At 73.0% G+C, this 57,501-nt stretch carries 50 protein-coding genes (1 of these 50 cut by a window edge); 23 read left to right on the top strand and 27 right to left on the bottom strand.

The window, feature by feature from the left end:
• Positions 1-95 precede the first annotated feature (95 nt).
• From hemB to ACZ3UD_RS04035, 7 genes are all read right to left on the bottom strand, one after another.
• Positions 96-1,082 carry a porphobilinogen synthase gene (gene hemB / locus ACZ3UD_RS04005; RefSeq protein ID WP_465581906.1) on the bottom strand — a complete coding sequence of 329 codons (987 nt, stop codon included), beginning with the start codon at positions 1,080-1,082 and terminating at the stop codon, positions 96-98.
• A 73-nt stretch (positions 1,083-1,155) separates the two neighbouring features.
• Entirely contained in the window at positions 1,156-2,802 is a 1,647-nt protein-coding gene (locus tag ACZ3UD_RS04010) for a bifunctional uroporphyrinogen-III C-methyltransferase/uroporphyrinogen-III synthase (protein WP_380608421.1), read from the bottom strand.
• Complete coding sequence (hemC, locus tag ACZ3UD_RS04015) at positions 2,799-3,806, bottom strand: hydroxymethylbilane synthase (RefSeq protein WP_465581909.1); 1,008 nt, start codon at positions 3,804-3,806, stop codon at positions 2,799-2,801. Before hemC ends, ACZ3UD_RS04010 begins: the two co-directional genes overlap by 4 nt.
• 41 nt (positions 3,807-3,847) lie before the next feature.
• A complete protein-coding gene (locus ACZ3UD_RS04020) occupies positions 3,848-5,188 on the bottom strand; it encodes a glutamyl-tRNA reductase (protein ID WP_465581911.1) in 1,341 nt (446 codons plus the stop codon).
• A 25-nt stretch (positions 5,189-5,213) separates the two neighbouring features.
• The gene (locus ACZ3UD_RS04025) at positions 5,214-6,116 is read right to left on the bottom strand and encodes a redox-sensing transcriptional repressor Rex (RefSeq protein WP_465581913.1); all 903 of its coding nucleotides are present in this window, start codon (positions 6,114-6,116) and stop codon (positions 5,214-5,216) included.
• 101 nt (positions 6,117-6,217) lie between these two features.
• Complete coding sequence (locus ACZ3UD_RS04030; protein WP_465581915.1) at positions 6,218-6,964, bottom strand: 3'-5' exonuclease; 747 nt, start codon at positions 6,962-6,964, stop codon at positions 6,218-6,220.
• Between the two features lie 163 nt (positions 6,965-7,127).
• On the bottom strand, positions 7,128-7,403 hold the full coding sequence (locus tag ACZ3UD_RS04035; protein WP_355675793.1) for a glutaredoxin family protein: 276 nt from the start codon (positions 7,401-7,403) through the stop codon (positions 7,128-7,130).
• 126 nt (positions 7,404-7,529) lie between these two features.
• On the opposite strand from ACZ3UD_RS04035, the gene ACZ3UD_RS04040 reads away from it, so the two are divergent.
• The 3 genes from ACZ3UD_RS04040 to ACZ3UD_RS04050 all read left to right on the top strand — a co-directional run bounded on the left by ACZ3UD_RS04040 (position 7,530) and on the right by ACZ3UD_RS04050 (position 11,485).
• Complete coding sequence (locus ACZ3UD_RS04040; protein ID WP_465581918.1) at positions 7,530-8,534, top strand: HAD family hydrolase; 1,005 nt, start codon at positions 7,530-7,532, stop codon at positions 8,532-8,534.
• Positions 8,535-9,100: 566 nt separating this feature from the next.
• A complete protein-coding gene (locus tag ACZ3UD_RS04045; protein WP_465582073.1) occupies positions 9,101-9,904 on the top strand; it encodes an ECF subfamily RNA polymerase sigma factor, BldN family in 804 nt (267 codons plus the stop codon).
• Positions 9,905-10,174: 270 nt separating this feature from the next.
• Positions 10,175-11,485 (top strand): DUF5667 domain-containing protein, encoded by a 1,311-nt coding sequence (locus ACZ3UD_RS04050; RefSeq protein ID WP_465581920.1) that lies wholly within the window; start codon positions 10,175-10,177, stop codon positions 11,483-11,485.
• 55 nt (positions 11,486-11,540) lie between these two features.
• On the opposite strand, the gene ACZ3UD_RS04055 is transcribed toward ACZ3UD_RS04050, so the two are convergent.
• From ACZ3UD_RS04055 to proC, 7 genes are all read right to left on the bottom strand, one after another.
• Entirely contained in the window at positions 11,541-12,548 is a 1,008-nt protein-coding gene (locus ACZ3UD_RS04055; RefSeq protein ID WP_402941813.1) for a lysophospholipid acyltransferase family protein, read from the bottom strand.
• A gap of 7 nt (positions 12,549-12,555) precedes the next feature.
• A complete protein-coding gene (locus ACZ3UD_RS04060) occupies positions 12,556-13,665 on the bottom strand; it encodes an NAD-dependent epimerase/dehydratase family protein (RefSeq protein ID WP_465582075.1) in 1,110 nt (369 codons plus the stop codon).
• 150 nt (positions 13,666-13,815) lie between these two features.
• Positions 13,816-13,932, bottom strand: a complete 117-nt coding sequence (locus tag ACZ3UD_RS04065) for a 30S ribosomal protein bS22 (protein WP_425311139.1) — start codon at positions 13,930-13,932, stop codon at positions 13,816-13,818.
• Between the two features lie 173 nt (positions 13,933-14,105).
• A complete protein-coding gene (locus tag ACZ3UD_RS04070; protein ID WP_148644250.1) occupies positions 14,106-14,315 on the bottom strand; it encodes a helix-turn-helix domain-containing protein in 210 nt (69 codons plus the stop codon).
• A 225-nt stretch (positions 14,316-14,540) separates the two neighbouring features.
• Positions 14,541-15,737 carry an acetoin utilization protein AcuC gene (locus tag ACZ3UD_RS04075; RefSeq protein WP_465581923.1) on the bottom strand — a complete coding sequence of 399 codons (1,197 nt, stop codon included), beginning with the start codon at positions 15,735-15,737 and terminating at the stop codon, positions 14,541-14,543.
• Between the two features lie 142 nt (positions 15,738-15,879).
• Positions 15,880-17,103: an MFS transporter gene (locus ACZ3UD_RS04080; protein ID WP_465581925.1), complete on the bottom strand. Its 1,224-nt coding sequence runs from the start codon at positions 17,101-17,103 to the stop codon at positions 15,880-15,882.
• A gap of 106 nt (positions 17,104-17,209) precedes the next feature.
• Complete coding sequence (proC, locus tag ACZ3UD_RS04085) at positions 17,210-18,037, bottom strand: pyrroline-5-carboxylate reductase (protein ID WP_465581927.1); 828 nt, start codon at positions 18,035-18,037, stop codon at positions 17,210-17,212.
• A gap of 165 nt (positions 18,038-18,202) precedes the next feature.
• On the opposite strand from proC, the gene ACZ3UD_RS04090 reads away from it, so the two are divergent.
• Positions 18,203-18,652, top strand: coding sequence for a hypothetical protein (locus ACZ3UD_RS04090; RefSeq protein WP_465581929.1), 450 nt, complete (start codon positions 18,203-18,205; stop codon positions 18,650-18,652).
• Positions 18,653-18,774: 122 nt separating this feature from the next.
• Positions 18,775-20,145, top strand: a complete 1,371-nt coding sequence (locus tag ACZ3UD_RS04095) for an SCO2583/SCO2584 N-terminal domain-containing protein (RefSeq protein ID WP_465581931.1) — start codon at positions 18,775-18,777, stop codon at positions 20,143-20,145.
• A 6-nt stretch (positions 20,146-20,151) separates the two neighbouring features.
• On the opposite strand, the gene ACZ3UD_RS04100 is transcribed toward ACZ3UD_RS04095, so the two are convergent.
• From ACZ3UD_RS04100 to ACZ3UD_RS04140, 9 genes are all read right to left on the bottom strand, one after another.
• On the bottom strand, positions 20,152-20,682 hold the full coding sequence (locus tag ACZ3UD_RS04100) for a hypothetical protein (protein WP_465581933.1): 531 nt from the start codon (positions 20,680-20,682) through the stop codon (positions 20,152-20,154).
• Positions 20,683-20,764: 82 nt separating this feature from the next.
• The gene (gene ilvD / locus ACZ3UD_RS04105; RefSeq protein ID WP_465581935.1) at positions 20,765-22,609 is read right to left on the bottom strand and encodes a dihydroxy-acid dehydratase; all 1,845 of its coding nucleotides are present in this window, start codon (positions 22,607-22,609) and stop codon (positions 20,765-20,767) included.
• 144 nt (positions 22,610-22,753) lie between these two features.
• Positions 22,754-23,542: a methyltransferase domain-containing protein gene (locus ACZ3UD_RS04110; protein ID WP_465581938.1), complete on the bottom strand. Its 789-nt coding sequence runs from the start codon at positions 23,540-23,542 to the stop codon at positions 22,754-22,756.
• A gap of 44 nt (positions 23,543-23,586) precedes the next feature.
• The gene (locus ACZ3UD_RS04115) at positions 23,587-24,390 is read right to left on the bottom strand and encodes a sugar phosphate isomerase/epimerase family protein (RefSeq protein WP_465582077.1); all 804 of its coding nucleotides are present in this window, start codon (positions 24,388-24,390) and stop codon (positions 23,587-23,589) included.
• A gap of 570 nt (positions 24,391-24,960) precedes the next feature.
• The gene (locus ACZ3UD_RS04120; protein WP_465581940.1) at positions 24,961-25,923 is read right to left on the bottom strand and encodes a Ppx/GppA family phosphatase; all 963 of its coding nucleotides are present in this window, start codon (positions 25,921-25,923) and stop codon (positions 24,961-24,963) included.
• Positions 25,924-26,079: 156 nt separating this feature from the next.
• Positions 26,080-26,934: a glycerophosphodiester phosphodiesterase gene (locus ACZ3UD_RS04125; protein ID WP_465581942.1), complete on the bottom strand. Its 855-nt coding sequence runs from the start codon at positions 26,932-26,934 to the stop codon at positions 26,080-26,082.
• Positions 26,935-26,965: 31 nt separating this feature from the next.
• Positions 26,966-28,258: an SUKH-4 family immunity protein gene (locus tag ACZ3UD_RS04130; protein WP_465581944.1), complete on the bottom strand. Its 1,293-nt coding sequence runs from the start codon at positions 28,256-28,258 to the stop codon at positions 26,966-26,968.
• 194 nt (positions 28,259-28,452) lie between these two features.
• A complete protein-coding gene (locus ACZ3UD_RS04135) occupies positions 28,453-31,275 on the bottom strand; it encodes a toxin glutamine deamidase domain-containing protein (RefSeq protein WP_465581946.1) in 2,823 nt (940 codons plus the stop codon).
• 28 nt (positions 31,276-31,303) lie between these two features.
• Positions 31,304-31,759 (bottom strand): hypothetical protein, encoded by a 456-nt coding sequence (locus tag ACZ3UD_RS04140; protein ID WP_465581948.1) that lies wholly within the window; start codon positions 31,757-31,759, stop codon positions 31,304-31,306.
• Between the two features lie 148 nt (positions 31,760-31,907).
• Here ACZ3UD_RS04140 and ACZ3UD_RS04145 point away from each other — a divergent pair, with 148 nt between their 5' ends.
• Positions 31,908-32,804: a DUF3109 family protein gene (locus ACZ3UD_RS04145; RefSeq protein ID WP_465581950.1), complete on the top strand. Its 897-nt coding sequence runs from the start codon at positions 31,908-31,910 to the stop codon at positions 32,802-32,804.
• Between the two features lie 18 nt (positions 32,805-32,822).
• On the opposite strand, the gene ACZ3UD_RS04150 is transcribed toward ACZ3UD_RS04145, so the two are convergent.
• Both ACZ3UD_RS04150 and ACZ3UD_RS04155 read right to left on the bottom strand, forming a co-directional pair.
• Positions 32,823-33,992, bottom strand: a complete 1,170-nt coding sequence (locus ACZ3UD_RS04150; RefSeq protein WP_465581953.1) for an NADH-quinone oxidoreductase subunit D — start codon at positions 33,990-33,992, stop codon at positions 32,823-32,825.
• The gene (locus tag ACZ3UD_RS04155; RefSeq protein WP_465581955.1) at positions 33,989-35,023 is read right to left on the bottom strand and encodes an SAM-dependent methyltransferase; all 1,035 of its coding nucleotides are present in this window, start codon (positions 35,021-35,023) and stop codon (positions 33,989-33,991) included. The genes ACZ3UD_RS04150 and ACZ3UD_RS04155 overlap by 4 nt, the downstream gene beginning before the upstream one ends.
• A gap of 129 nt (positions 35,024-35,152) precedes the next feature.
• On the opposite strand from ACZ3UD_RS04155, the gene ACZ3UD_RS04160 reads away from it, so the two are divergent.
• The 16 genes from ACZ3UD_RS04160 to ACZ3UD_RS04235 all read left to right on the top strand — a co-directional run bounded on the left by ACZ3UD_RS04160 (position 35,153) and on the right by ACZ3UD_RS04235 (position 54,869).
• Positions 35,153-36,376 carry a sensor histidine kinase gene (locus tag ACZ3UD_RS04160; RefSeq protein ID WP_465581957.1) on the top strand — a complete coding sequence of 408 codons (1,224 nt, stop codon included), beginning with the start codon at positions 35,153-35,155 and terminating at the stop codon, positions 36,374-36,376.
• Between the two features lie 25 nt (positions 36,377-36,401).
• Positions 36,402-37,091 (top strand): response regulator, encoded by a 690-nt coding sequence (locus ACZ3UD_RS04165; protein ID WP_465581959.1) that lies wholly within the window; start codon positions 36,402-36,404, stop codon positions 37,089-37,091.
• A gap of 228 nt (positions 37,092-37,319) precedes the next feature.
• The gene (locus tag ACZ3UD_RS04170; RefSeq protein WP_465581961.1) at positions 37,320-38,264 is read left to right on the top strand and encodes a Rossmann-like and DUF2520 domain-containing protein; all 945 of its coding nucleotides are present in this window, start codon (positions 37,320-37,322) and stop codon (positions 38,262-38,264) included.
• A 131-nt stretch (positions 38,265-38,395) separates the two neighbouring features.
• On the top strand, positions 38,396-39,301 hold the full coding sequence (gene panC, locus ACZ3UD_RS04175) for a pantoate--beta-alanine ligase (RefSeq protein WP_465581963.1): 906 nt from the start codon (positions 38,396-38,398) through the stop codon (positions 39,299-39,301).
• A 53-nt stretch (positions 39,302-39,354) separates the two neighbouring features.
• Positions 39,355-39,801 (top strand): aspartate 1-decarboxylase, encoded by a 447-nt coding sequence (gene panD, locus ACZ3UD_RS04180; RefSeq protein ID WP_465581965.1) that lies wholly within the window; start codon positions 39,355-39,357, stop codon positions 39,799-39,801.
• 15 nt (positions 39,802-39,816) lie between these two features.
• Positions 39,817-41,490 (top strand): L-aspartate oxidase, encoded by a 1,674-nt coding sequence (locus ACZ3UD_RS04185; protein ID WP_465581967.1) that lies wholly within the window; start codon positions 39,817-39,819, stop codon positions 41,488-41,490.
• 4 nt (positions 41,491-41,494) lie between these two features.
• Positions 41,495-42,466 carry a carboxylating nicotinate-nucleotide diphosphorylase gene (nadC, locus tag ACZ3UD_RS04190; protein ID WP_465581969.1) on the top strand — a complete coding sequence of 324 codons (972 nt, stop codon included), beginning with the start codon at positions 41,495-41,497 and terminating at the stop codon, positions 42,464-42,466.
• A gap of 58 nt (positions 42,467-42,524) precedes the next feature.
• The gene (locus tag ACZ3UD_RS04195) at positions 42,525-43,310 is read left to right on the top strand and encodes a type III pantothenate kinase (protein ID WP_465581971.1); all 786 of its coding nucleotides are present in this window, start codon (positions 42,525-42,527) and stop codon (positions 43,308-43,310) included.
• 279 nt (positions 43,311-43,589) lie between these two features.
• Complete coding sequence (locus tag ACZ3UD_RS04200) at positions 43,590-44,330, top strand: hypothetical protein (protein WP_465581973.1); 741 nt, start codon at positions 43,590-43,592, stop codon at positions 44,328-44,330.
• Between the two features lie 95 nt (positions 44,331-44,425).
• Positions 44,426-45,982, top strand: a complete 1,557-nt coding sequence (gene lysX, locus ACZ3UD_RS04205; protein ID WP_465581975.1) for a bifunctional lysylphosphatidylglycerol synthetase/lysine--tRNA ligase LysX — start codon at positions 44,426-44,428, stop codon at positions 45,980-45,982.
• 321 nt (positions 45,983-46,303) lie between these two features.
• Positions 46,304-46,756, top strand: a complete 453-nt coding sequence (locus ACZ3UD_RS04210; protein WP_465581977.1) for a BlaI/MecI/CopY family transcriptional regulator — start codon at positions 46,304-46,306, stop codon at positions 46,754-46,756.
• A 9-nt stretch (positions 46,757-46,765) separates the two neighbouring features.
• Positions 46,766-47,302: an amino-acid N-acetyltransferase gene (locus ACZ3UD_RS04215; RefSeq protein ID WP_387618514.1), complete on the top strand. Its 537-nt coding sequence runs from the start codon at positions 46,766-46,768 to the stop codon at positions 47,300-47,302.
• A 91-nt stretch (positions 47,303-47,393) separates the two neighbouring features.
• Entirely contained in the window at positions 47,394-47,744 is a 351-nt protein-coding gene (locus tag ACZ3UD_RS04220) for a histone-like nucleoid-structuring protein Lsr2 (protein ID WP_380608459.1), read from the top strand.
• A gap of 652 nt (positions 47,745-48,396) precedes the next feature.
• Entirely contained in the window at positions 48,397-50,916 is a 2,520-nt protein-coding gene (locus tag ACZ3UD_RS04225; protein WP_465581980.1) for an ATP-dependent Clp protease ATP-binding subunit, read from the top strand.
• A 342-nt stretch (positions 50,917-51,258) separates the two neighbouring features.
• Complete coding sequence (locus ACZ3UD_RS04230) at positions 51,259-53,613, top strand: immune inhibitor A domain-containing protein (protein WP_465581982.1); 2,355 nt, start codon at positions 51,259-51,261, stop codon at positions 53,611-53,613.
• Positions 53,614-53,975: 362 nt separating this feature from the next.
• Positions 53,976-54,869, top strand: a complete 894-nt coding sequence (locus tag ACZ3UD_RS04235; RefSeq protein ID WP_465581984.1) for a M23 family metallopeptidase — start codon at positions 53,976-53,978, stop codon at positions 54,867-54,869.
• Between the two features lie 7 nt (positions 54,870-54,876).
• Here ACZ3UD_RS04235 and ACZ3UD_RS04240 read toward each other — a convergent pair whose 3' ends face one another.
• Entirely contained in the window at positions 54,877-55,518 is a 642-nt protein-coding gene (locus ACZ3UD_RS04240) for a TetR/AcrR family transcriptional regulator (protein ID WP_465581986.1), read from the bottom strand.
• 222 nt (positions 55,519-55,740) lie between these two features.
• On the opposite strand from ACZ3UD_RS04240, the gene ACZ3UD_RS04245 reads away from it, so the two are divergent.
• Positions 55,741-57,336, top strand: a complete 1,596-nt coding sequence (locus ACZ3UD_RS04245; RefSeq protein WP_465581988.1) for an MDR family MFS transporter — start codon at positions 55,741-55,743, stop codon at positions 57,334-57,336.
• A gap of 99 nt (positions 57,337-57,435) precedes the next feature.
• Here ACZ3UD_RS04245 and ACZ3UD_RS04250 read toward each other — a convergent pair whose 3' ends face one another.
• A protein-coding gene (locus ACZ3UD_RS04250) for an HhH-GPD family protein (protein ID WP_465581990.1) crosses the window boundary here: on the bottom strand, positions 57,436-57,501 show its final stretch. 855 nt of this gene lie beyond the right edge of the window; 66 of the gene's 921 nt are visible here — the last part of the coding sequence; its start codon lies off the right edge, out of view; the stop codon is at positions 57,436-57,438.

The following is a 57,501-nucleotide window of genomic DNA, read 5'->3' on the forward strand; positions in this document are numbered from 1 at the left end:
GGCCGGGTCGCTCCCCACGGGGAGCGGCCCGGCCTTCCGTCTGCCGGGCAGCGCGCCGGTGCCGGGTCACAGCGCCCCGGAGGCGAGCGGGCGAGTCACAGCCGCTTGAGCATCCGAGCGGCCTCGACCGCCCAGTAGGTGAGGATCTGCTCGGCGCCGGCCCGGCGGATCGAGGTGAGCGTCTCCAGGATGGTGCGCTCCCGCTCGATCCAGCCGTTGGCGGCAGCGGCCTCCACCATCGAGTACTCGCCGGAGATCTGGTACGCGGCCACCGGCACCGGCGAGACGTCGGCGACCTGCCGCAGGACGTCCAGGTACAGCATGGCCGGCTTGACCATCACCAGGTCCGCACCCTCGGCGAGGTCCAGCTCCAGCTCGCGCAGGGCCTCGCGGGCGTTGGCCGGGTCCTGCTGGTAGGTCTTGCGGTCGCCCTTGAGCGAGGAGTTGACGGCCTCGCGGAACGGGCCGTACAGCGCGGAGGCGTACTTGGCGGTGTAGGCGAGGATGCTGACGTCCTGGTGACCGGCCTCGTCCAGTGCCCTGCGGATGACGGCGATCTGACCGTCCATCATGCCGGACGGGCCGACCATGTGGACACCGGCCTCGGCCTGGACCACGGCCATCTCGGCGTAGCGCGCCAGGGTCGCGTCGTTGTCCACACTGCCGTCCTCGGCCAGTACGCCGCAGTGGCCGTGGTCGGTGAACTCGTCCAGGCAGAGGTCCGACATGACCACCAGCTGGTCGCCGACCTCCGCGACCACGTCGCGGATGGCCTGCTGCAGGATCCCGTCCGGATTGGTCCCCTCGGAACCGACGGCGTCCTTCACTTCGGGCAGGCCGAACAGCATGATGCCGCCCACACCGGCCTCGGCCGCCTCCACCGCGGCCTTCCGCAGGGAGTCCCGGGTGTGCTGGACCACGCCGGGCATCGAGGCGATCGGCTTCGGCTCGGTGATGCCTTCGCTGACGAAGGCGGGCAGGATCAGCTCCGCCGGGTGCAGCCGGGTCTCGGCGACCAGGCGGCGCATCGCCGGGCTCTGGCGCAGCCGGCGGGGGCGAACGTACGGGAATTCAGCGGACACGGCTTCTCTCTCCGAACGGTTGTGCCGTGCCGGGGGCGGTGAACCGCCGCCCCCGGCACCCTGATTGGGACCCTCAGCGGGCCTTGCGGCGCGAGCCCGGACGGCGCTCGCTGGGCCGGTAGACCGGCTCGCCCGCGGCCGTCGCGGTGTCGCGGCGCTTGGCCCCGAAGTCTGCCAGCGCCTGGGCCAGCGCCCCCGCCGACGGCGCCGGAGCCATCACGTCGACCCGCAGGCCGTGCTCCTCGGCGGTCTTGGCGGTGGCCGGGCCGATGCAGGCGATGACCGTGACGTTGTGCGGCTTGCCGGCGATGCCGACCAGGTTCCGGACGGTCGAGGACGAGGTGAACAGCACCGCGTCGAAGCCGCCGCCCTTGATCGCCTCGCGGGTCTCGGCCGGCGGCGGCGAGGCGCGCACCGTCCGGTACGCCGTCACGTCGTCGACCTCCCAGCCGAGCTCGACCAGGCCGGCCACCAGGGTCTCGGTGGCGATGTCGGCGCGCGGCAGCAGCACCCGGTCGATCGGGTCGAAGACCGGGTCGTACGGCGGCCAGTCCTCCAGCAGCCCGGCCGCGGACTGCTCGCCGGAGGGCACCAGGTCCGGCTTCACGCCGAAGTCCACCAGGGCCTGCGCGGTGGTCTCGCCGACCGCCGCGACCTTGATCCCGGCGAACGCGCGGGCGTCCAGGCCGTACTCCTCGAACTTCTCCCGGACGGCGCGAACGGCGTTCACCGAGGTGAAGGCGATCCACTCGTAGCGGCCGGTGACCAGGCCCTTGATGGCCCGCTCCATCTGCTGCGGGGTGCGCGGCGGCTCGACCGCGATGGTCGGCACCTCCTGCGGCACCGCGCCGTACGAGCGCAGTTGCTCGGACAGGCCGTGGGCCTGCTCCTTGGTGCGCGGCACGAGGACGTTCCAGCCGAACAGCGGCTTGGTCTCGAACCACGAGTGCGAGGCCCGGTGGGCGACCTGCTCGCCCACCACGGCTATCACCGAGGTCGCCGGGTCCACCGGGGCGGAGACCGGCGAGGGCAGCACCCGGGCGGCCTTCAGGTCGGCCGCGATGGCGGACAGCGTGGAGGTGAAGGTGCGCTGGCGGGTGGTGGTGCCGGAGAGGGTGGCGCTCAGCGCCGAATCCGGCTTGCGGCCGTTGGAGACCAGCGCGTTGGCGGTGGCCGGCAGCTGGCCCAGGGTGGTGCGGACCACCAGGGTGGTCTCCGGCGCGCCCAGATCGACCGGGCCGCCGGACAGCAGCTGGGCGCCGTCCACGAAGCGGACGTCGGCGCCGGCCGCGCCGCGCAGCGGGACGCCCGCGTAGGCCGGGACGCCGACCGACTGGGCGACGCCCGGGATCACCTCGAAGGGGATCCCGTCGCCCGCGCAGCTGAGCATCTCCTCGGCGGCGCAGCCGTCCAGGCCCGGGTCGCCGTCGACGGTACGGACCACGTGCTTGCCGGAGCGGACGGCCTCGGCGACCAGCTTGGCCAGGTCGAAGTCGGTGCCCTCGGCGGCCGGGGTGTGCACCTGCACACCGGCCGGACAGTGGGTGCGCACGGCCGCCGCGGTCAGCGGGTCGGCCACCAGGATGTCGGCCGAGGACAGCACCTCGACCGCGCGCAGGGTCAGCAGACCCGGGTCCCCGGGGCCCGCGCCCAGGAAGGTGCACCGTCCGGTCGGCTGGCCGGCCGGGAAAAGGGCGTCGGTGGCGGCGGTGGGGCTCATCGGGCTCGCTCCCCCATCAGGGTGGCCGCGCCCGCGTCGAGCAGCCGGGCGGCCAGGGCGCGGCCGAGGGCCCGCGCCTGCTGCTCGGCGGTCTCGTCGAGGACGATCGGACCGTTGGCGGACATCTTCAGCAGGGCGGTGCCGTCGGGGTTGCCGACCACACCGTCCAGCCGCAGTTCGTTCTCCCGGCCCCAGGTGGCCAGCGCGGCCACCGGGGCCGAGCAGCCGGCCTCCAGGGTGGCCAGCAGGGCGCGCTCGGCGGCCACGGCGACCCTGGTGGGGGCGTGGTCCAGCAGGGCGAGCGCGGCGGCCAGTTCGGTGTCGGCGGCGGTGCACTCGATCGCGAGCGCGCCCTGGCCGGGGGCCGGGATCATCAGCTCGGGGTCGAGGTGCTGGGAGATCTCGGCGCTGCGGCCGAGCCGGTTGAGGCCGGCCGCGGCCAGCACGACCGCGTCCAGCTCACCGCCGGTCACGTAGCCGATCCGGGTGTCCACGTTGCCGCGGATCGCGACGGTCTCCAGCTGGGCGTCGCGGGCGAGCGCCCAGGCGTTCAGCTGGGCCATCCGGCGCGGCGAGCCGGTGCCGATCCGGGCCGGGCGGCCGGCGCCGGCGAGCTTCTCCACCAGCTCGTCCAGGTTCAGGCCCTCGGCCGCGACCAGGGCGTCCCGGACGTCCTCGCGCTGGGGCACGGCGGCCAGCACCAGGCCCTCGGGGGAGGCGGTGGGCAGGTCCTTGAGCGAGTGCACGGCGAAGTCGATCCGGCCCTCCAGCAGCGCGTCCCGCAGCGCGGAGACGAACACGCCGGTGCCGCCGATCTGCGCGAGCGCCTCCCGGGAGGTGTCGCCGTAGGTGGTGATCTCGACCAGCTCGACGGGGCGCCCGGTGAGCCTGGTCACCTCGCGGGCGACCATGCCCGACTGGGCCATGGCGAGCGCGCTGCGCCGGGTGCCGAGCCGCAGGGCCGGGGCTCCCGGGGCCTGCTCGGTGAGCGGTTGACCATTCATGACGTGATCGTCCCGGTGGTACTCGTGGGATGGCTGACGGTTCATCTGGCGCCCCCGCCCGAGGGCTGGGGCCGGCCGCCGACGGGCGTGCCCGACACGGCGTGCACGGCAGCCGGGTCGAGGTCGAACAGCTCGCGAAGGGCGTCCGCGTAGGAGGCGCCGCCGGGCTCGGCGGCCAGCTGCTTCACCCGGACGGTCGGGGCGTGCAGCAGCTTGTCGACGACGCGACGGACGGTCTGGGCGATCTCGGCGCGGGAGCGCTCGTCCAGGTCGGGCAGCCGGGAGTCCAGCCGGCCCAGTTCGGCGGCGACCACGTCGGAGGCCATCGCCCGCAGCGCGACCACGGTCGGCGCGATCCGGGCGGCCCGCTGGGCGGCGCCGAAGGCGCTCACCTCGTCGGCGACGATCCGGGTGACCTGGTCGACGTCGCCGGCGCCGGGGCTGGCGGCGTGCGCGTGGGAGAGGCTCTCCAGGTCGACCAGCAGGGCGCCGGCCAGCTCGTGCACCGCGTGGTCGACGTCGCGCGGCATGGCGAGGTCGAGCAGGGCGAGCGGTTCCGGCGAGGTGCGGAGGGCGACGGCGGCGGCCACGTCCTCGGCCTTGATCACCACGCCGGCCGCGCCGGTGCAGGAGATCACCAGGTCGACGTCGGCCAGCGCCTGCGGCACCTTGGCGAGGTCGAGGGTGCGGGCCACGTCCGGGCCGAGGATCTCGACCAGGCGCTCGGCGCGGGCCGGGGTCCGGTTGGCGATCAGCAGGTCGGTGACGCCGGAGCGGACCAGGGTGGCGGCGGCCAGCGAGCTCATCGAGCCGGCGCCGACCACCAGCGCGCGCTTGCCGGCGATCTCGCCCGCGCCCGCCGCGACCTGCTCCAGGCCGAAGGTGACCAGCGACTGGCCGGCCTTGTCGATGCCGGTCTCGCTGTGCGCCCGCTTGCCGACCCGCAGGGCCTGCTGGAACAGCTCGTTCAGGCCGCGCCCGGCGGTGTGCTCGTCCTGGGCCTTGGCCAGCGCGTCGCGCAGCTGGCCGAGGATCTGGCCCTCGCCGACCACCATCGAGTCCAGGCCGCAGGCCACCGAGAACAGGTGGTGGACGGCGCGGTCCTCGTAGTGGACGTACAGGTGGGAGGTCAGCTCCTCCAGGTCCACCCCGCTGTGGTGGGCCAGCAGCAGCGACAGCTCGGCGACGCCGGCGTGGAACTTGTCCACGTCCGCGTACAGCTCGATCCGGTTGCAGGTGTTGAGCAGCGCGGCCTCGGCGACGGTCGAGGTGGCGGCCGCGTCGTGCAGCAGCCGGGTCGGGACCTCACCGGTGAGCGCGGCGCGCTCCAGTACGCCGACCGGTGCCGTCCGGTGGCTCAGTCCGACGACGAGAAGACTCACGCCCGCCCCCCACAGCTCTCGGTGTTCATGCGGGCATCACCGCGGACAGCTCGCCCTCGCCGCCCTTGGCGGACTTGCCCTTGGCCGACTGCTCGGCCTGGTCCTTGGCCGCCGGCTCGCCGGAGCGGCCCTTGCCGTTGCCGCCGCCGGCCGCACGGCGCAGCTTGGCGGCCGCCGCGCGGACCGGACCGGGGGCGCGGTCCAGCACCGACTCGGTGCGGTCCGGCTCCTCACCGGCCTTGCGCTGCTCGTGGAAGGCGAGGATCTGCAGCTCGATGGAGAGGTCCACCTTGCGCACGTCCACGCCGTCCGGGACGGTCAGCACGGTCGGGGCGAAGTTGAGGATGCTGGTGACGCCGGCCTCGACCAGCCGGTCGCAGACCTGCTGGGCGGCGCCGGGCGGGGTGGTGATCACGCCGATGGAGACGTGCTGGCTCTCGACGATCGACTCCAGCTCGTCCATGTGCCGCACCGGGAGTCCGGCCGCGGTGGAACCGACCACGTTGGGGTCGGCGTCCAACAGGGCGGCGACCCGGAATCCGCGGGAGGCGAAGCCGCCGTAGTTGGCGAGGGCGTGCCCGAGGTTCCCGATGCCGACGATGACGACCGGCCAGTCCTGGGTCAGGCCGAGCTCGCGGGAGATCTGGTAGACGAGGTACTCGACGTCGTAGCCGACGCCGCGGGTGCCGTAGGAGCCGAGGTAGGAGAAGTCCTTGCGCAGCTTGGCCGAGTTCACGCCGGCCGCGGCAGCCAGCTCCTCGGAGGAGACGGTCGGCACCGAGCGCTCGGAGAGCGCCGTGAGGGCCCGCAGGTAGAGGGGCAGGCGGGCGACGGTCGCCTCCGGGATGCCCCGGGCACGCGAGGGTCGGCGCGCGGCGCCCTGGTCGGGCGTCTGCGAACTGCTCTGTGGTGATCGGCCGATTGCCACGGTGCTCCTGTGGGTGAAGCTGGGCTTTGACAGCCAGGCTATGCGTTTGTGAACGTGTGCACAAAGATGGTGTCCGTTTTGTCCACGCACAGTGACACGCATCACGCCGTCGAGCTCATAGCACCGGCCTTGGTCAGGACCACTTCCGGGGCCTGGGAACCGGGCAGCCAGGGGCCGTACGGCGCCTCCCGGCGCAGCAGCGGGACGGCCGTCCCGGACGGGCGGGAGCGGGCCCGGCCCAGCCGCGGCCAGGGCACCCGGGCGGCCTCGCGCAGCGGGCCGGCCCAGTCGTCCGGCGGACAGGACGGGGCGCCCAGGCAGTGCAGCAACAGCTCGGCGGTCACCCGGGCGTCGCCCAGCGCGGTGTGCGCCGGGTACCAGCCGAGGCCGGCCGCCTCCACGCAGGCCGCCAGGCCGTGGCTGCGGGCCTGCGGCAGGTGCTCACGGGCCAGCCGCATGGTGCACAGCAGCGGGACGGGCGGCAGCGGCACCCCGATCCGGGCGAACTCGCGGTCCAGGAAGGCGTGGTCGCAGCTGACGTGATGGCCGACCAGCACCCGGCCGGCCAGCAGCTCCAGCAGCCTCGGGGCGATCTCCCTGAAGCGCGGGGCGCCCTCGACGTCGGCCTGGCGTATCCGATGCACATGGGTCGGGCCGACCGGGCCCAGCGGGTCCAGCAGGGTGGCGAACTCGCCCTCGGGGCGGAGCCGCTCGTCCAGCAGCACCACCGCGACCTCGACCACCCGGTGCCGCCACGGGCTGCGGCCGGTCGCTTCCACGTCCACCACGGCGAAGCCCCGGTGGCCCTGCGAGGCTTCGGGCATCCCAGGGGTCGGGCGGGGAAGCATGGCGGCACTCCTCGTGTGCTCAGCCCCCCATGGGCGCAAACGCGTTCGATCGTAAGCCGACCACGGCGCCCCGCCCCAAGCCGAAACGGAGTGTCTTTGGCAACGATTCGGCGAACCGCCCCCGCCGGTCGGCGGGGGCGGTGGCGTACGGACGGATGTTTCCTCAGGCGCCGAGGGCGGTGCGCAGGCGGCGTTCGTCGACCCGCCAGAAGTCGTGCTGGCGGCCGTCGATCAGGGTGACCGGGATCTGCTCCCAGTAGCGGCGGTACAGCTCCTCGTCCTGGGTGATGTCCTTCTCCTCGAAGGTCGCGCCCAGCTCCGCCGTCACCCGGACGATCACCTCCCGGGCCTCGTCGCACAGGTGGCAGCCGGGCTTGCCGACCAGGGTCACGGTACGGTCGGCCGGCTGGGGGCTCTTACGTCGCAGCAGTGGACTCACCGGCCCATTGTCCGCCACGCGCCCGCCCGTCTCCGGGGCGCCCGGGGCAGGGCCGAGGGAGCTGTTCACCGGGTGGGCACGGCTCCGTCACGGCCACTCCCCGCCCGGCTGGCTATGCTCGGTGACATGGCCGTGCTCCGAAGGCTCACCCAGGCGAGGCGCTCCACCACCGAGCGGAGCGCCCCGGCGGGCGAGGCCGTGGCCGAGGCCGGCGAGGCCGCCGCCGAGGCGGCCGAGGCCGCGCTGCGCACCGAGCCCCGGCCGGTCGATGCCCCGGCGGCCGACGTCCCGGCGGCGGGCCGGCCCGGGAAGGCACCCAAGGCCCCGGTCGAGAACCACACCCCGGACCCGGACGACCCTCGCGCTGCCGCCTTCTTCGACTGCGACAACACCATCCTGCGCGGCGCCGCGATCTTCTACCTCGGGGTCGGCCTCTACCGCCGCGGCTTCCTCACCCGCCGCGACATCGCCCGCTTCGCCTGGCAGCAGGCGCTGTTCCGGCTGCACGGCACGGAGGACCCGGACCACATCTCGGACGCCCGGAACACCGCCCTCGGGATCGTCGCCGGCAAGCCCACCGCCGACCTGGAGGCGATCTGCGAGGAGATCTTCGAACAGGTCGTGGCCGACAAGATCTGGCCCGGCACCCGCGCCCTGGTCCAGATGCACCTGGACGCCGGCCAGCGGGTCTGGCTGGTCACCGCCGCCCCGCTGGAGGTGGCCCGGATCATCGCCCGGCGGCTCGGCATGACCGGCGCGCTCGGCACCGTCGCCGAGGCACGGGACGGCTCCTACACCGGCCGGCTGGTCGGCGACCTGCTGCACGGCCCGGCCAAGGCCGCCGCGGTGCGCTCGCTGGCCCGGCGCGAGCGGCTCGACCTCGACCGCTGCGCCGCGTACAGCGACTCGGCCAACGACATCCCGATGCTCTCGCTGGTCGGCCACCCGTACGTGGTGAATCCGGACGGCGCGCTGCGGCGGCACGCCCGGGCGCAGGGCTGGCGGGTGCGGGACTTCCGGACCGGGCGCAAGGCGGCCCGGGTCGGGCTGCCGGCGGCGGCCGCGGTCGGGGTGCTGGCCGGCGCGACGGCGGCCGGGGTGGCGTTGCGGCGCCGTCGCCGGCGCGGCTGAACTCCCCTCCGCGCGGCCGCGGGCGTCCCTGCGCGGGCCCTCCCCCGGGCGGGTGATCGGACGTCAACCAGGCCTCTGACCTGGCCCCTCGTACGAGCGAACTCCCTTCCCCGCAGGGCCGTCCGGGCCCGCGGCACGAACCTGCCACCCGGTGACCGGTTCTGATCGTTCGCCAGGCCGGGAAAGTCAGGGGTTGCCGAGCCCCAAGGCTGGGAAACCGCCCACAGAACCACCGAATTGGTCACCCTGGGCGCCCGAACGATCACGTTGAGCCGGATGAACGATGGCATCTCCGGTCGGTGTCAGCCGAATATGCGCAACAAATGGATCTCAAACGACCACTTCGACCACACGGTGTAGCTGTCATTGCACAAAGCGTTATTCTCTCCTGGATGCGCGTCACCCACGCGTCCCGCTCGAACGGACGCCAGGGGGCGTGCTCTCCGCGCAGGCGGAGGTGATCCGTCCACAGTTCTGCCTCTGGGAGTCCCGTGTACCCACCCGTCCGGAACGACGCGCCTGCACCCTCCCGCCCGTCGTCCGCGCCCCTGCGCCCCCGCACCGGCCTGCGCGGCCGGCCGACCGCCGAGCGACAGATCTCCACCGGCCTGGACCTGCTACGCAACCTGCTCCGCAGCCAGCTCGCCGCCTCATCCCAACTCGTGCCCGCCGGCGTGCCGTTCGGCCACCCGCACGGCCCCGGGGTGGCGCTGCGCACCACCGCCGCCGGCTCGGCCGGCACCGGCTCGCGCGGCCGCACCGGCAGCACCGGCGTCGGCCGCAGCCGCACCCGTACGGCGCCCAGCCCCGGCTACGAGACCGAGCACAACCCGATCATGGAGCTGGTCGAGCGGGCCCAGGCCGGCGAGAGCGAGGCCTTCGGCCGGCTCTACGACCACTACGCGGACACCGTCTACCGCTACATCTACTACCGGGTCGGCAGCCGGGCCACCGCCGAGGACCTCACCAGCGAGACGTTCCTGCGCGCGCTGCGCCGGATCGGCACCTTCACCTGGCAGGGCCGGGACTTCGGCGCCTGGCTGGTCACCATCGCCCGCAACCTGGTCGCCGACCACTTCAAGTCCAGCCGGTTCCGGCTGGAGGTCACCACCGGCGAGATGCTCGACTCCAACGAGTGCGAGCGCAGCCCGGAGGAGTCGGTGCTGGAGTCGCTCTCCAACGCCGCCCTGCTGGACGCGGTGCGCCGGCTCAACCCGCAGCAGCAGGAGTGCGTGACGCTGCGCTTCCTGCAGGGCCTCTCGGTGGCCGAGACGGCGCGGATCATGGGCAAGAACGAGGGCGCGATCAAGACCCTCCAGTACCGCGCCGTCCGCACCCTGGCCCGGCTCCTCCCGCCCGACGCGCGGTGAGGCGGCGGTGACCGACGGGGCGATAGCCCGGCGACGGCTCGACCGACCGTCACCACGGGTCCCCGATCGACACGTCCGGGTGAACGGTCGATCCGATGATCGGCGTTGCGTAACCGACCGACCGCACCGCTCGTTGGCCAGCATGCAAGCCCCCACCAGGCGCACGGTCAAGTCGAATTGCGACCTGTCACCCGATGGAGTGGCTTTGGCCCGCCGAGGCAACCGTCCGGCTGGCCGGGGTGTCGACAACGACGAAGGGAGGTGTGGCCCGTGACGGCAAACGTGCTGGAGCACCGGCGGGCGAAGGCCTTCGCCGAGGCGCTGGAGGCCCACCAGGCGGAGCAACGCCGCGCGGCCAACGCCGAATCGGCCAACACCGCTGGCACCGAAGCCGGTTCGGTCGCGATGGCGGAACTGGTCGGCCTGGCCGACGCGCTGGGAGCGGTGGCCAGGCCGACGCTGGACCCGGAGGTCCGGACGGTCCAACGCGCCCAGTTGATGGCCGCGTTCGAGCAGGCCTTCGCGGACGGACCGGGCGCCACGGTGCCCCGGCAGCGCCGGCACCGGGCGGCCCGGACGGCGCCGCGCGGCCGGTGGAGCCGCCGCTTCGCGATCGGCGGGCTCGTCGCCGGGCTCGCCGTCGGCAGCCTGGCCGGTGCCGCCGCCGCGAGCTCCAACGCCCTCCCCGGGGACACGCTGTACGGCGTGAAGCGCGGCCTCGAAGGACTGCGGCTCGACCTCGCCGGCTCCGACTCCGAGCGCGGCGAGCTACTGCTCGACAACGCCGCCACCCGGCTCGGCGAGGCCAACGCCCTGGTCGGCCACGGCGATCCGGTCGGCGCGCTCAGCCCGACCACCGTCGACCGGGTCCGCCGGGCGCTGCACGACATGCACGCCGACGCCCTCAAGGGCCGTGAGCTGCTGCGTTCGGTCTACCGCAGCAACGGCTCGCTCGACCCGATGCGCGCGCTGGCCGGCTTCGCCCACGACGAGGACGGCCGCTGGAGCGAGCTGCAGGGTCGGCTGCCGGTCCAACTCACCGAGCAGGCGAACCTGGTGAACCAGCTCTTCGACGACATAAGCGAGGACGTCGCGCCCCTGCGCCTGGTCCAGCCACCCGCCAAGAGCGGTGGCCCGGCCGGCAACGGAGCGGGCGACGACTCGTCCTCCTCGACCGGCGGCTCCCCGGCGGGCTCCCCCGCCAGCGGCGCCGACGCCGCGCCGGACTCCGACCAGTCCCAGGGCGGCACCGACACGGGCAACGGCACCAGCCGCCCCGGCAGCACCGGGCATGCCCCGGGCAACCCCGGCGCCGGCTCCACCGCCGGCGGCGGTGCCAAGGGCGGCGGCCTGCCGGGCACCCTGCCCACCAGCGCCCCGGACGCGGTCAACGGGCTGGTCGGCAACCTCACCAACGGGCTCACCGGCGGTACCGGCAAGCCCTCGCCGAGCACCGACGCGGCCCCGCCGCAGCCGTCCGGCACGCCCAGCGCCGCGTCCGGCGCCCCGCAGCAGGGCGTGGACGTGCCCCCGCTGATCCCGGGTCTGCTGCCCGGCCTGCGGATCCTCGGCGGCAGCTGACCGGCCCACCGCGAAGGGCCCCGGCCTGCGCCGGGGCCCTTCGCGGTGCTGGCCCTCAGAAGAACACCGAGCGCCGCTGCACCAGCAGCTGGTACAGGCTGTGCTGGATGGTCTCGCGCACTTCGTCGGCCAGGTCGAAGACCAGCATCGGGTCGTCCGCCGCCTCCGCCGGGTAGCCGTCGGTGGCGATCGGCTCGCCGAAGCGGATCGTCCACTTGGTCGGCAGCGGCAGCATCCCGAGCGGCCCCAGCCACGGGAAGGTCGGCGTGATCGGGACGTACGGCAGGCCCAACAGCCGGGCCAGCGTCTTCACGTTGCCGATCATCGGGTAGGTCTCCTCCGCCCCGACGATCGAGCACGGCACGATCGGCACCCTCGCACGCAGCGCCGAGGAGACGAAACCGCCGCGGCCGAAGCGCTGGAGCTTGTAGCGCTCGGCGAACGGCTTGCCGATGCCCTTGAAGCCCTCCGGCCAGACCCCGACGACCTCGCCGCGCTCCAGCAGCGCCTGGGCGTCCTCGTTGCAGGCCAGGGTGTGGCCGGCCTTGCGGGCCAGCTCGTTGATGCCCGGCAGGACGAAGACCAGGTCGGCGGCGAGCATCCGCAGGTGCCGGCGGTGCGGGTGGTGGTCGTGGATGACCACCTGGGTCATCAGGGCGTCCAGCGGGATCGTCCCGGAGTGGTTGGCGACGATCAGCGCGCCGCCCTCGGCCGGGATGTTCTCGATCCCCTGGACGTCGATCCGGAAGTACTTCTCGGCCAGCGGGCGCAGCAGCGAGAGCAGCACCTCCTCGGTGAGCTCCCGGTCGAAGCCGAACTCGTCCACCTCGTAGTCGCCGGTGATCCGGCGGCGCAGGAAGGCCAGTCCCTCGGTGGCCCGGCCCTCCCAGCCCTTGCCGAACAGCCGGGTGGCCACCGGGCCGAGCTGCCCGGACAGCGCCCCGCCGACGGCCCCGGCGAGCCGGTCGGCCAGCCCGGGGCCCTCGGGGGACGTCCAACTGGGGGCGGTCTCGATCGGGATGACCTTGGCCTCGCCCGGCGCGTTGTCGGCGGCGGCACTCATCGCGGCTTCAGCTCCTCGGACGGCGGGGACGGTTCGGTACGACGTTCGGCGCGGCGGGGGCGGGCTCCTCCGGGCCGAGCAGGGCGGTCAGCCGGTCGGCGACGGCGGCCAGCCGTTCGGGCGGCAGCAGGCCGGGGCCCTGGGCGGCGGCGAAGTCGGCGAAGGCCTCCGGCGTGCTGAACGCCGGGCGGTAGCCGAAGGTCTCCCGCAGCCGCGTGGTGTCCACCACCCGGCCGTGGGTGAGCAGCCGCAGCTGCTCGGGCGAGACGTCCACCAGCCGGGTCTGCCGGGCCAGCACGGCCATCCAGCTGACCGCGGGCAGCAGCAGCGGCAGGGTGGGGCGGCCGAGCCGGCGGGCGCACTGGGAGAGCAGCAGGACGCCCTCCCCGGCCACGTTGAAGGTCCCGGTGTTGACGGTGCCCGGCGCGGGTTCGTCGGCGGCCCGGCAGAGCACCGCGACCGCGTCGTCCTCGTGCACGAACTGCAGCCGGGGGTCGTAGCCGAGCACGGTCGGCAGCACCGGCAGCGCGAAGTACTCGCTGAGCGGGGTGTCGGCGTGCGGGCCGACGATGTTGGCGAAGCGCAGCACCGTCACCGCGACGTCCGGGCGGCGGCGGGCGAAGCCGCGCACGTAGCCCTCGACCTCGGCCGCGTCCTTGGCGAAGCCGCCGCCGGGCGGGTCCTTGGGCTGGAGCCGCTCGCTGAACACCGCCGGGTCGCGGGGCGCGGAGCCGTAGACGCCGGTGGTGGACTTCACCACCAGCCGGCGCACCCCGGGGGCCTTCTGGCAGGCGCCGAGCAGTTGCATGGTGCCGATGACGTTGGACTCCTTCACCGCGGAGCGGTTGGTGGAGCCCAGGCCGGTGGCGCTGACGCTGAGGTGCACCACGGTATCCACCCGGTGCTCGGCGATCACCCGGGAGACCGCGGGGCGGCGCAGGTCGAGCTGGTGGAAGGTGTACGGGGCGGCCGGGCCGTCCGGCTCCTCGACCGGCAGCCCGGGCGGCAGCACGTCCACGCCGACGACCCGGTCCACGCCGGGGCGGCGGCGGACCTCCGCGGCGAAGCGGGCACCGAGATGGCGTGCCACGCCGGTGACGAGCACGACGACGCCCACGGTGCTGCACCCCATTTCCCTGACCCGAGCGGCCTGCGTGCACCGTACCGCGCCGCCGTGCCGGGCCGTGAAACGACACCGCCCGCCCGGGCCGCGAGGGCCTGGGCGGGCGGTGGAAGCGCTGGGCGCGCTGGGCGCGGCCGGGGGCGCTTACTTCTTGTTGCGACGCTGAACGCGGGTCCTCTTCAGAAGCTTGCGGTGCTTCTTCTTGGCCATACGCTTGCGACGCTTCTTGATGACAGAGCCCACGGAACAACCCTCGCTCACTGAGACTCTCGTCCGTGAGAGACGGAGTCCATACGACTGACGTGAGGGCCTAGCCTACCGTCCGCCTGGCCGGGGCTGTAAATCGCGCTCCCGGCAACCGGGAAACTCGCGGGAAATCCCGGGCGAACGGGGGCGGATCCACGGTCGCGGACCCGCCCCCGCCCGACCTGGGGCTACGCGCTCTCAAGCCGCACGTAGGACTCCTTGAGGTACTCGTGCACCGCCTGCTGGGGCACCCGGAAGGACCGTCCGACCCGGATGGCCGGCAGCTCTCCGCTGTGCACCAACCGGTACACGGTCATCTTGGACACCCGCATGACCGCGGCAACCTCCGCCACGGTCAGGAAGACGACTTCCTGCAGGGGGCGCTCGCCGGAACTCATGACCATCACCCGACCCTTACCCGTGTGCAAGGCACCGGCTTCCCCTCCGGTGACTCCACCGGCACACGTGTATCCCCAGAGTAGTTATGGGTGGTACCAGTGGGAAGAGGGGAAGTGCGGTCCTCGTACGGTGAGAGATAGGACCGTTGCAGTACGTAGCCGCTCGGCGGTTCGCACCAACGGGGGTACGCACGGCCCGGCCGGCGCGCGACCGGGGCGGCGGATTCAGGCCAGCAGGCCGTGGTGGGGGAACACCGCGCGGCGGCTGGCGAGGATGGCCTGATCGAGCCGGTCGGCCGGATCGTAACCCGATTCGAAGTCGCGCCAGGACGGGCGGGCGCCGTCGGTCATCCGCAGCGGGGCCGGGCGGCGGGTGCGGCGGTAGACCTCGGCGCGCCAGAGCTCGGGGGTCTCGGTGGCCGGGTCGACGGGCCGGCCGGCGGCGGTGGCGACCAGGTGGGTCCAGGTGCGCGGGACGACGTCCACCACGGCGTAGCCGCCCCCGCCGGTGGCCACCCAGCGGCCGCCGGTCAGCTGGTGGGCGAGGTCGTGCAGTTCCTCGGCGATCAGCCGCTGGGCGTCCACGGTGACGGCGAGGTGGGCGAGCGGGTCCTCCAGGTGGGTGTCCGCGCCGTGCTGGGTGACCAGGATCTGCGGCCGGAAGGCGCTGAGCAGCTCGGGCACCAGGGCGTGGAAGGCGCGCAGCCAGCCGGAGTCGCCGGTGCCGGCCGGCAGCGGCAGGTTGGCGGCGGTGCCGGGGGCGTCCGGGCCGCCGGTCTCGGTGGGCCAGCCGGTCTGCGGGAAGAGCGTGGCGGGGTGCTCGTGCAGCGAGATCGTCAGCACCCGGGGGTCGTTCCAGAAGGCCTGCTGGACGCCGTCGCCGTGGTGGACGTCCACGTCGACGTAGGCGACCCGCTCGGCGCCGAGTTCCAGCAGCCGGGCGATGGCGAGGGCCGGGTCGTTGTAGATGCAGAAGCCGGAGGCCTTGTCGGGCATCGCGTGGTGCAGCCCGCCGGCGAAGTTGACGGCGTGCGGGGTCTCGCCGCGCCAGACCGCCTCGGCGGCGGCCACAGACTGGCCAGCGATCAGCGCGGAGGCCGAATGGACCGCCGGGAAGGACCAGTTGTCGTCGGTGCCGAGCCCGTGCCGGGGGTCCGGCTGCTCGGGGTGCGCGGCGGCGTGCTTGACCGCCTCGACGTACTCCCCGGTGTGCACCAGCCGCAGGGTGGAGTCCCCGGCGGGCGGCGCGGACCGGACGGTCACGCCGGGCCCGGTGCTCAGCCCGAGGGCCTCGACGAGGCGCATGGTGAGCGCCAGCCGGGTCGGGTCCATCGGGTGGCCGGGGCCGAAGTCGTAGGCGGTGACGGCCTCGTCCCAGAAGAGGTGCAGGCCGCAGGGGGTGTCACGCTCGGCTTCGGGCATGGCCTCCACCGTAGCGGGTGGGGGTGGCCGGGCGACCGCCAGGGCTCGCCCGGCCACCGCGCGCGGGCGGTGCGGAGGTCGAGGAGTCGAGGCGGTCCGGACGCCACCTTCACGCCTCCGTGTCCTCTCCGGCACCCCGCCGTCACGCGACGGCGGGGGCCGCCGCCGGTGCCGGGGCGAAACGCTCGGCCAGCGGCAGGACGGCGAGCACCAGCAGCATCGGGGCGAGCAGCGCCCAGCGGTACGAGCTCGCGTCCGCGACCGCCCCGACCAGTGGCGAACCGATCAGGAAACCCACGTAGTTGAAGAGGTTGAGCCGGGCCACGGCGGCGTCCGAGTCGGCCGGGAAGAGCCGCCCGCCGGCCGCGAACACCTGCGGGATGATCGCGCAGATGCCGAAGCCGAGCACGGTGAAGGCGGCGATGCCCGCCCAGGCGGCCGGCGCGACGGCGGCCAGACCGAAGCCGAGCGCAGCCACCGCGGCGCCCGCACGCACCACCGGGACGGCGCCGAAGCGCTGCACCGCGCGGTCGCCCAGGGCTCGGCCGACCAGCATCGCCACCATGTAGCCGAGGTAGGAGAGCTTGGCGAGGTCCTCGCGGCTGCCCAGGCCGTCGGTGAGGTACTTGACGCTGTAGTTGGAGACCGAGGCGTCCGCGATGTAGGCGAAGGCCATCGCCAGGCACAGCGGCAGCAGCGGCCGCCAGGGGACGGACCGGGCGGCGGCCTCGGCGGCCTCCCGGACGGCGCCGCCGAGTTCGGCCGGGCCGGCGGTGGGGGTCCCCCCGGCCGAAGGCTGGGGGAGGGTGCCGGTCAGCACCGCGAGCGGGGCGATCACCGCGGCGGCCGTGCCGAACAGCACCGGCAGCCCGAGGTCCTCGTGCGAGCCGAGCCCCGCGACCGCCGCGCCCAGGATGCCGCCGAGGCTGAAGGCGGCATGGAAGCCGATCATGATCGAGCGGCCGTAGCGGTGCTGCAGGCCCACCCCGAGCATGTTCATACTGGCGTCCAGCGCACCCACCAGCAGCCCGAACGCGCCCAGCGTGAGGGCGAGTTGCCACAGCGAGTCGCCGAGCCCGGCGCCCGCGAGGCTGAGGCAGACGGCCGGCTGGACCACCCGCAGCACGGCCCGGGCGCCGGTGTGCTTCACCAACTGCTCGGAGAGGATCGAGCCCACCCCGGCCAGGATCGGCACCGCGGCCAGGAAGACCGGCAGCAGCCCGTCGCTCAGCCCGTACCGGTGCTGGATCTCCGGGATGCAGGTGACCAGCAGCGCGAAGGTGGTGCCCTGGAGCAGGAAGCTGACGGCGAGCGCGGCCCGCCCGACGCGCAGGCCGGGCGGGACCGGGGACGGTTCAGCACTCATGCGGACCTCCAGACGACCTCGCTACCGGCCGGTAGGGCGATGTTGGCGAGAGCGTAGGCGGTGCGCCGCCGTTGCGGGAGGGGTCGCGCAGGGACTTCTGTGACGACTACTTGCCGCCGGAGGCCAGCTCCCGGGAGCGGTCCCGGGCCGCCTCCAGGGCGCCCAGCAGCGCGGCCCGCACGCCGTGGTTCTCCAGCTCGCGGATGGCCGCGATGGTGGTGCCGGCCGGGGAGGTGACCGCCTCGCGCAGCTTCACCGGGTGCTCGCCGGAGTCGCGCAGCATCACCGAGGCGCCGATCGCGGACTGCACGATCAGGTCGTGCGCCACCTGCCGGGGCAGGCCGAGCAGGATGCCCGCGTCCGTCATCGCCTCGACCAGGAAGTAGAAGTAGGCCGGTCCGGAGCCGGACAGCGCGGTCGCCGCGTCCTGCTGGGACTCGGGCAGCCGCAGCGCCTTGCCGACCGAGCTGAAGATCTCCTCGGCGCGTACCAGGTGCTCCTCGGTCGCGTGCGAGCCGCCGGAGATGACGCTCATCCCCTCGTCCACCAGCACCGGCGTGTTGGGCATCACCCGGACCACCGGGGTGCCGGCCGCCAGCCGCTCCTCGAACCAGGCGGTCGGCACCCCGGCCGCGGCCGAGATCACCAGCCGGTCCGGGCTGATGTGCGGGGCCAGCTCCTCCAGCAGGGTGCCCATGTCCTGCGGCTTGACCGCGAGGATCAGGGTGTCGGCCAGCTTGGCGGCCTCGGCGTTGGAAACGGCCTTCACGCCGTACCGGTCGGCGAGTTCGGCGGCGCGCTCGGGGCGGCGGGCGGTCACCAGGACGTCCGCCGGGTCCTTGCCGGCCCGCAGCAGACCGGAGAGCAGGGCCTCGCCGATCTTGCCGGTGCCCAGGAAGGCGATCTTCTGTCCGTGCGCTGCGCTGCTGCCCATGGTCCGCTCCTTGCCTCGGTACTGCGGCCATCCTCGCACCGCCCGGCGGCACCCGTCGGGACCGTCCGCTCCGTGGTCCCCGAAGCGCAGAACGCGGGCCCCTAGGGAGAGAACTCCGGGGTTTCCCCTATGGCCTCCGGGCCCGCACGGGCGCACCGTGGACCTATGGCACACGACGAGATGTCCCGACGTGAGAACCGGCAACTCGCCGCCGCCTCGGCGACGATGGGTCCGTGGCGGACGGCCGCGGGAGTCGGTGCGGTGGTGGGGGCGACGGCCCTGGGGATCGACGCGATCACCGGGCACTGGTCGCTGAGCATGCTGGCCGGACCGGCCGGCTGGGGTCTGTTCTTCTTCTTCCTCGTCGGCACGCTGGGCGGCCGGTTGCGGCGCGACACCGGTGACCGGCGGCTACGGCGGTGGGCCAACGAGCACCCGTGGCAGTCGGCGCTCCCGGCGGCCGGCGGACTGCTGGTGCTGAACACGCTGGCACAGCTGTTCCTCGGTGACGCGGGACTGTTCGGCGCGTTCTTCGAGTCGCTCGTCCCGGCCGGCATCCTGCTGGCGATCGCCGGGGTGGTGGGGTCGGTGAAGCAGGCCCGGGGCAAGGGCTGAGCCCCTGGTCACGCCTCCCCGACCTGGGCAAATAGGGTAAACGTCCGCACTCCGCTCATGAGTTCACCACAAGGTGTGCCCCCGATCGATGAATCGTCACACCCCGTCGGCATACTGGCGCGATGCCGATCGCCGAAGATCCAGAACCGCGCCCCTCGGAGGGCGGTGAGCCGGGCGGGTCCGACCCGTCCGAGGCGGGCGGGAAGGACCCGTTCGCTGACCTCGTCCTGGACGAGGACTTCATCAAGTCCGCCAGCGTGAAGGAGCAGTCCGGGCGCACCCGGATGCTGACCGCCCGTTGGAAGCACACCCCGCCGGTCGACCCGGGCGGCCGCCGCTCCGTCAACGACGGCCCGGGGCAGGCCAAGCGACGCTTCGGACGCAAGCCCAAGCTCCAGGTGGTCGACCCCTGGGGCAACCCGCGCCCGCCGCGCCGCCGGCTGGAGTGGCGCACGCCGCTGTTCGTCGTGCTGACCGTCGCGGTGCTGCTCGCCGCGCTGAACGTCGACGGGCTGCGCACCTGGTGGACGAACACCTACGGGGGCGGCTCCTCGGCCGCGCACACCCCGGTGCCGACCGTGGCCCCGGAGACGGCCAAGCCGACCACCGCGGCGCCGAAGGTCGACGAGAAGCAGCCGACCGTGGGCCACCCGTGGGCCGGCTCCCCCGCCGAGGGCTGGCCGAACGGCGCCGAGGCCTTCGTGCTCCCCGAGGCCAAGGACACCGGCGTCTTCTCCGCCGACCAGGTCGCCGCCCAGCTGCAGCTGGTCAAGGACTACCTGACCGCCGCCAACCTGGACCCGAAGGTGATCGCGGGCGGCCGACCGGACGCCGCGCTCGCGATGCTGGACCGGGACGAGCGGGACCGCGCGACCGCCGCACTGGCGAACCCGTCCAAGGACACCGACGCGACCAGCTGGTTCAGCCGCTTCGACCCGCGCGAGGCGATCCCGATCGGTGACGTGGTCAAGGTGCAGGGCCGGATCAGCTTCGAGGGCGACGGGGACAAGGGCGTCCTGGTCCACACCGACTTCAGCTTCGTGTACCCACTGCGCCCCGGCCCGGAGGCCGGGAAGCGGGCCGGATCGCCCGCCCCGTCGGCGGGCGTGCCGCAGCCGACGAAGCCGGCCGCGCCCCAGGGCGGCGGCACGGCCAAGCCGGTGGGGCTGGTGGTGCCGGTGGACGACGTGTCCGGGGACACCTGGTCCACCCGCACGGTCGTGCGCCGGGTGGTGAACTTCCGCTTCTACGACCCGGGCCGCTACCAGGTCAACCCGAAGAAGCTGGTGATCGCCGACGGCACCACCTCGGACTCCGCCAACTCGGCCTGCAACGTCTACGACGGCTACTACCACCCGCAGTTCGACCAGTTCGCGCCCGCGCTGCCGGACAGCCCGGACGCCCGGCCGACCGGCCCGGAGACCGACCCGTACGACCGCAGCAAGGACCTGTCCACCGAGCCCGGCGGGTGCGGCTCGGTCAGCCGCTACTGACCGCGGTCAGCGCTTGCGCTCGCCCCGGCCCGGCGCCTTGGTGCCGGGCCGACCGCTGCGGTTCGACTGACGCTTCCCGTGCTGCTCGACGGCCCGCTGGTAGGCAGCCCGCCTGACCCCCTCGCCGGGGGCCTCGACCAGGCTGCGGGCGAAGTAGGCGGCCAGCGAGCCGGCCCCGCCGATCAGCCAGACCGCGCCGAGCGACCTGTCCTCGGCCATCCAGCCGGTCAGCTGGTCCTTGCCCTCGGTGAGGACCTTCCAGGTGCGCCGGACGGCCATCATCGAGCAGACCGCGATGGCGGCGGTCAGCAGCCCGTTGAGGAAGCCGCCGCTGTCGGAGAGCGCGACGCCCTCGACGCCGAAGCGCAGCACCAGCACGGCGGCGGCCGTCGCGGCCAGGGCGCCGACCGAGACGCCGACCCGGCGCGGCCAGTAGCCGTTGTCCCGGTTCAGCCAGCTGGTGCCGAAGAAGCGGATCGGCTCCGGCTCGGGGGCGCCGGCGGGCTTGGGGGCGGGGGTGGGGGGCTGCTCGCTCACGCCCTCGATTATCACCCGACGCCCACGGACGGCGGAGGAGCCGTCCCCGCCTCGGGACGGCTCCTCCGTTCGCTTGCCGGGATCAGCCGAGCTTGCTGACGTCCCGGACGGCGCCCTTGTCCGCCGAGGTGGCCATCGCCGCGTAGGCGCGCAGCGCCTGGCTGACCTGGCGGTCGCGGTTCTTCGGCCGGTAGCCGCCCGCCGCCTCCAGGGCGCGGCGGCGCTCGGCGAGGACCTCCTCCGGCACCTCCAGGGAGATCGTCCGGCCCGGGATGTCGATGGCGATGGTGTCACCGTCCTCGACCAGCGCGATGGTGCCGCCGGAGGCCGCCTCCGGGGAGGCGTGGCCGATGGACAGGCCCGAGGTGCCGCCGGAGAAGCGGCCGTCGGTGACCAGCGCGCAGGCCTTGCCCAGACCGCGGCCCTTGAGGAAGGAGGTCGGGTAGAGCATCTCCTGCATGCCCGGACCGCCCTTGGGGCCCTCGTAGCGGATGACGACGACGTCGCCCTCCTTGACCCGCTTGGCGAGGATCGCCTCGACCGCGTCCTCCTGGGACTCGACCACGACGGCCGGGCCGCTGAAGGTCCAGATCGACTCGTCCACGCCGGCCGTCTTCACGATGCAGCCGTCCTCGGCGAGGTTGCCGTACAGCACCGCGAGGCCGCCCTCGACCGAGTAGGCGTGCTCGGCGCTGCGGATGCAGCCCCTGGCGGCGTCGGTGTCCAGCGACTCCCAGCGCTCGGACTGGGAGAAGGCCTCGGCGGAGCGGACACAGCCGGGGGCGGCGTGCCACAGCTCGACGGCCTCGGCGGAGGGCGAACCGCCTCGCACGTCCCAAGTCTTGAGCCACTCGGCGAGCGAGTCGGCGTGCACGGTGTGGACGTCCTCGTTGAGCAGCCCGGCCCGGTACAGCTCGCCGAGGATGGCCGGGATGCCGCCGGCCCGGTGCACGTCCTCCATGTAGTACGAGCCGTTGGGCGCGACCTTGGACAGGCAGGGCACCTTGCGGGAGATCGCGTCGATGGCCCGCATGTCGAAGTCCAGCTCGGCCTCCTGGGCGGCGGCGAGCAGGTGCAGGATGGTGTTGGTCGAGCCGCCCATGGCGATGTCCAGGGCCATGGCGTTCTCGAAGGCGGCGCGGGTGGCGATCGCGCGCGGCAGCACCGAGGCGTCGTCCTGGCCGTAGTAGCGGTCGGCGATCCCGACGACCGTCCGGCCGGCCTTCTCGTACAGCGCCCGGCGGGCGGTGTGGGTGGCGAGCACCGAGCCGTTGCCGGGCAGCGAGAGGCCGATCGCCTCGGTGAGGCAGTTCATCGAGTTGGCGGTGAACATGCCGGAGCACGAGCCGCAGGTCGGGCAGGCGTTCTCCTCGATGATCGCGATGTCCTCGTCGGAGACGTTCTCGTTGACCGCCTGGGAGATCGCGTCGACCAGGTCCAGCTTGCGCACGGTGCCGTCGACCAGGGTGGCCTTGCCGGCCTCCATCGGGCCGCCGGAGACGAACACGGTCGGGATGTTGAGGCGCAGCGCGGCCATCAGCATGCCCGGGGTGATCTTGTCGCAGTTGGAGATGCAGATCAGCGCGTCGGCGCAGTGCGCGTTGACCATGTACTCGACCGAGTCGGCGATCAGGTCGCGCGAGGGCAGCGAGTAGAGCATGCCGCCGTGGCCCATCGCGATGCCGTCGTCCACGGCGATGGTGTTGAACTCGCGCGGGATGCCGCCCGCCTGCTTGATCGCCTCGGAGACGATCCGGCCCACCGGCTGCAGGTGGGTGTGGCCGGGGACGAACTCGGTGAAGGAGTTGGCGACCGCGATGATCGGCTTGCCGAAGTCCTCGCGGGCTACGCCGGCCGCCCGGAGAAGCGCCCGGGCGCCTGCCATGTTGCGACCGTGGGTGACCGTACGGGACCTCAGCTCGGGCACTGTGCTCCACTCCTTCGGGGCTCGCGACGGCTCCCCGCGGGAGAGGGAGGTGCGGGGGCCGCTGGTGGCTTCCGAGCCTACGCCCGCCGTCCGGCCGCCGGACAGCCCGTCCGGGATACGGGCAGGCCCGGTCGCCCCTTGAGGTCAGCCGGGCTTGACGGCCACGGTGAGGTCCAGGATGAACGGCTCGACCACGACGCCGTCCGGGAAGTCGGCGCGCAGGGCCACCCGTTCGGCGGCCAGGATCGGGGCGCGCTCCTCGGGGGTGAGCGGGGCCATGAAGGAGCGGGAGGTGAGGTCGGTGAGCACGTGCTCGACGGTGACCTGCCGCTCCCAGCGCAGCCGGGCGTGCCCGACCGCCAGCCCGGCCGGGGCGAAGTGGCGGGTGTGCTCGGTGATCCGGCCGTAGCCGTGGTACCGGCCGGGCAGCGCGGCGGTCAGCCGCTCGACCCGGGCCCGGACCCAGGGCACGGTCTCGTCGGGCACGTTCCACCAGACGGCGAGCGCGCCGCCGGGCCGCAGCACCCGGATCGCCTCCGGGACGGAGCGCTCGGGGCGGGTCCAGTGGAAGGCCTGGGCGTAGCCGATCAGGTCGGCGGAGTCGTCGTGGAAGGGCAGGTCGTCGCCGTTGCCGCGGACCAGCGGGAGCTGCGGCGAGGCGGCCCGGAACTGGGCGGCCATCCCGGCGTACGGCTCGACGGCGATCACGTCCGCGCCGCGGGCGGCCAGCAGCCGGGTCGCGATGCCGGTGCCGGCGCCGACGTCCAGGACCCGGGCCCCCTTGAGGCCGCGGCCCCAGAGCCGCTCCAGTTCGTCGAACAGCTCGTCCGGGTAGCCCGGGCGGGCCCGGTCGTACTCGGCGGCCACCGAGCCGAAGCTCTGGGCCAGTTCACGGAAGTTGCCGAGCTCGCTGAAAAGTCGACCGTTCGTCACCGCTCCCCCTCGGTAAGGAAGTTCGCGCCCCCGCGGGCCCGGGATCAGCGTACGCGCGAGGGGGTGGCCAGGTGCAAGCGGGTGAAGGCGAGGGCCTCGGCGAGATCGGCCTCGCGTTCGGCGGGGGACGCGGCGCGCCGGGTGTTGACCTCCAGCACCACGTGGCCGTCGAAGCCGGTGCGGGCCAGGTGCTCCAGCAGCTCGGCGCAGGGCTGCTTGCCCCGGCCGGGGATCAGGTGCTCGTCCTTCCCGGAGCCGCTGCCGTCGGCCAGGTGGACGTGGGCGAGGCGCTCGCCCATCCGCTCGACCATGGCGAAGGCGTCGATCCGCGAGGTGGCGACGTGCGAGAGGTCGATGGTGAAGTGCCGGTACTCCTCGTCGGTGACGTCCCAGCCGGGGGCGTACGCGAGCACCTCGCGGTCGCGGTAGCGCCACGGGTACATGTTCTCGACGGCGAAGCGGACGTCGGTCTCGCCCGCCATCCGGTTGATGCCCTCGACGAACTCGCGGGCGTACTGGCGCTGCCAGCGGAACGGCGGGTGGACGACCACGGCGCTCGCGCCGAGCTTCTCGGCCGCCGCCCGGGCCCGGACCAGCTTGGTCCACGGGTCGGTGGTCCACACCCGCTGGGTGATCAGCAGGCAGGGCGCGTGCACGGCCAGGATCGGCAGCTGGTGGGCGTCGGAGAGCCGGCGCAGGGCCTCGATGTCCTGGCTGACCGGGTCGTTCCAGACCATCACCTCGACCCCGTCGTAGCCGAGCTTGGCGGCCAGCTCGAAGGCCACGGCGGTGCTGGCCGGGTACACCGAGGCGGTGGACAGGACCACCTTGGTGTCGGGGATGTGCAGGGCGGGGTGCTGGGGCAGCACCAGCCGGTCGGTGGTGCGCAGCAGCGGCGGGCGGGCGGCGTCGCGTTTGGCGGCCTTGACCGAGCGCACCGACTGGACGGCGGCCTTGGCGGCGCCGGCGGCCCGGGCGGTGCGGGTCTCCCGCGGTTCCTTCACGGTGGCGGCCGGCTGCCTCGCGGTCTGCTTCGCCGTGGTCTTCGCGTCCGTGGTCTTCGCGTCCGTGGTCTTCTGGGCCGCGGCCCTCTTCGCCGTGGCCTTCCTGGCGGTCGCGGTGGCAGCCTTCTTAGCGGTGCGCTGGGCCGCCTGGACGGCCTTGGCGGCCTTGGCGGCGGTGGCGCCCTTGACCGCCTTGCCTGCGCCCGGATTGCCGAGCCGGCGGCGCGGACCGTCCGGCCGCGACTGCCCGCCCCCGGGCGCGCGGCCCTCCCGCGTCCCGTCCTCGCCCGCTGGTTGCACCACGGGAGACAGCGTAAGCGGAGCACGCGCCGAACGGGACCGGATGCCCGGCGCAGTGACCGGCGGCACGTTCGCCCGGCGGGCGCGCTACGGGGCGAGCGCGGGGTGACCGCGTTACGGCGTGAGCGCGGGGCGGCGGCGGTCGGCGGGGCTGTCCATGGCGTCCAGCTGGCGCAGAATGATGCCCTCGCGCAGCGCCCACGGGCAGACGTCCAGCTCCTCCAGGCCGAACAGGTCCATCGCGGCGTCCGCGACCAGCGCCCCGGCCAGCAGCTGCTTGGCCCGGCCCTCGGAGACGCCGGGGATCTGCGCGCGCTCGGCGACGGTCATCGTGGACAGCCGCGGCAGCCAGGCGGACAGCCCGCTGCGGGTGAGCCGGCGGTCGGCGTACGGGCCGGCGTCGGCGGCCGCGGCGCCGGTCATCCGGGCCAGCTGCTTGAAGGTCTTGGAGGTGGCGACGGCGTGCTGCGGCTGCCCGAGCCGGGAGATCTCGCCGACCACGTTGGCGATCTCGGCCCGGATGTGCCTTCTCAGCTCGCGCAGCCCGTCCGGGTCGGCGACGTCCCCGGGCAGCCAGCCGGCCGTCAGCCGGCCGGCGCCCAGCGGCAGGGAGCAGGCGACGTCCGGCTGCTCGTCCAGGCCGCAGGCGATCTCCAGCGAGCCGCCGCCGATGTCCAGGTTGAGCAGCCGGCCCGATGACCAGCCGAACCAGCGGCGGACGGCCAGGAAGGTGAGCCGGGCCTCGTCCTGTCCGGACAGCACCCGCAGCTCGACCCCGGTCTCGGCGGCGACCCGGCGCAGCACCTGCTCGCCGTTGGCGGCCTCGCGGACGGCGGAGGTGGCGAAGGGCAGGATGTCGACCACGCCCTTGTCCTCGGCGACCCGCAGCGAGGAGGCGATGTGACCGACCAACCGCTCGACCCCGGCCTCGCTTATCGCGCCGGACTCGTCCAGCAGCTCGGCCAGGCGCAGCTCGGCCTTGTGGGAGTACGCGGGCAGCGGAGCGGCACCCGGATGGGCGTCCACCACGAGGAAGTGGACCGTGTTGGAACCTACGTCGAGCACACCGAGTCGCATAACTCTCCACGCTACGCGATCCGACCCCGCCGGAGATCGGTTGTGACGGTATTCGCGCTGGTCCCGGTCGTTCCCGACCGTTCCGGGTGCGATCGCTGTCCGTGCGGCTCAGTGTCCGCGTGACTCAGTGTCCGTGCGGCTCCGTGTCCGTGCGGCTCAGTGCCCGCGCGGTCCGGCCCGATGCCCGGTGCGGCAGTTGGTGTCCACCCAGCGGCGGGCCGGGCCCGGGATGTCGGTGATCAGGCCGTCGGCGTCCCGAGCGGCCATCAACTGCCAGGACTCCTCGTCGTCCAGCGTCCACACGTACACCTCGCGCCCGGCCTTGCGCTCGGCGGCGATCCGGGCGGCGCTGGCGAGGCCCGTGTCCAGGGCGATGCCGTCCAGCTTGAGGTCGCCCGGATCATCGGCGATCCCGCCGCTCTGGATCAGCACCACCGGCAGGGCCGGCGCGACGGCGTGGGCCCGGCGCAGGTGGTCGGCGGAGAAGGAGTAGAGGACGACGTGCGCGTCGCTGCCGCCCGCGAGCCGGGCGATCCGGGCGACGGCCTCGGGGCGCTGCCACTTGATCTCCATCAGCAGCGTGGCGCGGCTGCCGGAGAGGCGCTTGAGCAGTTCCTCCAGGGTCGGGACGGGCTGGGCCGGGCCGGGGCCGACGGTCACCCGTAGGGCGGCGACCTGGGCGGCGGTCAGGTCCGCGACGACGCCCTTGCCGTTGGTGGTGCGGTCCACGGAGGGGTCGTGCATCAGCACCGGGACGCCGTCCCGGGTGGTCTGGACGTCGGTCTCCAACCAGTCGGCGCCCTGGCCGAGGGCGGCCTCGAAGGAGGCCATGGTGTTCTCCGGCGCGTTGCGCGGCGCACCCCGGTGCCCGATCACCACCGGGGACTCGCACACCGGCGCCGCCGCGGCCGACCGGGCCCGCAGCGCGGGGCCGCCGGCGGCGCACCCGGTGGCCAGGACCGCGAGGGCGGCGAGGACGGCCGTCCGGGCGGTGCGGGGCGAGGCGGTCACGGCTCGGCGCTCCAGCTGCTGCTTCGGTTGATCAGAGCAGGCCGTCCCACAACTGCTCCACCACGACGGCCCACCAGTTCTCCGGATCGTCGTAGACCGTACCGTCCAGTTCCACCAGCGCCCGCTGCAGGACGTCCACCGCCTCGCCCGCGGCGGCCGGGTCGAGCCCGCGCAGAGCCGGCCACCAGCCGGCGAACAACTCCAGGCAGCGGACGAAGGACCGCAGGTCGGCGTTGCAGTGCCGGGCGGTCCCGTAGTCGGGGTCGACCGCCCGGACGGTGCCCCGCTCGGCGTCGAGGGTGATGACCGCCCAGCCGTCCGAGCCCAGCACCAGCTGCCCCGCGGACGCGAGGCGCTCGCGCTCGGCCGCCCGGGTGCCGCCGCCGAGCGCCGCCAGGTGCGCGGCGAGCGGCGGGAGCACGGTGGCCGGACGGGAGCCGTCCCCGATCGCCTCCAGCCCCGGGTGGTGCAGCACGAAGAAGCCTTCGACGGCCACCGGCACCCCCACCGCCAGCAGCAGTGCGGCCGCTTCCCCGGGCAGCTCGACCCGCGCCACGTCCGCCGGGTCGAAACGCCGCACGCCCGCCGGGCCGAACCGTTCGGCGAGCCGTCGCGCCAACTCCCGGTCCGGCTCCGGCGGCAGCGGCTGGACGGCACGCGGGAACGGCACCCGGTTGCGGGCCGGCCCCTGCGGCGGCGCGGGCAACTCCCGTACCGCGGCGGCCCGGTGGTCGGAGCGCGGGCCGTACGGAAGGTCGAAGTCCAGCCGCAGGTGCGGGAGTTCGGCCGCCAGTGCGTACGCCCAGTAGCCGCCGGGCAGCGCGCTCGGCCGCAGGTCGGTCCGCACCGCCAGCACGTCCTCCGCCGCCACCCCCTGCTCACGCAGCCACCACCAGCCGCGCAACGCCGGATGCGGCAGGCCGGCGGCGGACCGCAGCGCCAGCGAACGGGTCTCGCCGGCGGCGTCCCGGTACGTCAGCTCGGCCCGGGCACCCCGGCCGGTCGCCGGCGGCAGGGTCGGGTCGTACCCGCCCGCCCCCACGAAGTCCCGGTAGAGCCCCACCACTTCGTCCACCGGAACCGACGGCCACACCGTGAACCGCCCGCTCTCACGGTCCACCACGGCACACGCGGCCCCCACCTCCTCCGGCGCCCGCCGCTCCCCCGTCCGCGGGTCCACCTCCACCCGCGCCGGCTCCGCCCACACCACCCACCCGAGCTCGAACTCGTGCGCACACACCCGCCGCACCACCCCGGCCCCGTGCGGCAGATCCCCGTTGATCCACCGATGCCCCGCCTCCACCGCCTGCGCCCGCGAGATCACCCAGCCACCCCCGTCACCCCCGTCATCGAACCCGAATCCCACCATCATCCAGCCCCGCGCCCACGGCATCCCCTACCGGGCGTCGTGGGCGCCCAGGTTTCCGTGGAGGACCTGGACGCGATCCCCGCTGAAGGAGACGCCGGCCCCGCGGTCGGGCCTGAGTGGCGCGGCCCGACCGCGCGGTGGGGGAGAACTCAAACGGCAGCCAGGTCGAGGGGGCGGCCTTCGGGGGTGAGGGCGATGGCCCAGAGGCCTTGGGTGGCGGGGTGGAGGGGGGTGGGGCTGTGGCGGGCGAGTTGGTGGTCGAGGTAGGTGACGGTGTCCCGGTGGTTGACGGCGTTCCAGGCGTGGGGGCGGCCGTAGGCGTCGAGGGTGAGGAGGACGGCCTGGGCTCCGTGGCCGGCGCGGCGGAGTTCGTCGGCGAGGCGGGTGAAGGCCCGGCCGCCGTCGCCGAGGTCGCGGAAGGGGGCGCCGAGTTCGCGTTCGGCGCGGTCGCGGCCGCCGCGTTCGCCGGCGTCGCCCTCGGTGGGGATGCGCGGGGCGGCGCAGGTGGGGCGGCCGGTGTAGGTGTCGACGGCGGAGAGGGCGATCTCCAGGCTGTTGTTGGCCCGGCCGGGTTCGCGGTAGCCGCCGGCGTTGACGGCCTCCGTCCAGGCGCCGACGGCCGGGTCGGGGTGGCGGGCGGGCAGGTCGTCCTCGTCGCGGGGGATCCGGCGTTCGAGTTCGGCCTGGTGCTGGGGGTCGACCGGCCCGAGCCCGCCGGGCAGGCCGTACGGGCGGCTGTCCGCGATGGTGCGCGGCCGGAGCTCGGGGTCGTCGGCGAGCGGGCCGCGCCGGGCGCGCAGGGCGAGTTGGAGCGCCATCGCATGGGCGGTGGCGACGGGGACGGCGCCCCAGGCCAGGGTCGGGTCGGCGAGGGCCGCGGCGGTGTCCCGGCGGCGGCCGTCGGCGTGGTGCGGTTCGGGCCGGCCGATGACCGGGGTGGTGCCGACGACCGGCGGCTCGGCCGGGGGCGGCGGCGCGGCGACCGGACCGGGCGCGGCGACCGGGTGCGGCGCGGCCCCCACCGGAGTGCGGGGCACGCCCGGCCGGGGCTCGACGAGGCCGGGGGAGCCGGCCGCGGGCGCTCCCGCCGCCGGGGCGCCGGCCACGGGCGCCCCGCCGACGACGCCTCCGGGCGCCCCCGTCCCGACGCCGCTGCCGAAGGGGGCCGCCATGTGCACGGGGGATCCCCCGACGCCGGCCGCGAGCGGCCCGGGCCCGACGGGCCCGACCGGGCCGGCCATCGGGTAGCCGCCCGCGTACGCCGGCGTCCCGAACGGCCCGGCCACCCCGACCGCCCCGACGTGCCGGGCGGGCGCGGGCGAGTCCGGCGTCGGGCCGTACCCGGGACCGCCGCTGGACGGCGGGACGGTCGGCGGGACGGAGGGTGCGGGCGGCGCGCTCACCGAGTCCGTCCGCACGGTCACCGGCGCGCTGCCACCGCCACCCCCACCGCCGCCGTGCGCGGGAGCCTGGAGCGGGTAGTCCCCGTCCGACCAGCCCGCCGCGACCGACCCGCCGCCCTGGTGCGAGGGCGCGGACCGTACCACCGGACCGTCGTCCCGCGCGGGCGGCGCCCAGTCGGAGGAGGAAGAGGAGGAAGACGGGGAAGCGGAGGAGACGGCGGCCACCGCGGCCCGGTGCGACCCGCCGTACGAGGAGCCCGAGGCCGGGGCGGCGGCGACCACGGGATCGGCGGCCTCGGACGGAGCCACGGAGGACACCGCGGACACGGAGGACGCCACCGACGGCACCACCGTCGGATCCACCACCGGCACCACGGCCGACACCGTCACCGGCCCCGAGGCCTTCGGATCGGCCTTCGGACCGAGCTTCGGATCAGCCGTGGGGTCGGTCCCCGGGTCCCCCGTCACGGCCCGAGGATCCGTCAGGTCCGCCAGCGCCAGCCCGTGCAGTCGCCTGCCCGCCTCGTCGGTGAGCACCGGCTTCCCGTGCTCGTCCCGCTGGACGGCCAGGTCCGCCACCCCGACCACCGGTTTGCCGTCCGGCCCGGTGACCACGAGCAGCCCGGCGGCGTCGGTGACCGGGGTGCCGTCGGAGCGCAGGACGACGGGCTTGCCGTCCGCGCCGAGGACGGGCTGCCCGTGGGCGTCGAGCTCGACGCTGAGCCCGGGCACGCCGACCACGGGCTTGCCGTCCTTGCCGGGGAGCAGGACCAGCCCGGTGCCGTCCGCCCCGAGGACCCCTGGCTCGCCGAGTGCGGCGGGCAGTCCGGCGGCGCGCGGGTCGAAGCCGCCCTTGGTGCGGTAGGAGGCGGAGGTGATCCCGGTCCCCGCGGTGGTGCCGAGTCGCAGCAGGGCGACGGCGGCGGGCTCCTTGAGCGCGGTGGACAGGGCGTCCTGCATGCTGCGGCCGAGTTCGGCGAGCAGCCCGGCGATCTTCAGCCCGGCCGCCTCGACCGCGACGTCCTCGACGCCCGCGGCGACCTGGGTGGTGGCGGCGGTTCGCACGCCGTCCGCGACGCCGGTGACGGCCTTCCGCAGGCCGCCGAACACCCCGGTCCGCCCGGTACCGGCGTCGGTCTTCGCCGCCGTGGCGACCGTGGCCGCGGTCCGCTGGACCTCGGCGGCCTGCTCCTGGGCCTGCTTGAGTTCGGCGGCCAGGTTCCGCAGGGTGGCGATGATCTCGGCCTTGCAGCTGTCCACGGCCCGCGCGGCGGTGTCGAAGGCGGTGCCGACCAGCCCGACCGCGGTGTGGGCGTCGTCCAGGTGGCCCTTGCCGCCGCCGCTGAAGGTCCGCCAGTACGCGGTGAAGGACTCGACGGCGTGGCCGGAGTTGTCGGAGGTCACCCGCTGGACGGACTCCCCGCAGCGGCGGGTGAGCCGGTCGGCCTCGGAGCCGAACTCCCGCCAGAGCGCGGCCGCCTTGCGCAGCGCCTCCTCGTCGGCCTGCGGCCAGGGCTGGCCGGTCCTGGCCAGCAGCGGGACCAGTTCCTCGGGCAGTTTCCGGGACACGCGCATCTCCCCCTTCGAGCCGGGCCGCTCAGACCGACATGTCCTTGGGGACGACCGGCGCCGCCCCCGGGGTTGCCGACCCGGCAACCGAGTACACCGCAGGTGACACCCCCGACCCGGACGGGTACGCCCCGGGGTCGGCTTTCGCCCCGAAGCCGTCCGCCGTCGAGGTGTCGGTGTCGGTGGTCCGCTCGGCCATCGCGCGCAGTCCGACCCCGACCCGGCCCACCCCGCCGGCCAACCCCTTGAGCCCGCCGAGGAGTTCACCGTGCGCCGGGCCGTACACGGCGGCGAAGGCGCTGCCCGGCTTGTCCGCGCCCCAGGGCGCGCCGAGCGCGGCGAGGCCCTTCTCCAGGGCGCCGACGGCCTTGCGCAGCTCGCGCCCGATCCTCTCGAACTCCCGCCCCTCGCCGCGCAGTTCCCACGGCTTGATGACGAACCCGGCGCTGCCGCCGTCGGACGTCCCGGTGCTGCCGCCTGCCATCCCGTACCTCCCCGTAGCGGACCGGCCGCCATCCTAGGCACGCTCCCGTCCGCCCCGTACCGACCGCCGGACCTCTTCACCCCGCCTTCACGCCGCCCGGGGCGCGGCCACCGGCCCGTACGCCCCCGCGAAGCTCTACCCTTGCCGGGTGGCACCAGCAGAAACGTCCAAGAAGAAGGCCAAGGCGAAGCCCTCGGCCTCCCCCGCCCCCGTCGACCTCGCGATGCCGACCCTGCGCCGCGAGATCCCGCGCGACGAGGTCCCGCTCGACTTCCCGCGCGCCTGGGTCGAGTTCGCCGACCCCGCCGACGAGGAGCAGGTCTTCCGCTGCGACCTCACCTGGCTGACCTCCCGCTGGTCCTGCGTCTTCGGCCAGGGCTGCCACGGCATCCGCGAGGGCCGCGGCGAGTCGGACGGCTGCTGCACGCTGGGCGCGCACTACTCGGACGAGGACGACGAGAAGCGCGTCCTGGGGCACGCGGCGCGGCTGACCCCCGAGCTGTGGGAGAACTTCGCCGAGGGCACCGACGCCAAGGGCCGGATCAGGTCCGACGGCGGCATCACCATGCTGGACGAGGACGGCGACCGGCAGACCCGCCGGGTCAACGGCGCCTGCATCTTCGTGAACAGCCCCGACTTCGCGGGCGGCGCCGGCTGCGCCCTGCACGCGCTGGCCCTCAAGGAGGGCCGCGAGCCGCTGGAGACCAAGCCGGACGTCTGCTGGCAGCTGCCGATCCGCCGTACCTACGACTGGATCGACCGCCCCGACGACACCCGCTACCTCCAGGTCTCGATCGGCGAGTACGACCGCCGCGGCTGGGGCCCGGGCGGCCACGACCTGCACTGGTGGTGCACCGGGGCCCCGGCGGCGCACCAGGGCGCGGAGCCGGTGTACGTCAGCTACCGCCCCGAGCTCACCGAGCTGATGGGCCGGGCCGGCTACGAGGTGCTGGCCCGGCTGTGCGAGGAGCGGATCGCCACCAAGGGCGACCGCAAGGTGGCCCCGCACCCGGCCGACCCCGGCAAGAAGGCCAGGAGGAGCTGACCTGCTCGTCGGTACCGCCTACTTGTCGATGTCGCCGACCACGAAGAACATCGACCCGAGGATCGCCACCATGTCCGCCACCAGCGTGCCGGGCAGCAGCTCGGTCAGCGCCTGGATGTTGTTGAAGGACGCCGAGCGCAGCTTGAGCCGCCACGGCGTCTTGTCGCCGCGCGAGACCAGGTAGTAGCCGTTGATCCCGAGCGGGTTCTCGGTCCACGCGTAGGTGCTGCCCTCGGGTGCCTTGAGCACCTTGGGCAGCCGCTGGTTGACCGGGCCGGGCGGCAGGGTGGCGAGCTTGTCGAGGCAGGCGTCGGCGAGGTCCAGCGCGTTGAGGGTCTGCTCCAGCAGGCACTCGAAGCGGGCCAGGCAGTCGCCCTCCTCGCGGGTGACCACGGTGAGCACCTGCCGCAGCTCCTCGGAGCCGTACGCGAGGTAGGGCTCGTCGCGGCGCAGGTCGAAGTCGAGGCCGCTGGCCCGGGCGATCGGGCCGCTGACGCCGTAGGCCTCGGCCTGCGCCCGGGTGAGGACGCCGACGCCGGCGGTGCGGGCGCGGAAGATCTCGTTGCCGAGGACGAGGTCCTCGAAGACCGGCATCTGGGAGCGGACAGTGGCGACGGCGGTGCGGACCCGGCCGAGCCAGCCGGCCGGGAGGTCCTCCTTGAGGCCGCCGACCCGGTTGAACATGTAGTGCATCCGGCCGCCGGAGGCCTCCTCCAGCACGTGCTGGAGGTCCTCGCGGCCGTGGAAGGAGTGGAAGATCGGGGTGATCCCGCCCAGCTCCAGCGGGTAGGAGCCGAGGAACATCAGGTGGTTGAGCACCCGGTTGAGCTCGGCCAGCAGGGTGCGGATCCACACCGCCCGCTCGGGGACCTCCATGCCGAGCATCCGCTCGACGCCGAGGACGACGCCGAGTTCGTTGGAGAAGGCGGAGAGCCAGTCGTGCCGGTTGGCCAGCATGATGATCTGCCGGTAGTCACGGGCCTCGAACAGCTTCTCCGCGCCCCGGTGCATGTAGCCGATCACCGGCTCGGCGGTGACGATGCGCTCGCCGTCGAGCAGCAGGCGCAGCCGCAGCACGCCGTGCGTGGCCGGGTGCTGCGGGCCGATGTTGAGCACCATGTCGGTGGTGCCCGCCTCGCCGGTGAAGTTCTCGGCTCCCGCCCCGATGCCGACCGTGGTCTCCCTCATGAACCCAGAGTCTGCCATCCCGGCGCCGGCTCCAAGCTCGCCGCCCTCTCAAAGATGTCAAGGGGCGGCATGTGGACGGTCTGCAAGACCCATCCGAAGCCGCCCAGCCCGCCCGGGTCGGTCAGCTCGGCCCCCTCCCCCGCATCGCTCAGCGCCCGCAGGTAGCCCGCCGGGTCGGTGGAGGCCAGCGCGAGCGGGGGGCGTTCGCCGCTCACCCCGAGCGCGCGCAGGGCCTCGCGCTGGGTTGTCCACAGGCTGTGGAGACCGGGCACCGCGATCGAGTCCAGCGCGACGTGCGCGGTGATGTCGCAGGAGCCGTCCGGCACCGGGGCGACCTCCCGGCCGTCCCGGAAACCGGTGTACGTCCCGAACGGCGGCCGCCGACCGGCGGTGTGCCCGTAGTCCACGGCGACGGCCAGTCCGCGCTCCAGCCCGGCCACGGCCCGCGCCCAGGCGGCGTCCCGGGGGCCGCCGAACTCCACCACCGCGCCGGGCTCGGCGACCGGCCACCAGTGCTCGGCCCAGGCCGCGTCCGCCGCCGAGACCGGCTCGCCGAGGCGCTCCTCGCCGGTGGCGGTGTCCACCTCCCGGTAGCGCAGCACGCCGTCCCCGTCCACCTCCCCGGCGTCCAGCGGCACGTTGTCCAGCCACTCGTTGGCGAACAGCAGCCCGGTCAGGCCGCGCGGCAGCGCGTCCGTCCACAGGGCTGTGGACGGCAGCCCGGCCGGGCGCTCCGCGAGCTCCACGCCGTACGGGCGCAGCCGCGCCAGCACCTCGCCGGGCAGCTCGGCCAGCACACCGGTCAGCAGTTCCCCCCGCCCGGCCCCGACGTCGACCAGGGCCAGCTCCTCCGGACGACCGAGGGCCTCGTCAACCTCCAGCAGCAGCCGGGCCACCGCACGGGCGAACCTCGGCGAGGCGTGCACCGAGGTACGGAAGTGCCCGGCCGGGCCCTCCGGCCTGCGGTAGAAGCCGCCGTCCGGGTCGTACAGGGCCTGTTCCATGGCGGGCGCCCACCGCATCCAAGTCATGGGGCGGGACGCTACCGGGCCTCCGGGAGCACCTCCCAACCGGAGAAGGGGCTTCTCCGACCTACGGAGTAGGACGGATCGCCCTACCGGCGGACCTGGGCACGCCGCGCGACTGCCTAGGCTTGAGACGTGCATCGACTCAACGCCTGGCTCCGCCGTCACCCCATGGTGGTCGACGCCGCCTGGGCGTCGATCGTGCTCTTCCTCGGTCTGCTGCCGAACAACGAGTTCGACAGCAGCTGGCGCCTCGACGCCGGGCTCCTGGTCGCGGTGCTGCTGCCGCTGCTGATGGTCTTCCGCCGACGCTTCCCCGACGTCACCGTCGCCGCCGCCACCGGCGTCGCCCTCGCCCAGGTGATCGCCGACGTCGAACCGGGCGCCTCCGCCATCGCCTACCTGGTCTTCGCCTACACCGGCGCCGCCTTCGGCCAGAAGTGGACCTCCCGGCTGGCCCTGGCCGCCGGACTGTCCGCCGGGCCGCTGGTGTTCTGGCAGATGAACCCGATGAAGACGACGGTGCAGGCCGGCGAGGCTCACTCCCGCCCGTACAACCTCGGCGAAGCAGTGGTGATCATGGTGCTGATGAGCACCCCGTTCATCCTCTGCTGGGCCTGGGGCCGGCTGACCCGGGTGCGCCGCGCCTACCTGACCGAGCTGGAGGACCGCGCGTCCCGCCTGGAGCGCGAGCGGGACGCCCAGGCCAAGGTGGCGGTCGCCGCCGAGCGCGCCCGGATCGCCCGCGAACTGCACGACGTGGTGGCGCACAACGTCTCGGTGATGATCGTCCAGGCCGACGGCGCCGCGTACGTCCTCGACAACTCCCCCCAGCAGGCGAAGGAGGCGCTCGGCACGATCGCCTCCACCGGACGGCAGGCGCTGGTCGAGATGCGCCGCCTGCTGGGCGTGCTGCGCACCGCCGACACCGCCGAGGAGTACGTCCCCCAGCCGGGCGTCGAGGAGCTGCCGGAGCTGCTGGAACAGGTCCGTACGGCCGGGCTGCAGGTGGACTACGCGACCTCCGGGCACCCGCGCGAACTGCCGCGCGGCGTCGAGCTGACGGTCTACCGGATCGTCCAGGAGGCGCTGACCAACGTCCGCAAGCACGGCGGCCCCGACGTGCACGCCCGGGTCGCGGTCGACTTCGGCGAACGCGAGCTGGCCGTCCTGGTGGAGGACGACGGGCGCGGCAGCACCGACGAACAGCTGGCCGCCGGCGGAACGGACGGTCTGGGCCACGGCCTGATCGGCATGCGCGAGCGGGTCGGCATGGTCAGCGGCAGCCTCGACGTGGGCCCCCGTCCCGGCGGCGGCTTCCGGATCCGCGCCATCCTCCCGCTCAAGGCCGCACAATGACCCCCCGCCCCCTTTAGGAGCCATCTTGACCATCCGCGTGATGCTCGTCGACGACCAGGAGCTGCTGCGCACCGGCTTCCGGATGATCCTCCAGTCCCAGGGCGACATCGAGATCGCCGCCGAGGCCGGCGACGGCGCGCAGGCCGTGGAGCTGCTGCGGCACACGCCGGTGGACGTGATCCTGATGGACGTGCGGATGCCGCGCCTGGACGGGGTGCAGGCGACCCGCCGGATCTGCCTGGCCGAGGACGGCAGCCCGCTGCCGAACGCCCCGCACGTGCTCATCCTCACCACCTTCGACCTGGACGAGTACGCCTTCGCCGCGCTCAAGGCCGGGGCCAGCGGCTTCCTACTCAAGGACGTCCCGCCGACCGAGCTGGTGGCCGCGATCCGCGCGGTGCACGGCGGTGACGCGGTGGTCGCCCCGACCACCACCCGCCGGATGATCGACCGCTTCGCCGAGGTGCTGCCCACCCCGCAGAGCGCGCCCGGCTCGGACGTCCTCGGCCCGCTGACCGAGCGCGAGCGGGAGGTGTTCCTGCTGGTCGCCCAGGGTCTGTCGAACGGCGAGATCGCGGCCCGGCTGGTGCTCTCCGAGGCCACCGTGAAGACCCACGTCGGCCGGATCCTGGCCAAGCTCGGGCTGCGCGACCGGGTCCAGGCCGTGGTGCTGGCCTACGAGGCCGGACTGATCCGGGCCGGGGCGGCGGACTGACGCGCCCGTACACTGGGGCGGTACGTCCGGTACCCGTTGAGGACTGGAACGGTCATTCAGGACAAGGGTGGGCCGTGAGCGAGCGCAGCGAGCGAACCGTCAAGAGGTGCGCGTTTCGCGAAGCGACCGCCGAGCGCAGCGAGGTGGGCGCATGAGCGAGCGCAGCGAGCGAACCGTCAAGAGGTGCGCGTTTCGCGAAGCGACCGCCGAGCGCAGCGAGGTGGGCGCATGAGTTCGTCCGACTTCGCCGACTTCGGCGACCCGAGCGACCCCGGCAACCGACCGGCCCGCCTGGCCGTCGGCGTGGTCGGCACCGGCCGGGTCGGCCCCGCGCTGGGCGCCGCGCTGCAGCTCGCCGGGCACACCGTGGTCGCCGCCTCCGGGGTCTCCGCCGCCTCCCGCCGCCGCGCGGACGCGCTGCTGCCGGGCGTGCGGATCGTCACCCCGCCGCAGGTCATGGCCGCCGCCGACCTGGTCCTGCTGACCGTCCCGGACGACGCGCTGGCCGACCTGGTGGCCGGCCTCGCCGCCACCGGCGCCGTCCGCCCCGGCCAGCTGCTGGTGCACACCTCCGGCGCGCACGGCGTCGGCATCCTGGAGCCCGCCACCCGGGCCGGGGCGCTGCCGCTGGCCCTGCACCCGGCGATGACCTTCACCGGCACCTCCGTCGACCTGGCCCGGCTGGCCGGCTGCCCGTTCGGCGTGACCGCCCCCGAGGAGCTGCGGCCGGTCGCCGAGGCGCTGGTGGTGGAGATGGGCGGGGAGCCCGAGTGGGTGCCCGAGGAGGTCCGACCGCTCTACCACACCGCCCTCGCGCACGGCGCGAACCACCTGGTCACCCTGGTCGCCCAGGCGATGGAGCTGCTGCGCACGGCCGGCGTCGCCGAGCCCGGCCGGATGCTCGGCCCGCTGCTCGGCGCGGCCCTGGACAACAGCCTGCGCTCCGGCGACGCGGCCCTCACCGGCCCGGTCGCCCGGGGCGACGCGGGCACCGTGCGGCGCCATCTGGCGCAGCTCAGTACGGTGTCCCCGGACATCCCGGCGGCGTATCGTGCAATGGCCCGCGCCACCGCCCAGCGGGCGGTGGCCAACGGGACTCTCTCGACCGACACTGCGGCCGCGCTTCTCGACATCCTCAACGAGGAGAAGCCAGGTGACTCCTCCCCGGCCTGAGCCGGGGCTTCTCACCCGGCCGCCGAAGCGGCCTCATGACGGACAAGCCCTGCCCGGCGCGTTACCGCACGGGACGGAGCGCAACAAGACGGCGGCACAGCGCGCAGCCGAATGATCGAAGGAGCGCAGGAATGGCGGGCAAGGCCCAGCGAAGCAAGCCCCAGCGGACGCCGAAGGTCCACCGGGCCGTCGTCACCCGCACCGTGGACGACTTCGAGGCCGCGTTCTGGCCGGACGAGCAGCCGGTGGACAACGCCGTCGTGATGACCATGGGCGCCCTGCACGAGGGCCACGCCGCGCTGATCCGGGCCGCCCGCAAGCAGGTCGGCCGGGAGGGCCGGGTCGCGGTGACGGTCTTCGTCAACCCGCTGCAGTTCGGCCCGTCCGAGGACCTGGAGCGCTACCCGCGCACCCTCGACGACGACGTGCGGCTGGCCGAGGACAACGGCGCCGACGTGGTCTTCGCGCCCTCCGTCGAGGAGGTCTACCCGAACGGCGAGCCGCAGGTGCGCCTGGCGGCCGGCCCGATGGGCGAGCGCTTCGAGGGCGCCACCCGGCCCGGCCACTTCGACGGCGTGCTGACCGTGGTCGCCAAGCTGCTGCACATCACCGACCCGGACTTCGCCTTCTTCGGCGAGAAGGACGCCCAGCAGCTCGCGGTCGTCCAGCGGATGGTCGCCGACCTGGACTTCGACGTCGAGATCGTCGGCGTGCCGACCGTCCGCGAGGAGGACGGCCTGGCGCTGTCCTCGCGCAACCGCTACCTCTCCGAGGAGGAGCGCACCCGCGCCCTCGCCCTCTCCAAGGCCCTGTTCGCCGGCCGTGACGTCGCCGCGCAGGGCCCGAAGGCCGTGCGCGAGGCCGCCTCGGCCGTCCTGGACGGCGCCGAGGGTGTCACCCTTGACTACCTCGCCCTGATCGACCCGCACGACTTCACCGAGGCGGCGGACGACTTCCAGGGCGAGGCGGTGCTGGCCGTCGCCGCGAAGGTGGGCTCGACCCGCCTGATCGACAACGTTCGCATCATCGTTCGCTGAACACCGGTAGCAAGATCCCTTCTCAGGCATGCACTCACTGGAGGCGTGACCCCATGCTCCGCACCATGCTCAAGTCCAAGATCCACCGGGCCACCGTGACCCAGGCCGACCTGCACTACGTCGGCTCCGTCACGGTGGACGAGGACCTGCTCGACGCCGCCGACCTGCTCCCCGGCGAGCTGGTCCACATCGTCGACATCAACAACGGCGCCCGGCTGGAGACGTACACGATCGCCGGCCCGCGCGGCACCGGCGTGATCGGCATCAACGGCGCCGCCGCCCGCCTGGTCCACCCCGGCGACCTGGTCATACTCATCGCCTACGGGCAGATGGACACGGCCGAGGCCAAGGGCTACGAGCCGAAGATCGTCTTCGTGGACGAGCGGAACCGGATCACCGGCCTGGGCGGCGACCCCGCCGAGGCCCAGGAGGGCACCGGACTGCTCCGCGGCGACCAGGCGTACGGTGGCGACGGCGCGGCCGCCGCGGCCACGCGCTGAAGGAGCCACTGAGCCATGTCCGTCACGCATCGCCTCACCGCCCCGACCCCCGGGTGGACCACCACCACCGACGTGGTCGTGGTCGGCTCCGGGGTGGCCGGTCTCACCGTCGCCCTCAACGTCCGCAAGGCCGGCCTGCGGGCCCTGGTGGTCACCAAAGCCGTGCTGGACGAGGGCTCGACCCGCTGGGCCCAGGGCGGCGTCGCGGCCGCCCTGGGCGAGGGGGACACCCCCGAGCAGCACCTGGACGACACCCTGGTGGCCGGCGCCGGCGTCTGCGACGAGGAGGCCGTCCGCACCCTGGTCACCGAGGGCCCGGACGCCGTCCGCCGACTGATCTCCACCGGCGCCCTGTTCGACCGGGGCGAGGACGGCGAGATCCTGCTGACCCGCGAGGGCGGCCACCACCGCCGCCGGATCGTCCACGCGGGCGGGGACGCGACCGGCGCCGAGATATCGCGCGCCCTGGTCGCCGCCGTCCGCACCGACCCGGACATCGAGCTGATCGAGCACGCGCTCGTCCTCGACCTGCTGACCGACGCCGAGGGCCACGCCGCCGGGCTGACCCTGCACGTGATGGGCGAGGGCCAGCGCGACGGCGTCGGCGCCGTCCGGGCCCGCGCGGTGGTGCTCGCCACCGGCGGCATGGGCCAGGTCTTCTCCGCCACCACCAACCCGGCGGTCTCCACCGGCGACGGCGTGGCACTGGCCCTGCGGGCCGGCGCCGCCGTCACCGACCTGGAGTTCGTCCAGTTCCACCCCACCGTGCTCTGGCTCGGCCCGGAGGCCGAGGGCCAGCAGCCGCTGGTCTCCGAGGCCGTCCGCGGCGAGGGCGCCCACCTGGTGGACGCGGACGGCGTCCGCTTCATGGTCGGGCAGCACGAGCTGGCCGAGCTGGCCCCCCGCGACATCGTCGCCAAGGCCATCACCCGGCGCATGCAGGAACAGGGCGCCGAGCACATGTACCTGGACGGGCGGCACTTCGGCGCCGAGATGTGGGAGCACCGCTTCCCCACCATCCTCGCCTTCTGCCGCGCCAACGGCATCGACCCGGTCACCGAGCCGATCCCGATCGCCCCGGCCGCGCACTTCGCCTCCGGCGGCATCCGCACCGACCGGCACGGCCGCACCAGCGTCCCCGGCCTGTACGCCTGCGGCGAGGTCGCCTGCACCGGAGTGCACGGCGCCAACCGGCTGGCCTCCAACTCGCTGCTGGAGGGCCTGGTCTTCGCCGAGCGGATCGCCGCCGACCTGGCGGAGCTGCACGCGGCCGGCGAGCTGCCCGAGCGCACGGTGGACGTCGCCGCGGCGCGGGCCGCGCACCCGGTGCCGCTGCCGGGCTCCGAGGCCCGGGCCGAGATCCAGCGGCTGATGTCGCGGGGCGCGGGGATCCTGCGCTCGGCCGCCTCGATGGCCGACACCGCGGCCGGACTGGCCCTGCTCGCCGAGCAGGCCCACGCGCACATGGCCGAGGAGAAGCCGGCCGACCCCCGGGTGGAGACCTGGGAGGCCGCCAACCTGCTGCTGGTCGCCACCGCCCTGGTCGCGGCCGCCGCGCAGCGCGAGGAGACCCGCGGCTGCCACTGGCGCGAGGACTTCCCCGAGCGCGACGACGCCCACTGGCGGCGCCACCTGATCACCACCCTGACCGCCTCCGGCGACCCCGTCAGCACCCCTGAGGAGCAGTAGAACCATGACCCACTCCCACGAGGAACTCCCCCTGGCCGACCAGGCCGGCGGCTGCGGCGACGGCTGCGCCTGCGGGGACGGCGAGGGCTACGAGACCGGCCTGGACCCGCAGCTGGCCGAGCTGCTGGAGCAGGCCGGGCTGGACCCGATCGAGGTCGAGGACATCGCCACCCTGGCGCTGGCCGAGGACCTGGCCGGCGGCGAGGACGTCACCTCGGTGGCCACCGTGCCCGCCGACGCGGTCGCGACCGCCGACTTCACCGCCCGCCAGGCCGGTGTGGTGGCCGGTCTGCGGGTCGCCGAGGCGGTCGTCTCGCTGATCTGCGAGGAGGAGTTCGAGGTCGAGCGGCACGTCCAGGACGGCGACCGGGTCGAGGCCGGCCAGGTGCTGCTGTCGGTCCGCTCCCGTACCCGCGACCTGCTGACCGCCGAGCGCAGCGCGCTCAACCTGCTCTGCCACCTGTCCGGCATCGCCACCGCGACCCGGGCCTGGGTGGACGCCCTGGAGGGCACCGGCGCGGTGGTCCGGGACACCCGCAAGACCACCCCGGGCCTGCGCGCGCTGGAGAAGTTCGCGGTGCGCTGCGGCGGCGGCGCCAACCACCGGATGGCGCTCTCGGACGCCGCCCTGGTGAAGGACAACCACGTGGTCGCCGCCGGCGGCGTGGCCGAGGCCTTCCGGGCCGTCCGGGCCGCGTACCCGGAGCTGCCGGTCGAGGTCGAGGTGGACGCCCTGGAGCAGATCCCGCCGGTGCTGGAGGCCGGTGCGGACCTGATCCTGCTGGACAACTTCACCGTCGAGCAGCTGAAGGAGGCCGTCACGCTGGTGGCCGGCCGGGCGAAGCTGGAGGCCTCCGGCGGACTGACCCTGGCCAGCGCGCGCGAGGTCGCCCAGACTGGTGTCGACTACCTGGCCGTGGGCGCGCTGACCCACTCCTCGCCGATCCTGGACATCGGCCTGGACCTGCGCGCCTGACCGTCAGGTCGAGAGCAGCCCCTGCCCCGACCCTGTCCCGACTCGCAGAAAGCGCCCCATGCTCCTCACCATCGACGTCGGCAACACCCAGACCACACTCGGCCTGTTCGACGGCGAGGACGTGGTGGAACACTGGCGGATCTCCACCGATCCGCGCCGCACGGCCGATGAACTGGCGGTGCTGCTGCAGGGGTTGATGGGCAACCACACCGCGGCCCGGGAGGCCGCGGTGGAGGGCCTGGCGATCTGCTCCTCCGTTCCCGCCGTGCTCCACGAGCTCCGCGAGGTGACCCGCCGTTACTACGGCGACGTCCCCGCGGTGATCGTGGAGCCCGGCGTGAAGACCGGGGTGCACGTCCTGATGGACAACCCGAAGGAGGTCGGCGCGGACCGGATCGTCAACGCGCTGGCCGCCAACCACCTGTACGGCGGCCCGTGCATCGTGGTCGACTTCGGCACCGCGACCACCTTCGACGCCGTCAACGCCCGCGGCGACTACGTCGGCGGGGCGATCGCCCCCGGCATCGAGATCTCGGTCGAGGCGCTCGGCGTCCGGGGCGCCCAGCTGCGCAAGATCGAGCTGGCCCGCCCGCGCAACGTGATCGGCAAGAACACCGTCGAGGGCATGCAGTCCGGCATCCTCTACGGCTTCGCCGGGCAGGTCGACGGACTGGTCGAGCGGATGGCCCGGGAGCTGGCCAAGGACCCGGACGACGTCCAGGTGATCGCCACCGGCGGCCTCGCTCCCCTGGTCCTCGGCGAGGCCACCACCATCGACGTGCACGAGCCCTGGCTGACCCTGATCGGCCTGCGCCTGGTGTGGGAGCGCAACCGGACGAGCTGACCGCCGGTCAGGGCCCGGCGGGACGGACGGCGCACCCCCGGCAGCGGTGGGCTGTCCCGCAGCGCCGCTGCCAGCGCGGATCCGTCGCGGCCTTCTTCTCCTGGCCGTCCGGATTCATAGCGCCCGGTCCCCTCCCTCGTCCTCCCCCGACATCTGGATGACCTGGTTCACCCTTACGCGCGTTACAGCTCGGGCGAAAGGTTTTTTCAGCGGGCCGAACGTGGGGAATTCAGCGCGACGTTACCGACAAATCGGATATTCCTCACGTAGTGTCAACCCATGCCTACGCCACACGGATCGCGCGGCGGCATGGCCTTCAGCGCCGACGAAGTCCGCGTGCTGCGCCGAGCCCTCGCCCAAGCCCTGCACCCTGCCCTCTCCATCCACCGCCAGGGGCCCGACCGGACGGCGTTCGCCGGGCCGGGCGCCGAGCTCTGGGCGGAGGACGTCCAGGAGGCCCTGCGTCTGACCGAGGCGATCGACGAGGCCGTCCAGGAGGGCGGCCGACTGCGCGCCTTCCTGCTCGCCGACCTCGGCCGCTACCGCTCCGCCCTGCCCGGTAGCGCCCCCGGTTACTTGGAGCGCCTGGAGGAAGCCGTGACCGACGGCTACCTGCCCGGCCCCGAAGACCTCACCGCGCTGCGCGGGCTGACCCGCCAGCCCTGCGGCCAGGGCGAGCGGGCCCGCCGCTCCCGGCTGGCCGGGCGCTGCCACGCGCTGGCCGAGGCCGCGGTCCGCGAACGGCTCGCCCTCACCACCGGGCAGCCGCGCCACCTGGTGGCCGTACCGAACCCCGCCGCACCCCCGAGCAGTCACCCCACCCCTGTAGGAGGACGGACCACGATGAGCAGCACCGACTCCGGCTCGGAGCAGCCCGCCGCCGCGAAGAACCCGCCCCGCCCGCACCGGATGCCCACCCCGGCCGAGCTCTTCGGCCGCCGACCCAAGCCGCCGGCCCACCCCGCCCCACCGGCCGACGAGACCCCGGAGGAGATCGAACTCCGCACCGGCACCGGCTGAGCCCCCGCACTCCGAGGGGAGACCGTCCCGCCGACGGTCTCCCCTCACGCTTATCCGGTCGCGGAGCACGGTGTACGGCTGGCTACCCTTGTGGGGTGAGCGATCAGAGCGTTATTCCCGCGACCGACGACCTTCCCGAGCAGATGCGCGTCCGGCGCGAGAAGCTGGACCGGCTCCGCGACGCCGGCGTCGACCCGTACCCGGTCGGCTTCCCCCGCACCAGCACCATCGCGGACCTCCGAGCCAAGCACCCGGACCTGGAGCCCGACACCGCGACCGGCGAGCGCGCCGGCATCACCGGCCGGGTGATCCTCTCCCGCACCGGCGGCAAGCTCTGCTTCGCCACCCTGCGCGACGGCACCGGCGACCTCCAGGTGATGCTCTCCCTGGACAAGCTGGGCGCCGAGCGGCTGGCGGCCTGGAAGTCCGACATCGACCTCGGCGACCAGGTCGGCGTCGAGGGCGAGGTGATCACCTCCAAGCGCGGCGAGCTGTCGGTGATGGTGGACCGCTGGGAGCTCACCGCCAAGTGCCTGCGCCCGCTGCCGGACAAGCACAAGGGCCTGACCGACCCGGAGGCCCGGGTCCGCCAGCGCTACGTCGACCTGATCGTGAACCCCGAAGCCCGCGAGATCCTGCACCTGCGCAGCAAGGTCGTCCGCTCGATCCGCCGCACCTACGAGGACCGCGGCTACATCGAGGTCGAGACCCCGATGCTGCAGCCCGTGCACGGCGGCGCCAACGCCCGTCCGTTCAAGACCCACATCAACGCGTACGACATCGACCTCTACATGCGCATCGCGCCCGAGCTGTACCTCAAGCGGCTGGTGGTCGGCGGCGCCGAGAAGGTCTTCGAGATCAACCGCAACTTCCGCAACGAGGGCGCGGACTCCACCCACAACCCGGAGTTCACCTCGCTGGAGTCGTACGAGGCCTACGGCGACTACAACACCCAGGCCGAGCTGATCCGCGAGACGATCATCAACGCCGCCCGGGACGCCCTGGGCACCACGGTGATCAAGGGCCTGGACCCGCACGGCGTGGAGCACGAGATCGACCTGGCCGAGCCGTGGGAGGAGGTCAGCGTCTACCCGGGCATCTCCGCCCACCTGGGCGTCGAGGTCACCCCGGAGACCAGCGTCGAGGAGCTGCGCAAGCTGGCCTTCGACCACGACATCCCGTTCGAGAAGAGCTGGGGCCACGGCCAGATCGTGCTGGAGATGGTCGAGCGCCTGCTGGAGGAGAACGCCGTCCGGCCGACCTTCATCAAGGACTACCCGACCGAGGTCTCCCCGCTGACCCGCCAGCACCGCAGCGTCGCGGGCGTGGCCGAGAAGTGGGACCTGGTGATCTTCGGCACCGAGATCGGCACCGCCTACTCCGAGCTGATCGACCCGGTCGAGCAGCGCGCCCGCCTCACCGCGCAGTCCCTGCTGGCGGCCGGCGGCGACGTCGAGGCGATGCAGGTGGACGAGGACTTCCTGCGCGCCCTGGAGTACGCGATGCCCCCCACCGGTGGCCTCGGCCTCGGCGTGGACCGCCTGATCATGCTGCTGACCGGCAAGAACATCCGGGAGACCGTGCTCTTCCCGCTGGTGAAGCCGGAGCCCAGGGCTTCCGCCGCGACGGCGGAGAAGACCGAGGAGGAGTGACCTGATGGACTACGTCAGCGCGATCGTGCCGCCGCTGGTCATGGCGATCGGCTTCGGCTTCCTGGTGCGGGCCATCATCCGCAGCCAGGGCGGGGCCCAGAAGGCCAAGGAAGACATCGACTGAGCTCCCGGGGGGCCCGGCCCTTCCCGGGCCCTCGGGGGAGCGTCCCGGGGCCTTCCCCGCGAGCGAACCCGCGACTGACGCCGTCAGCCGCCCGAGAACGGCTACGCGCCGCCATTCCCGATTCCCGGGGGTGGCGGCGCGCCGGTTTGGCGCACTTCACAAGATTTGCCCCATTCACTCCCTATCCTGGCGGCACTATGGTCCGGCAACTCGGCGAACTTGAGAACGCCATCATGACCCGGGTGTGGCGGTGGAACCGACCGGTGACGGTTCGCGAGGTTCTCCTGGATCTGCAGTCGGAACGCGAAATCGCGTACACCACGGTGATGACCGTCCTGGACAAGCTGCACAGAAAGGGCTGGCTGCGCCGCGAGCGGGCCGGCCGGGCCTATCGATATGAGCCGGTCTCCTCGCGCGAGGCGTACACGGCGGCTCTGATGAACGACGCGTGGGCCACCAGCGACAATCCCGCGGCGGCCCTGGTGCACTTCTTCGGCCTGATGTCGCCCGAGCAGCGCGAGGCACTCAGGGACGCCTTGCGGGTGGCCGCTCTGTTCCCGTCCGATCCGCCCGCCGGGGATTCCGCGCAGGACGCACCGGATAGCACCGGACCGGATACCGGGGAGACCGCGCCGGGGGCGACGCGATAACGTCCCGCCATGGAGGTCACCATCCGCCGCGCGCGGACCACGGACGTACGGGCCGTACGCGGGCTCATCGACGCCTACTCGCGCGACGGCATTCTGCTGGACAAGCCCACTGTCACACTGTTCGAATCCGTGCAGGAGTTCTGGGTCGCGGAACGCGACGACAACGGCGCGGTGGTGGCCTGCGGCGCCCTGCACGTGATGTGGGAGGACCTCGCCGAGGTCCGTACGCTCGCGGTCGATCCGTCCTGCCGGGGCTTCGGGATCGGGCATCTGCTGCTGGAGAAGCTGGTGCAGACGGCCCGCTGGCTCGGCGTCCGTCGGATTTTCTGCTTGACGTTCGAGGTTCCGTTCTTCGCGAAACACGGTTTCGTCGAGATCGGGGAGCTCCAGGAAACCGATGATGGTACGACAGACCCGGCGGCGATCGCTACGGATGTCTATGAAGAACTCCTCCGCTCGTACGATGAAGGTGTCGCGGAGTTCCTTGACCTGGAGCGGGTCAAGCCCAACACGTTGGGCAACTCGCGCATGCTGCTGCACCTCTGAGCGGCTCCGTGCCGGTCAGGGGTTTGTGTTTTCCGGAGAAAGGCGCTTTCCTTTCCTTAGGCAATGGGTCGTTTAGCGGAAAGGGAAGCCCGTGGCACAGAGGGTGCAGGTCATTCTTGAAGACGATCTCGAGGGCGGTTCGGCGGACGAGACGGTGACGTTCGCGCTGGACGGCGTTGCCTACGAGATCGACCTGAAGAGCGCCAACGCGGACAAGCTGCGCGGTCTGCTGGCGCCCTACGTGGAGAAGGGGCGCAAGCAGAGCGGCCGTCTCGCCGGCGCCCGGCGTCCGGGCCGCGGCACCGCGGCGCGTCCGTCCGGCAGCGCTCCCGACACCGCGAAGATCCGCGCGTGGGCCAAGGAGCAGGGCATGGAAGTCAACGACCGCGGCCGGGTGCCGAGCACGGTCCGCGAGGCCTACGACAAGGCCAACGCGGCCTGACCCCGGCGCCGCCGGCCCACCGGAGCGGGTGCGGGGCCCCGGCGGCCGCGAACGGCGCCGACGACACACGCGCGGGGCGCGGAGGAGGCTCCTCCGCGCCCCGCGGCGCACGTCCGCACGGCCGCCGTGCCGCCGGCACCGGGGGCGTCCGGGGCTTCGGGCTCGGGCGGCGGAACAATCACAAGCTGTGCAACGCTGTAGAGGCGAAGCGGTAACGCGGACACCATCGGGACGGCGTACCGGACCTCCCGACCGCCGTTGAACCACCGTCACCGCGGCCGGACTTCTCGCCAGGCGAACACCGCCACCGCGGAAACTGCGCGAGAACCGCCCCGATACCGGGTATGAATGCAGGTGGCCGGGTTCTTCGACCCGTCCAGGGGCAGTAAGTGCGACCGGCCGTAGATGGTCCGGCTCCGCCCCGGCGGCTCTTGTTCGCCGATGGCGTAGCGGTTTCCGGTGCATCCGGCCCACCTGTGGGAACACCGATTCCCAGCATCAGGTTGGGATTGGTGTCGGCTGGTCGCGCTGCATCTCGCTCCTCTACCGGGGAGTGAATCCGTGGGCCGCGCCGCTGAGCGGGACTAGCATGCGGAAGGACAGGGCGGGGACGGACCCCGAACTGCCCGACCGCTCTGAGGAGCGATAAACGATGTTCGAGAGGTTCACCGACCGCGCGCGGCGGGTTGTCGTCCTGGCTCAGGAAGAAGCCCGGATGCTCAACCACAACTACATCGGCACCGAGCACATCCTCCTGGGTCTGATCCACGAGGGCGAGGGCGTCGCCGCCAAGGCCCTGGAGAGCCTCGGGATTTCTCTTGAGGCCGTACGCCAGCAGGTCGAGGAGATCATCGGCCAGGGCCAGCAGGCCCCGTCCGGTCACATTCCCTTCACCCCCCGGGCGAAGAAGGTCCTGGAGCTGTCGCTCCGGGAGGCCCTGCAGCTCGGCCACAACTACATCGGCACCGAGCACATCCTGCTCGGCCTGATCCGCGAGGGCGAGGGCGTCGCCGCCCAGGTCCTGGTGAAGCTGGGCGCCGACCTGAACCGGGTGCGCCAGCAGGTCATCCAGCTGCTGTCCGGTTACCAGACCAGCGGCGGCAAGGAGTCGGCCACGGCCGGCGGGCCCGCCGAGGGCACCCCGTCGACCTCGCTGGTCCTGGACCAGTTCGGCCGCAACCTCACCCAGGCCGCCCGCGAGGCCAAGCTCGACCCGGTCATCGGGCGCGAGAAGGAGATCGAGCGGGTCATGCAGGTGCTGTCCCGCCGCACCAAGAACAACCCGGTCCTGATCGGTGAGCCCGGCGTCGGCAAGACCGCCGTGGTCGAGGGCCTGGCGCAGGCGATCGTCAAGGGCGAGGTCCCGGAGACGCTCAAGGACAAGCAGCTCTACACGCTGGACCTGGGCGCCCTGGTGGCCGGCTCGCGCTACCGCGGTGACTTCGAGGAGCGCCTGAAGAAGGTGCTCAAGGAGATCCGCACCCGCGGCGACATCATCCTGTTCATCGACGAGCTGCACACCCTGGTCGGCGCGGGCGCCGCCGAGGGCGCCATCGACGCCGCCAGCATCCTCAAGCCGATGCTGGCCCGTGGCGAGCTGCAGACCATCGGTGCCACCACCCTGGACGAGTACCGCAAGCACCTGGAGAAGGACGCCGCGCTGGAGCGCCGCTTCCAGCCGATCCAGGTCGCGGAGCCCTCGCTGCCGCACACCATCGAGATCCTCAAGGGTCTGCGCGACCGCTACGAGGCCCACCACCGGGTCTCCATCACGGACGCCGCCCTGGTCGCCGCCGCCACCCTGGCCGACCGGTACATCTCGGACCGCTTCCTGCCGGACAAGGCGATCGACCTGATCGACGAGGCCGGCTCCCGGATGCGCATCCGCCGGATGACCGCGCCGCCGGACCTGCGCGAGTTCGACGAGAAGATCGCCGACGTGCGCCGCGAGAAGGAGAGCGCGATCGACGCGCAGGACTTCGAGAAGGCCGCGTCCCTGCGCGACGACGAGAAGCAGCTCCTGCAGGCCAAGGCCAAGCGCGAGAAGGAGTGGAAGGCCGGCGACATGGACGTCGTCGCGGAGGTCAACGAGGAGCTCATCGCCGAGGTCCTGGCCACCGCCACCGGCATCCCGGTCTTCAAGCTGACCGAGGAGGAGACGTCCCGCCTGCTGCGCATGGAGGACGAGCTGCACAAGCGCGTCATCGGCCAGAAGGACGCCATCAAGGCGCTCTCCCAGGCCATCCGGCGCACCCGTGCGGGCCTCAAGGACCCGAAGCGCCCCGGCGGTTCGTTCATCTTCGCCGGCCCGTCCGGCGTCGGTAAGACCGAGCTGTCCAAGACGCTCGCCGAGTTCCTCTTCGGCGACGAGGACGCGCTGATCGCGCTCGACATGTCCGAGTTCTCCGAGAAGCACACCGTCTCCCGGCTGTTCGGCTCCCCGCCCGGATACGTGGGCTACGAGGAGGGCGGCCAGCTGACCGAGAAGGTCCGCCGCAAGCCGTTCTCGGTCGTCCTCTTCGACGAGGTCGAGAAGGCCCACCCGGACATCTTCAACTCGCTGCTGCAGATCCTGGAGGACGGTCGACTGACCGACTCCCAGGGCCGCGTGGTCGACTTCAAGAACACCGTCATCATCATGACGACCAACCTCGGCACCCGGGACATCTCCAAGGGCTTCAACCTGGGCTTCGCGGCCACGGGTGACACCCAGACCGGGTACGAGCGGATGAAGGCGAAGGTCGGCGAGGAGCTCAAGCAGCACTTCCGCCCCGAGTTCCTGAACCGCGTCGACGACATCGTGGTGTTCCACCAGCTGTCCGAGGACGACATCATCCAGATCGTCGACCTGATGATCGCCAAGGTGGACGAGCGGCTCAAGGACAAGGACATGGGCCTGGAGCTCAGCGTCGAGGCCAAGAAGCTGCTGGCCAAGCGCGGCTACGACCCGATCCTGGGTGCCCGTCCGCTGCGCCGCACCATCCAGCGCGAGATCGAGGACCACCTCTCCGAGAAGATCCTCTTCGGCGAGCTGCGGGCCGGCCACATCGTCGTCGTCGGCGTCGAGGGCGAGGGCAAGGAGGCCAAGTTCACCTTCCGCGGCGAGGAGAAGTCGGCCGTCGCGGACACCCCGGCCGCGGTTGCCTCGTCCGGTCCGGACCTGACGAAGTAAGGCAACATTTAACAGACAACCTCACAGCACCGAGCCCCCGGCGTTCGCGCCGGGGGCTCGGTGCGTTCGGGGGCGGAGGGCCCCGTCGCCGCCCCGGGCCGGGGCGGGCGGCTCCCCGCCCGCTTGGTGCGGGTACGTCGCATTTCTCAGCAAGGTTTAACCGGCGCACGGTTGACACGCCGTCGACTGATGGGAAGTCGGTGAGCATAGCGCCGTGCCCATGTCAGGGTCAAGATCTATCTTTTCTGCCCCCGCTTCGGTCAAATGACGTCCACCTGTCTTTCATATTGGTTTACCGGGCCTTGGCCAAGAGTCGGCTCGGTCGGGGAGGACGTCACACCGTTGAAGACCACCAGGAGAACCGCTGCGGTCACCACTGCCGCAGCGGTCATAGTCACGCTCGGCGCGGGCCTGTTCCCGGGCACCGCTGTCGCCGCCGGCTCGGCGCCGGTGCCGAAGGACCCCGCTGACGCCGTCCAGTCCGTCAACACCGAGCACAACATCCCGGGTCCGCTGACCGCGAAGGTGGAGGCCGAGCAGAAGGCCGCCACCGAGCAGCTCCTCGACGGCACCGCCCAGGTCGAGCAGCACAACGGCAGCACCAGTGTGAAGCTCGGCAAGGACAAGTACGTCGAGCTCGCCCGCGAGCGCACGGACAAGATCTTCACCATCCTGGTCGACTTCGGCGACCAGGTGGACAACACCACCAAGACGCCCGACGGCAAGATCAAGTACGGCGGCGAGCCCGGCCCGAAGCACAACGAGATCGCGCAGCCGGACCGCGCCACCAACAACTCGACCGCCTGGCAGGCCGACTACAACCAGCAGCACTACCAGGACCTGTACTTCGCCAAGGACAAGCCCTCGCTGAAGACCTTCTACGAGAAGCAGTCCTCGGGCCGCTACTCGGTCGACGGCGTGGTCTCGGACTGGGTCCGGGTGCCGTGGAACGAGGCCCGGTACGGCTCGGACTACTGCGGTTCCAACGTCTGCCCCAGCGCCCAGGACCTGATCCGCGACGCCGTCGACATCTGGTACAAGGACCAGCTGGCGAAGGGTCAGACCAAGGAGCAGATCAACGCGACGCTGGCCTCCTACGACCAGTGGGACCGCTACGGCTCGCACCACGACGGGAACTTCAACCAGCCCGACGGGTACATCGACCACTTCCAGATCGTGCACGCCGGTGAGGACAAGTCGGCCGGTGGCGGCAAGCAGGGCAACAAGGCCCTGTGGGCGCACCGTTCGTACGTCTACGGCAACCTGAACGGCCAGGCCGGCCCCGACGGCAACAAGCTCGGCGGCGTCCAGGTCGGTGACTCCGGCTTCTGGATCGGCGACTACACGATGCAGCCGGAGAACGGCGGCCTCGGCGTCTTCGCCCACGAGTACGGCCACGACCTCGGTCTGCCGGACCTCTACGACACCGCGGGCAAGGGCATCGACAACTCGGTCGGCTTCTGGTCGCTGATGTCCTCCGGCTCCTGGCTCGGCGAGGGCAAGGACAGCATCGGCGACATGCCGGACGACCTGGACGCCTGGAGCAAGTACAAGCTCGGCTGGCTGAAGGCGGACCACGCCAAGGCCGGCACCGAGTCGACCCACCACATCGGCCCGGTCGAGTACAACAGCAACCTCCCGCAGGCGCTGATCGTCGACCTGCCGAAGAAGAGCATCACCACCGACATCAACAAGCCGTTCAGCGGCAGCACCGAGTGGTGGAGCGGCAGCGCCGACAACCTCAACGTCACGCTGACCCGGGACATCGACCTGACCGGCAAGACCAAGGCCAGCATCAACGCCAAGGCCTGGTACGAGCTGGAGCCGGACTTCGACTACGCCTTCGGCGAGGTCTCCGCCGACGGCGGCAAGACCTGGACCGTGGTGGACGGCACCTGGAACGGCGCCGCGCTGCCCAGGGAGAACGGCCGCCCGGCCCTCAGCGGCCTGACCGCCGCCTGGGGCGACCTGTCCTTCCCGCTGGACGCCTACGCCGGCAAGCAGATCAAGTTCCGCTACCACAACACCACCGACGGCGGCCTGCACTACCGCGGTCTGGCGGTGGACGACATCTCGGTGACCGCCGACGGCGCCACCGTCTTCAGCGACGACGTCGAGAAGGGTGACAACGGCTGGGTCGCCGACGGCTTCACCCACTTCGGCGGCTCGTACACCAAGGACTACGCGCAGTACTACATCGCGGAGAACCGGCAGTACGTGTCGTTCGACCAGACCCTGAAGACCGGCCCGTACAACTTCGGCTTCGGCGCCGCCAAGCCGAGCTGGGTCGAGCACTACGCGTACCAGCCCGGCCTGCTGATCTGGTACTGGGACGAGTCGCAGACCGACAACAACGTCAGCGCCCACCCGGGCCAGGGGCTGATCCTCCCGGTCGACTCGCACCCGGCCTCCCTGAAGTGGACCGACGGCACCCTGATGCGTCCGCGCATGCAGGGCTTCGACTCCACCTTCGGCTCGCGTCGCGTCCCGGCGCTGACGCTGCACAAGAACGGCGTCGAGACGGTCATTCCGAAGTCCAAGGGCGTCGACGAGTTCAACGACCTGAAGTCCTGGTGGTCGAAGGACAACCCGTACAGCGGTGTTGACGTCCCGAAGACCGGCACCAGCATCGAGGTCGAGAACGAGTCCGCGAACTACCTGGAGACCTGGATCCGGGTCCGCCCGGTCGACAACTGATCGTCCTGACGGTCAGGCCGTGATCACACGGCACTGAAGTCTCCACGTCCGGCCCGTCCCCGCAAGCGCGCGGGGGCGGGCCGGATTTCCTTTGCGCCGCCCTCCGGCGCTTCTGGCGCCGGTTCAAACCCCGGGGCCGGGTGGCACTGGCCACATCGCTCGGGTCCGGTACGACCGGCCCGATCTCGTGATCGTTACTCCGTCGGATTGAATCTCCGGAGCCGCGCTGACTACACGCCGTAGTACGTCACCGCGTTTGGGACTCCGCTCGGTGACGGTTAAAGCTGAGTGCTCCCCCGCTCAGCACGCGCCCGACCGGGCGCTTCGTGCTGCCCCCACACGACCGTGAGGTACGTCAGGCGATGTCCACCGTCCCGCCCGTGGGGCCGGCCCTGTGCCGGCTCGTCGCCCGTACGGCGGCCCAGGCGGCCGCCCGGCAGCCCCGGATCGGCCATGCCGTCCGCACCCGTGCCGCGCCACCGCTTCGCGCGCTCGCCACGCCCCGGCACGCCACCCTGCCCGGCAGCCGGCAGCGGGCCGAGCGCGACCACGCGGTGCTCTCCGCCGGGGCGACCGCGGTCCTGCTGGCGGGCGCGGTACTGCTGGCCGTACCGGGCAGCGCCTCGGCGCAGACCGTGCGGCCGACCACGCCGGGCAGCTCCGCCTTCACGGCTCCGCAGGCGGCGGTACCCAACCCGGGCCTGGTCCAGGTGGCCGGCCCCAGCCCGTACAAGCTGCCCGACGACGCCGCCTCGGCGCAGGCGTTCGTGGCGGTGGCGCCCAACCTGCTGCCGGCCGCGGCGCCCGCCGCCGCCCCGCAGCCGGAGCCCTCGCCGGCCCCCGCTCCCGACTGGTCGGCTCCGGTGCCGGACGCGCCGACCAGCAATCCGTACGGGGTGGCCGACTCCGAGTACGCCGCCGGGTACCACACCGGGGTGGACTTCGCGGTCGACCCGGGCACCCAGGTGCTGGCGGTCGGCGACGCGACCGTGGTCTCGGCCGGCTGGGACGGCGCATACGGCAAGGAGGTCGTGCTGCGGCTCGCCGACGGGCACTTCGCGCAGTACGCCCACCTGTCGGCGCTGTCGGTCTCGCCGGGCGACCACGTGCCGGCGGGCGAGCGGGTCGGGCTGTCCGGGAACACCGGCAACTCGACCGGGCCGCACCTGCACTTCGAGATCCGCACCAGCAACCGCTACGGTGCGGTGGTCGACCCGGTCGCCTATCTCTCCGAGCGCGGCGTCACGGCGTTCTGACCCGGAGTCAGCCGCCGGTCCGGGCGGGGTGGCTGATCCGGGAGCCGATCTCCAGCGCGACCGTGCGGGCGGCCTCCAGCGCCTCGTCCAGGTCGGCCACCGGCACCTTCTCGCCCCACACGTTCTCGGCGTGGCCGCAGTCCTTGCTGTCCTTGCTGTCCTGCTGGAGCAGGAACATCGACGAGTGGATGGTGAACAGCGTCATCGCGGCACGCAGCCGGTCCTGGAAGTTCGCCTCCGGCCCGTGCACCAGCTGCATCATGGTGATGATCCGCTCCCGGAAGGCCAGTCCGGCCGGGGACTCCCGCAGCGCGGGCTGGTTCTCGTGGAAGAAGCGCAGCAGCGGGGCCCGCTCGGCCATCCCGTCCGCGAAGCGGCGGATCAGCTCGTCGCGCGTCTCCGGGCTCCAGGTCTGCTTCCGGCCCCACTCGATGGTCTCGTCGATCGGCGCGGCCATCCGCTCGACGATGCCCAGGACGATGTCGTCCTTGGTCTTGAAGTGGTAGTAGAGCGCGGCCTTGGTGACGCCCAGGCGGTCGGCGATCTCGCGCAGTGAGGTCTGCTCGTAGCCCTGCTCGGAGAAGAGCTCCAGCGACACCTCGATGATGCGAGCCCGGGTGTCGCTGCGGGGGCTGTGCGGAGTGCCCATGGCCTGCCTCATGACTGCGTCGGTGACTGCTGCGGACCCCAGGGTGGCGTCCGCCCCGGGCCCATTCTCCCTGCCCAGATGGCCGCTCGGAAAACTGGCTTGACGACCGGCTAGGAAACAACTTACCGTACGGACGATCGATAAACTAGCCGGGCGACAAGTAAGTGAGTCGCCACACGGCGCGACGAACGTCCGAAACACCCCTCCGGGAGACCCCACCCCATGTCACAGTCCAAGACCGCCGGCCCGGCACCGGAGGACAAGACGACCGAGGAGGAGCAGCCGCGATCCCCCCGCGAGATCCGCCTCGTGATGGTCGGCTTGGTCGTCACGATGCTGCTGGCCATGCTCGACAACCTGATCGTCGGCACCGCGATGCCGACCATCGTCGGTGACCTCGGCGGCGCCGAGCACCTGTCCTGGGTGGTCACCGCCTACACCCTGGCCACCGCCGCCTCCACCCCGATCTGGGGCAAGCTCGGCGACCTCTACGGCCGCAAGGGCACCTTCCTCACCTCGATCGTGATCTTCCTGGTGGGCTCGGCGCTGTCCGGCCTGTCGCAGAACATGAACGAGCTGATCGGCTTCCGCGCCCTGCAGGGCCTCGGCGCCGGCGGTCTGATGGTCGGCGTCATGTCGATCATGGGCGCGCTCGTCCCGCCGCGCGACCGCGGCAAGTACCAGGGCATGTTCGCCGCGGTGATGGCCCTGGCCACCATCGGCGGCCCGCTGGTCGGCGGCTTCATCACCGACCACCTGAGCTGGCACTGGACCTTCTACATCAACCTGCCGCTCGGCGTGATAGCCCTCGCCGTCGTCATCGTCACCCTGAAGCTGCCGAAGGTCCGCAACAACGCCCGGATCGACTACCTCGGCGCGATCCTGCTCACCGTCGGCATCACCTCGCTCGTGCTGATCACCACCTGGGGCGGCCAGCAGTACGCCTGGGGCTCCAAGGAGATCCTCGGCCTGGCCGCGCTCTCCGCCGCCTCGCTGATCGCCTTCTGCTACGTCGAGCAGCGGGTCGACGAGCCGATGCTGCCGCTGAGCCTGTTCAAGAACCTGAACTTCACCCTGGTCTCGATCATCGGCTTCATCGTCGGCTTCGTGATGTTCGGCTCGACCGTCTTCCTGCCGCTCTACCAGCAGATCGTCCAGGGCGCCTCGGCGACCAACTCCGGCCTGCTGCTGATGCCGATGATGTTCGGCATGCTGGTCGTCTCGCTGGTGGTCGGTCAGGCCGTCACCAAGACCGGCAAGTACCGGATCTTCCCGATCATCGGCACCATCGTGATGACCGGCGGCATGGTCCTGCTCTCCACCATGGGCACCGAGACCAGCAGCTTCACCTCGGCCTGCTGGATGATCGTGCTCGGCGCCGGCATGGGCTTCCTGATGCAGATCACCATGCTGGTCGCGCAGAACAGCGTCGAACTCAAGGACATGGGCGTGGCCAGCTCCACCGCCACCCTGTTCCGCACCATCGGCGGTTCCTTCGGTGTCGCGCTGTTCGGCGCGCTGTTCAACAACCGGGTGGCCGACACCATGAAGGAGCAGCTGGCCGGCAAGCCGGTGCCGCCCGGCGGCATGAAGGACCCGGGTCAGACCAGCCCGGCCGAGCTGCGCAAGCTGCCGAACTACATCCAGGACGCCTACCACCACGCGGTGTCCAACGGCATGCACACCGTCTTCCTGTGGGGCGCCGGGGTGGCCGTGATCGCCATCGCCGCCGCGGTGTTCCTGCGCGAGGTGCCGCTGCGCGGTGCCGGCAAGGGCGAGGAGCCGGCCGAGTCCTCGCTGGAGGCGGCGGCCGTCTGACGGTCCCGCTTCGTACGGCGCCCCCGGGAGGTTCTCCTTCCGGGGGCGCCGTTCTGTCGCCTGCCGCTGTTCCCTACCGCTGTTCCCTGCCGCTGTTCCCTACTGCGGGAGCCGGTAGACGCCCTGTTCGACCGGCTCGACCAGGCCGTCCGCGACCAGGCCGTC

Source organism: Kitasatospora sp. NPDC023118, from assembly GCF_055560875.1.

Bases quoted from the DNA above. Each gene is read 5' to 3' on its own strand.
- ACZ3UD_RS04185 (WP_465581967.1), top strand. From the start codon at position 39,817: ATGTCCGTCACGCATCGCCTCACCGCCCCGACCCCCGGGTGGACCACC.
- ACZ3UD_RS04240 (WP_465581986.1), bottom strand. From the start codon at position 55,518: ATGGGCACTCCGCACAGCCCCCGCAGCGACACCCGGGCTCGCATCATC.
- ACZ3UD_RS04235 (WP_465581984.1), top strand. From the start codon at position 53,976: ATGTCCACCGTCCCGCCCGTGGGGCCGGCCCTGTGCCGGCTCGTCGCC.
- ACZ3UD_RS04090 (WP_465581929.1), top strand. From the start codon at position 18,203: ATGGCACACGACGAGATGTCCCGACGTGAGAACCGGCAACTCGCCGCC.
- ACZ3UD_RS04210 (WP_465581977.1), top strand. From the start codon at position 46,304: ATGGTCCGGCAACTCGGCGAACTTGAGAACGCCATCATGACCCGGGTG.
- ACZ3UD_RS04195 (WP_465581971.1), top strand. From the start codon at position 42,525: ATGCTCCTCACCATCGACGTCGGCAACACCCAGACCACACTCGGCCTG.
- proC (WP_465581927.1), bottom strand. From the start codon at position 18,037: ATGGGCAGCAGCGCAGCGCACGGACAGAAGATCGCCTTCCTGGGCACC.
- ACZ3UD_RS04140 (WP_465581948.1), bottom strand. From the start codon at position 31,759: ATGGCAGGCGGCAGCACCGGGACGTCCGACGGCGGCAGCGCCGGGTTC.
- ACZ3UD_RS04010 (WP_380608421.1), bottom strand. From the start codon at position 2,802: ATGAGCCCCACCGCCGCCACCGACGCCCTTTTCCCGGCCGGCCAGCCG.
- ACZ3UD_RS04150 (WP_465581953.1), bottom strand. From the start codon at position 33,992: ATGAGGGAGACCACGGTCGGCATCGGGGCGGGAGCCGAGAACTTCACC.
- ACZ3UD_RS04070 (WP_148644250.1), bottom strand. From the start codon at position 14,315: ATGAGTTCCGGCGAGCGCCCCCTGCAGGAAGTCGTCTTCCTGACCGTG.
- panC (WP_465581963.1), top strand. From the start codon at position 38,396: ATGGCGGGCAAGGCCCAGCGAAGCAAGCCCCAGCGGACGCCGAAGGTC.
- hemC (WP_465581909.1), bottom strand. From the start codon at position 3,806: ATGAATGGTCAACCGCTCACCGAGCAGGCCCCGGGAGCCCCGGCCCTG.
- ACZ3UD_RS04215 (WP_387618514.1), top strand. From the start codon at position 46,766: ATGGAGGTCACCATCCGCCGCGCGCGGACCACGGACGTACGGGCCGTA.
- nadC (WP_465581969.1), top strand. From the start codon at position 41,495: ATGACCCACTCCCACGAGGAACTCCCCCTGGCCGACCAGGCCGGCGGC.
- panD (WP_465581965.1), top strand. From the start codon at position 39,355: ATGCTCCGCACCATGCTCAAGTCCAAGATCCACCGGGCCACCGTGACC.
- ACZ3UD_RS04245 (WP_465581988.1), top strand. From the start codon at position 55,741: ATGTCACAGTCCAAGACCGCCGGCCCGGCACCGGAGGACAAGACGACC.
- ACZ3UD_RS04080 (WP_465581925.1), bottom strand. From the start codon at position 17,103: ATGAGTGCTGAACCGTCCCCGGTCCCGCCCGGCCTGCGCGTCGGGCGG.
- ACZ3UD_RS04075 (WP_465581923.1), bottom strand. From the start codon at position 15,737: ATGCCCGAAGCCGAGCGTGACACCCCCTGCGGCCTGCACCTCTTCTGG.
- ACZ3UD_RS04095 (WP_465581931.1), top strand. From the start codon at position 18,775: ATGCCGATCGCCGAAGATCCAGAACCGCGCCCCTCGGAGGGCGGTGAG.
- ACZ3UD_RS04055 (WP_402941813.1), bottom strand. From the start codon at position 12,548: ATGAGTGCCGCCGCCGACAACGCGCCGGGCGAGGCCAAGGTCATCCCG.
- ACZ3UD_RS04155 (WP_465581955.1), bottom strand. From the start codon at position 35,023: ATGACTTGGATGCGGTGGGCGCCCGCCATGGAACAGGCCCTGTACGAC.
- ACZ3UD_RS04225 (WP_465581980.1), top strand. From the start codon at position 48,397: ATGTTCGAGAGGTTCACCGACCGCGCGCGGCGGGTTGTCGTCCTGGCT.
- ACZ3UD_RS04120 (WP_465581940.1), bottom strand. From the start codon at position 25,923: ATGCGACTCGGTGTGCTCGACGTAGGTTCCAACACGGTCCACTTCCTC.
- ACZ3UD_RS04040 (WP_465581918.1), top strand. From the start codon at position 7,530: ATGGCCGTGCTCCGAAGGCTCACCCAGGCGAGGCGCTCCACCACCGAG.
- ACZ3UD_RS04200 (WP_465581973.1), top strand. From the start codon at position 43,590: ATGCCTACGCCACACGGATCGCGCGGCGGCATGGCCTTCAGCGCCGAC.
- ACZ3UD_RS04030 (WP_465581915.1), bottom strand. From the start codon at position 6,964: ATGCTTCCCCGCCCGACCCCTGGGATGCCCGAAGCCTCGCAGGGCCAC.
- ACZ3UD_RS04170 (WP_465581961.1), top strand. From the start codon at position 37,320: ATGAGTTCGTCCGACTTCGCCGACTTCGGCGACCCGAGCGACCCCGGC.